Origin of the sequence: Streptomyces mutomycini, from assembly GCF_001700505.1 — a bacterium.
Classification (GTDB): domain Bacteria; phylum Actinomycetota; class Actinomycetes; order Streptomycetales; family Streptomycetaceae; genus Streptomyces; species Streptomyces mutomycini.
Window position 1 is genome coordinate 1 of sequence record NZ_MAPV01000127.1, and the last position, 56,687, is coordinate 56,687.

Consider the following 56,687-nt stretch of genomic DNA (forward strand, 5'->3'; position numbering starts at 1 on the left):
GAATGCGGTCGTGGGCGCCGGGCGGGCTGCCCAGGAACATGTTGCGGAGCATCTGCTCGGTGACCCCGGGGTCGGCCGCGTACCCGATGAAATACGTACCGAACTCCCCTTGTCCGAAGCTGCCGAAGGGCATGTTGGCGCGCAGGATGGCACGTTCGGTGCCGTCGTCCTCGGTGATGGTGTTCAGGGCGACATGCGAATCCGCCGGCTTGACGTCATCGGCAAGCTCGATGTCGGTGAACTTCGTACGGCCGATGATCCGTTCCTGCTGCTCGGTGCTCAGCCCGTTCCAGCCGGCCAGGTCGTGCAGGTACTTCTGCACGACGACGTAGCTGCCGCCCTCGAAGGCGGGGTCCTCCGGGCCGGCGATGGCCGCTGCTCTCGCGTCGTCGCCCACGGGGTTCTCCGTGCCGTCGACGAATCCGAGCAGATCCCGGTGGTCGAAGTAGCGGAAGCCGTGCACCTCGTCCACGACCTTCACCGCGCCGCCGAGCCGTCCGAGGAGCTGGGAGGCCCACTCGAAGCAGACGTCCATCTGTTCCGCGCGGACGTGGAACAGCAGATCGCCTGGTGTCGCCGGCGCGCGGTGGACGGGTCCCCGCAACTCCTGGAAGGGGTGCAGACGGGCCGGCCTGGGGCCCGCGAACAGCCGGTCCCAGGCCTCCGAGCCGAAGCCCGTTACGCACGCCAGTCCGGCGCTCGGCACCCGGAAGCCGATCGACCGCGCGAATGCCGAGAGATCGGGCAGCACCTCGCGAACAGCGGATTCGCCGCCCGGCTCGATGGTCGCGACCAGAACCACGGCGGCGCTGGTCAGCGGTGCTACGACCGGCTGGACCGCTACGGGTTCCGGTACGGCGTCGGGCATGGGCGCACTCCGTGGACGGTGGACGGGGCTCCCTGCCACTAATCCACACCGCGCTCCCGACCGCACGCCGGACCGGACCGGCCGGGCGACGTACGCCTCGTCAGCCGGCAGGGTCTCCGGCCTGTCGCCGCCCCAGAGATGTGGAAGGCACCGTCGCGGTCGGTACGAGGTATGCCGGCAGGTGTGCCTCCGAAGACGTCGCACCGCCGACCGGGCACGAGCTTGTCCAAGGATCGGCACCCCCCGTTCCCATTGACTTGCCCCACCAGGTATCTTGCATCACATGGAACCAGGTTTTCCGACCAAGCAGGCCCGGGCAGCGGCCCAGTTGCGCAAGGGTGTCCTGGAGTACTGCGTACTCGCCCTGATGCGGGACCGCCCCCGCTACGGCGTGGAACTCCTCCAGGCCCTGGAGGACTCCGGTGCCCTGGCCACCAGCCAGGGCACGGTCTACCCGCTGCTCTCCCGGCTGCGCCGCGACGACCTGGTCACCACCACCTGGCAGGAGTCCGTATCCGGGCCACCGCGTCGTTACTACGCGCTCACTGACAGCGGCCGGGCCGCACTGGACGAGTTCTCCCGCGTCTGGCCCGGCTTCCGTGACGCCGTGGACGCCTTCCTGACAGCCTCGCGCCCCTCCACAGGAGACCTCACATGAAGAACCTCGCCGACCCCGTGCGCAGCTACCTCTCGACCGTCGAGCGCGAGGCCTCGGCGCTCTCCGCCGACCGTCGCCAGGAACTCCTCGCCGACCTCGCCGAACACATCGAGGTGACGCGCGCCGAACGACCAGACGCCACGATCGGCGAGGTCCTGGCGGAGCTGGGAGACCCCCGCACGATCGCGGCAACGGCGCTGGACGAGGCGGGGAACGGTGCCGCCGGGGCCTCGGCCCGGGGCCGTGCGGACGCACCCGTGCGGCGCGGCAAGGTGCACCCCCTCGTTCCGCTCCTGATGCTCACCCTCTCGATGCCCTTCATGATGGTCTTCACCGCCGCCCCGGGCCAGCTCGTCGGCGTCCTGTTCCGTGTCACAGGCGCGGTACTCCTCTGCACCTCGGTGCACTGGACCACCGCCCGTAAGACCACCGGCGTCCTGCTCGCCGCCGTCCTGCCGAGCGTCGTCATCGGTACCTGGAACCTGTCCACCGGCGGCCCTGAGGCCGGTGCCCCGGCCCTCCTGGCCAACCTGGCGGTGCTCGCCCTCCTGACCGGCACGGCTGCATGGCTCTGGCGGGTCCGCCGCGCCTGAGCGCCGGCCCTCCTACTCGTCGACCCACTCCGCAGCGCGACCACAGACCGAGCCCGCGGCTTCAGGCTGAACCTGACGCTCCCGAGGCCGCGTCTCAGCTTTCGACCTCGGTTCCGTCGCCGCCCCAGAGGGTGTGGAAGGCGCCTTCGCGGTCGACGCGCCGGTAGGTGTGTGCGCCGAAGTAGTCGCGCTGTCCCTGGGTCAGGGCGGCGGGGAGGCGTTCGGCGCGCAGGGAGTCGTAGTAGGCGAGTGTTGCGGCGAAGGCCGGGGTGGGGACCCCTTGGGTGACGGCGGTGGTGATCACCGTGCGCCAGTCGTTCTGTGCGGCGGCGATCTCCTCGGCGAAGCTCTTGTCGGCGAGCAGGCTGGGGAGTTGGGGCTGTGCCTCGTAGGCCTGGGTGATGCGGTCGAGGAACGCGGCGCGGATGATGCATCCGCCACGCCAGATGGCGGCGACCTCGCCGAGGTCGATGTTCCAGTCGTATTGCTCGCTGCCGGCGGCGATCTGGTGGAAGCCCTGGGTGTAGGAGACGATCTTGGAGGCGTACAGGGCCTGCTCGACCTGGTCGGCGAAGGCTGCCGCCTCGTCCTTGCCCAGGGTGCTGGCCGTGGGGCCGGCCAGGTGGCGGGAGGCATCGCGGAGGGCGGCGTGTCCTGAGACGGACCGGGCGAAGACGGCCTCGGCGATGCCGGAGACGGGGACGCCCAGGTCGAGGGCGATCTGCACGGTCCAGCGGCCGGTGCCCTTCTGCTCGGCCTGGTCCAGGACGACGTCCACGAAGGGCTTGTCCGTGGCCGCGTCGGTGTGGGAGAGGACCTCGGCGGTGATCTCGATGAGGTAGGAGTCCAGGCGGCCGGCGTTCCAGGTGCGGAAGATGTCCGCGATCTCGGCGGGGGAGTAGCCCGCCACGTCACGCAGTAGCTGGTACGCCTCGCCGATCAGCTGCATATCCGCATATTCGATCCCGTTATGTACCATTTTGACGAAGTGGCCCGCTCCGTCCGGGCCGATGTGGGTGACGCAGGGGTCGCCGTCCTTGGCCTTCGCGGAGATTTTTTCCAGCATTGGGCCCAGGGAGGCGTAGGACTCCTTGCTGCCGCCTGGCATGATGCTGGGCCCGTTGAGGGCGCCCTCCTCGCCGCCGGAGACGCCGGTGCCGACGAAGTGGATGCCCTGGTCGCGCAGATCCTTCTCGCGGCGGCGGGTGTCGGCGAAGTGGGCGTTGCCGCCATCGATGATCATGTCGCCGGGTTCGAGGAGCGGGGCGAACTCCGCAATCACCGCGTCCGTCGGGTCGCCGGCCTTCACCATGACCACCAAGCGCCGAGGGCGCTCCAGTGCCGCGACGAAGTCCTCGGCGGACTCGGTGGCGACGAAGTCCCCCTCGTCGCCGAACTCCTCGACGAGGGCGCGTGTCTTCGCCGTGGTGCGGTTGTGGAGGGCCACGGTGTACCCGTTGCGGGCGAAGTTGCGGGCCAGGTTGCGGCCCATCACTGCGAGTCCGGTGACACCGATCTGGGCTGTGCTACTCATGATGACTCTGCCTTCGGTTGTGTCGTGTCCGGCGCATTGACGGACCTCCGTGCTGATAGCGGATTCGAGCCTACGACGCTCAGCCGATTGCGGCCTTTGGGGCCGCATTGGTGTCGGGGAGTTCCCCGGATGCCCCGTCCGGCTCTCAGTGAGGCTTTGGGTTGGTGAGGCCGAAGATGACGGGTAGACCGTTCCTCGGGCTGGTCGTACCGAAGGAGGCGTGACGTGGAGCGTCGCTGTGTTGGAGTCGCGGATGCCGCGATCCACCTCGGCATGACGGAACGCTGGATGTATCGAAGAGTCCCGACGGCACGGGATCCCCAGGTACTACTTCGGGGGAAGCTGAAGTTCTGCGTGGCTGACCTCGACCGCTGGGCGCAGCAGCAGAAGACAACGTGAAGGGCCGGGCAGATGACCGGCCCTCGTCATGCCCGCCCGTCAGAGTCCTTCGTTGAGCAGCCGGGCCGCTCGGCCGACCGAGGCAGGCTCGGCGAACCGGCCGCGAGCGTCCGCGTGCGGCGTGCAGCACCACCTGCGAGCGTATCCGCAGCCGGTGTTCAGTTTTTTGACCGTAGGCCATCTTCTTCAGTCGTTCGCGCTCAGCAGCGCGCAGGGTTATCGGCCGGGCGGCGGCAACGGGCAAGGCAGACAGGCCGATCGGGAGAAGTGGATCACGACAGGCTGTAGCCTGCCGTATCCGGGGGGCGGCCTGTCGGGCACGATTGGCACCATGCCCTCGCTCCCGGAACACACACCCCTCCCTTGAAGCACGCCTCGACGAGCGGGCGCGAGGCTAGACGAATGTGGCCGTGACCGGCCATGCCCCGCGGCCCAACAGATCGAGGACGAGTGCGGCGATGTTCCACGCGTCGTCCTCTCCGCGGTGATGGCGTCCCTCGAGCGGCAGTCCGGCTATCTGTAGAGCGTGGTCCATGCCGGGTTTCTTGCGCAGCCCGTAAGCCGCGGTGAATACGGCCTTGGCGTTGATGTGGGTGCGCTCAGTTGGATAGCCGAACGGGTAGGCCACCCCGTCGGCCTGACTCTGCCGAGCGAATTGCCGACGGTCGTACTCGCCCCAGCTCGCCCAGGGGCGCTCCCCGGCCTCGTACTCCTCGAAGAGGATCCGGCAGGCCTCGGCGAAGGAGACGCCCCGTTCCACCTCAGCTTGCGTCAGTCCGGTCAGTTCAGTGCAGAAGTCGCTCACCTTCGACCGGACAGGGCGGACCAAGACACGATGCCGGGACATGCGGCGCCCTGCCGACACGTCCACGACGGTGAGACCAATCTCGATGATCTCGTTCACAGAGTCGGGCGGCGGCTGCCCATTCCAGCAGGTGGCTTCCACATCAATGACGTTCAGCAGAGCGGATTTGTGGCGCATGGGGCCGAGGGTAGGGATGCCCGCCCGGTTCCGGCACCTCAATTTCGGCATGTCCACACGCGTCGACATGTGCGTGCAGGGCGCCGTGCGCCGGCGGAGCGGCCCGGTCCACGCAGTCGGCCCTCAAGAGCAGACCGGGGGACCGGGTGCCCGATGTTCGACTCAGGCGCCGCCTTCAGGCGTGCCCAGGGACGGCGACGCGAAGATCGAGGAGCTGTTGGGTATGCACGGGCACATGGTCTTCGGCGAGGCCGTCTATGAGGCTTGTCAGCGTAATCGGCTGGTCCAGCACGAGTGCGTCATTGGAAAGGAGGAGCGACGGCACCAGAACCGAGGCGGCTTCCTCGTTGAGTTGATCGGCGATGTCGCACAGGACGGTGGCCTGGCTCCGGACATGATCAATCAGGTCCGCCCGACCTGAGTGCTCGGTGATGATCCGGTCAAGATTCCAGGTGTCGAGGGAGATCCGGTTGTCGAAGGTGGGCCGTGAGCCGGCGACGACGCCCAGAGCAACCGCTGCGATCGAGGCGTCGACGCTGAGGAGATGGGCCAGTATCTGGTCGGCGTTCCATCCTCCATCGTCCGCGTCGCCGAGGTCGGGGATGGCCGCCGCATCGAGCAACCTGTCGTAGGCGCTGCGAAGTACTGTCGTGTCCATAGCGTGCTTCCTTCATTCGGGGCGTGTCGAACTCGAGTCCCGCTCCGCTGCCTCAGCGACGCGTTTGATGTTCGCCAACCGCCGGTCCCAGTAGGCCGCGAGCGAGGCCATCCACCGTGCCGTCGTGTCCAGCGCCGCGGGCCGCACTGCATACCGCACCTCACGTCCGACCCGGCCGCCGGAAACCAGCCCGGCGGCCTCCAGGACGGCGAGGTGCTTGACCACCGCCTGCCGCGAGACGGGAAGTCGTTCGGCGAGCGTCGTGGCAGTGGCCTCGCCCTGTGCGGCGAGCAGGTCAAGCAGTTGACGTCGCGTCGGGTCGGCCAGCGCACCGAGGACGCTGTCGACGACCTCGGCGGCGCCGGGACGTTCTTCCGTCACGTGGAGGGCTGTTCGGCGCGTGTCTTGAGCGCGTCGAGCTCCAGGGGCCAGCCTTCCGTGTGGTCCTTCAGGTTCTGACTGCGCAGCTCCTCGGACCCGGCCAGCGCCGCGAACCCGCTCTCGACGACGCGCAGCCGCGTCTGCTCGCCTTCCGGGGTCAACGTGAACTCCACGAGCGTGCTGTTGTCCTCGCGCAGCTCTTCTCCGGGGAACGCGCTGGTCCAGCGGTACGCCAGGTACGTGGGCGGCTCGACCTTCTCCACACGCACCGGGAAGTCGCCGTGCTCGGCGTTCTTCGCCATCATCGACTCGCCTTCCTTGGCCACGGTGCCGGGCAGGCTCGCCTTGTCGGCCACCCAGAACCCGGGTTGGGCCACCAGCGACCAGACCCGCTCCAGGGGTGCTGCGATCAGGGTTTCGCGTTCGATCCGGTCCTCGCTCATGGGGGACTCCTTCACCGTCATCATCGGATGCAACCCCAGAGTTGCACTTCGACCGCCTAGGCGCAACCCGAGGGTTGCGCCTAGGCGGTCATCGTTGGTTGGTGATGATGGAGAGGGACTGAGTGAGGGCCGTGAGGCTGCTCAAAGACCGTAATGATCGCGTCCCACCAGCGGTCGGCACACCTGCGCACCTCGGCCACGAAACCAACCGCCGCGTCAACCCCCGAAGGGCTTCCGGAGCCGACCACTAAGCGACGTTGTGCGTCATTTTCACGAAGTGCCCGGCGCCGTCAGGTCCGATATGCGTGACGCACGGGGAGTCGTCCCTGGCCTTCGCGGAGATCTTCTCCAGCATCGGCCCGAGTGAGTCGTAGGATTCCTTGCTGCCGCCAGGCATGATGCTCGGTCCGTTGAGCGCGCCTTCTTCGCCCCCGGAGCTCCCGTTCCCGACGAAGTGGATGTCCCGTTCCCGCATGGCCTTCTCGCGGCGCCGGGTGTCCTCGAAGTGGGCGTTGCCGCCGTCGATGAGGACGTCGCCGTCCTCCAGCAGAGCGGCGAGCTCCTCGGCGGTCTCCGCGGGGACGAAGTCGCCCCCTCGCCGTGCGCGTCGACGAGCGCCCGGGTGCGTGCCACGGTGCGGTTGTGGACGGCGACGGTGTGGCCGTTACGGGCGAAGTTGCGGGCGAGATTGCTGCCCATGACGGCGAGTCCGGGACGCCGATCTGTGAGGTGGCTTCGGACGAGGGGTGGTTGTCATGCGGTGGTCCGCTCCTGTGCGATCGACGAGCTCTTGCGCCGGGAGAGCCCGCGCCGGGGACGGACGGGCGGCGCCCGGGCCGGTATCCGTACGCAGCCCGGTCACGTTCGCATGCCCGGACCGGGTGGGGCCGATGCGCGAGGGAGGCGTGCGGGGGCGTGTCACGGATTCGGACAGGGCCGCCGTGGCCTCCGCTTGACCTTGACACGGTGACAAGGTCTTCACTGTGGCCGAGGAGGTGCTGCCGATGACCATGCCGGAGCAGGACACGGAAACGATACGAGTTCTTCGGGGGCTGGAGGACGGCCGTGCGTCGGTGCGGCTGCGGACGGCGCTGGCGGTCGGTGCGACCCCCGGCCCGCATTTCGTCGACAAGCTCATCGAGCGGTGCGCGATCGAACCCGAGTTCTACGTACGCGAGATGCTCACCTGGGCGCTCACCCGTCACTCGGCGTCAATGACGGTCCCGGAGCTCATGGAGCAGATCCGCTCGGAGCGTGCACAGGCGCGAAGCCAGGCGTTGCACACGCTGTCCAAGATCGGGGACAGGCAAGCGTGGCCTGCGATCACACGGGCGCTTCTGTCCGACCCCGACGACGAGGTGGCGCGGAGCGCGTGGCGGGCAGCGGTCGTGCTCGTGCCCGATGGTCAGGAGCACGAGTTGGCCGCAGTACTGTCGGGACAGTTCGGGCGCGGCGAACGAGAGACGCAGCTGAGTCTGAGCAGGGCGCTGATCGCGCTCGGTGAGGTGATCCTGCCGTTCCTGCAGGCGGCGACGACGGATCCCGACCGTCGTGTGCGGGCGCACGCCATCGCTACGGAGAGGCTGCTGGCCGACCCGGATGCCGGATTCGAATTCGCGATCGAGGAGGCGAAGCGTGTCGTGGTCCTCGGCCCCACGAGCCAGGACGGGTGACAGGCAGTGTTGATCGGTGACGTGGCACGACGCTCCGGGGTCAGCGCCCGCATGCTCAGGCATTACGAATCGCTCGGTCTGGTAAGTCCGACGGGTCGTACCGACTCCGGCTATCGCCGGTACTCGGGCGAGGACATCCGGCGGATCTTCCACATAGAGAGCCTGCGGTCACTGGGGCTGTCGCTGCGTGACGTGGGGCGGGCGCTCGATGATCCGGGCTTCACGCCCACGGAGCTCGTAGACGACCTCATCCGCCGGACGCGGGATCGCATTGCGGGTGAGACGGAGTTGCTCACGCGACTCCGTCGGATCGGTGATGCGGAACCCGCCGGCTGGGAGGACGTCCTGAGGACCGTCGCACTGCTCCAGGCGCTGGGGTCGAACAGCGCCGGAACGCGCCAGCGAGCGGCCCTGTCGTCGGTCGACGAGGACACGGTGCCGGTGGAGGCGCTGGTCGAGGCAACGCTGAGCGAGACCGACCCCAACGTCGCAGGAGCCCTTCGATGGGCTCTGGCGCAATCGGGTGGCGGTGGCTCGGCTCTGCTGGCTGAGGGCCTCGGCTCGCCGGCGGCCGAGGTGCGCAGACGAGCCGTCCGGTCCATCGCCGAGATGCCCGACGACGATGCGACCGCACTGCTCCGGGGTGCCCTCACGAACCCCGACACCGTGGTCCGCAGATACGCGGCACTGGCGCTCGGGGCACGCGGAGTGGCCGACGCGGTCCCGACGCTCATCGGCATGGTCGCCGAGGAGACGAACGACGTCGACGCGGCCGATGCACTGAGCGTGCTGGCCAGTTGCCCCGCCTCGGCCGATCGGATCGCTGCCGGGCTCGTCGACCGCCTCGCCGACGGCGGTGTCGCCCCCTCCGCACGTCGACGGCTGGCAGAGGCGCTCGCGGACATCCCGGGAAGCACAGCGGCACGTGCGCTCGCGGAACTGTCGGATGACGACGACCGTGCCGTCGCGCTCACCGCCTCCTACGTTCTCGGGATGCGCGACGCACGCTGACCGACCGTTCCCGCGGGCCTGCGGTGCCGTGGGCCGGGCTCGCGGGGTGGTCGTGGGCCGTACGGACGGCGTGGGCCGTACGGAGGGCGTGGCGTCGGCCGCCCGCGGGCCCCCGACGCGCCGCGCGCGCCGAGGGACCACGTACTTCACCGCGCCTGTTCGGCCTGGGTGGCTGCTCCTCCATCCACGGTGTCGACGAGGAAGCCGCCGGACTGGTGGTGCCAGAGCTTGGCGTAGGCGCCGTCGGTGTGCAGGAGTTGCTGATGCGTGCCCTGCTCGACGATGCGGCCGTGGTCGAGGACGATGAGGTGGTCCATCGCCGCGACCGTACTCAGACGGTGCGCGACGACCAGAGCCGTCCGGCCTTCCATCAGCTGCCACAGCGCCTGCTGGACGAGGGTCTCGCTCTCGGAGTCGAGTGCGCTCGTCGCCTCGTCCAGCAGCAGCACCGGCGCGTCGCGCAGGATCGCCCTGGCGAGGGCGACACGCTGGCGCTGGCCACCGGAGAGCTTGACGCCGCGCTCGCCGACCATCGTGTCGAAGCCGGCGGGGAGTTCGTCGGCGAACTCGGTCACATGGGCCGCGTCGGCGGCGGCGCGGATCTCGGCGTCGGTGGCTCCCGGGCGGGCGAAGAGGATGTTCTCGCGAAGCGTCCTGTGGAACATGGCCGGTTCCTGCGGGACGTACGCGATCAGGTTCCGCAGATCGGACTGGCGCATACGGCTGATGTCCTGACCCCCGATCAGGATGCGGCCCGACTGCACGTCGGCCATCCGCAGCAGGAGCCTGGTGAACGTCGTCTTGCCGCCGCCCGACCGTCCGACGAGGCCGAGCCTCGTCCCGCTCGGCACATCCAGGTCGAGCCCTTCGAAGATCGGCCGGCTCCCGTCGTGAGCGAAGGTGACGTGGTCGAAGCGGACGGCGGCGGATTCGTGGCGCAGCGGCTCGGGCATCGGTGGGTCGAGCACGGTGGGAGGATCGAGGAGCAGCTCGGTGAACTGGGCGGCCTCGGTCATCGAGCTTTCGAGACGGCGGTAGATCTGGTTGAACTCGAACATGATGCGGGTCGAACCGGTGTAGTACGTGAACGCGACCACGATCGCCTCGACGCTGCCCCCACCCGCGCCGAACGACACCGCGAGGAGCAGGCCGAGGCCGTTGGTCAGTACGGACATGGGTGCGACGAGCGTGTCGATGCGCAGGTTGCCGTAATCCCACGAGCGCAGCGTCAGCCGTCGTGACTCCGCGACCCGGGACCGGTGCTCGGCGGCCTCCCGCTCCTCGGCTGCGAACGCGCGCACGGTGTCCATGTTCATCAGGGCGTCGGACACATGCCCCGAGACCCGGGCGATCGCTTCCTCGCGTTCGTTGACCAGTTGCTGGCGGCGGCGAATGAGAGGAACGGCGCACACGGCGGTCAGGGTGATCATCGTCAGCAGGCCGACGACCAGCAGCGGGTCGTAGTGCCACAGGATCACCGTGCCGAACAGCAGCGGGGCGACGCTGCCCACGACGTTGAAGGTGAGCGTGTCGACGAACTCCTCGAAGCGGGAGGCGAAACTCAGCACGCGCTTGGTCAGAGAACCGGCGAAGTTGTCCTGGTAGAAGGAGGCGTCCTTGGCGAACAGCGCGTCCATGCCGGTGATGTACAGGTGCTCGATGCCCCGGGCGTCGACACGGTTGAGGCAGTGCACTCCCACCCGCCACGAGGTCTCCGCCAGCAGCAGTACCGCGGTGAACAAACCGACGTAGGGGAGCGCTTCGCGTAAGCCCAGGGACCCGTCCTCCGCGATCCTGCCCACCAGCTTGGCGACGACCAGCGGCGCGATGTAGGTGATTCCGATGTTGCCGAGGGCGGGGAGCAGGAGTGCCGGAGCCGACAGCCTGCCCTGGCGTGACAGTTCCTTCAGATAGTGACGGAGTGCGAGCCGGACCGGGCCCCTGGCCGGTCCGGTGCCTTGAGAGTGCTGCGATCCCATGCCGACCTCATGTCGTTGCGCGGGCAGTTGCCCCGGGCCGAGCCTCGGTGGTGGTCTCCGCCGGAGGGCGCAGCACAGCACCGGGCACCATCACTGGCCGTGCGTCCACGGCAAGGGGTCCGGTGGAGGAAGTCTTCCGTGGCCGTGCGGCCCGCGTCCAAGCGTTTTCGGGGCCAACGGCAGTGCGCCGGTGTGTTTCGGCCTCGCCGCCCGGGCCGTGCCGCACCATCCGGCGCGCGGCGTCGGTACGTCGGCGTGCACGCGTCCCGGAGTGCGACGGCCTGCGCCGTGCAGTACCGCGCATGAGTGGGCGCCCTGCTGATTCGGCCGGGGCCCAGAGGTTCAGCGGCAGAGCCTGCTCCCGGACGGGGTCGCCGAAACAGTTGCCCGAAGTCGTCGCGGGTCCCAGGGGCGGGCGCATCGATTCCCCCGAGGTTGTGGACAGCGATGTCGATGCCGCAGTCCGGCCCGTGAAGTTCTCCGACATGATGAGACCGCCAAGCTGCTCCAGGACCGTGGACCGGCCCCGCTTCACCCGACGGTCGACCTTCCGGTACGGGGAAAGCCAAATCCTGCCGCGCCGACGGTGCACCGAAAGAACCGGTGTGCGCGTCGCAGGCGGCGGGCCTGGACGGAGTCACCGCCTCGGCCCAGGCGCCGCGGTTGCTAGCCGAACAGGTCCTCCTCCTCGGGGATCAGATGCATGGCGGCTTCCTCCGCGGACGCCGCCGCGCCGTCGATTCCCACATCCTGCGCGGTGAGCGTGGAAGGCACGTGCCCGTCGCCCTCCTGCGTGAGCCTGCCCGCGCGGTCCGTTCCCACTTCCGTGTCGTAGAGCTCCCCGTCGCCGTCCGCCAGATCGCCTGGGCCGTCCTGGGCGGGGTCGGAGCTCTCGGGCACCTCCCTGGTCAGGCGCCTGTCGAGGGACTCACCCGTGTGCTGTTCGGAGGCCGTGGTGCCTTCGTCGTCGACCGCCCAGGGGCGGTCCGGCGGGGAGTAGCCCTCATCCAGGACGTCGGCGATCCCGGACGTATCGAGGGTGTCCTCGAGGTCCAGCAGGTCATCGGGGTCGGAGGCCTCCGGCTCCTGCGGCTGGTAGACGTCGTCCCCCCGGTCGCTGTCGCTCATGGCATGCCCCTTCCTCCGGGTCCCCCTCTACGCAATTCCACTCCGGTCCGGCGAGGGGCGCAACGGAAGACGGTTCCAGGAGGCGATGACACCGCATCAGATGACAATGAAAACGATTATCGATAACGTGTGTGCGGTCGGGCCGGAAAGCCCCTGCCCGGGGTGACCTCTGTCTGCCCGCAAGCCCAACCGCACTGTGAAAAGGGGGAGTTCGTGGCTCATCTGTTGGTGGTCGAGAGCTGGGTCGGATCGATGAGCAGGCTGCTGCCGCAGGCCCTGGAGGAGGGTGGGCACCACTTCACGTTCCTCACCCGCGACCTGCACCACTACCTCAGGTCGGCGCCTGAGGGAACGGGGCACCCGCTGCTCACTGCACGTAACGTCATCACGGCGCCTACCAATGACACCGACTCACTGCTTCCGCAGGTAGAGCGGCTGCATGATGCCATGCACTTCGACGGAGTGGTCACGTCCTGTGACTACTATCTGCCGACCGCGGCCCGGATCGCCACCCTGCTGGGCCTGCCCGGAGCCTCGGCCGCGGCCATGGAGAACGCCTGCCGCAAGGACGCCACCCGCCGCGTTCTGGCCGCCGCCGGCGTCCCCGGCCCCCGCTTCGCGGTGTGCGCGGACGGGGCGGAGGCAGCCGTCGCAGCCCGGGACATCGGATATCCGCTGGTTGTCAAGCCGGTGGATCTCTGCGCGGGCATGTTCGTACGCCGGGTCGATGACGCGGAACAGCTGGCCGGCGCCTGCCGGGCACTGGCGGCCTCCCCGGTCAACGCCAGAGGGCAGCGGCGGGCGCCCCACATCCTGATCGAGGAGTTCCTCCGCGGCCCCGAGGTGAGCGTCGAGACCGTGACGTACCGGGGCGTCACCCACGTCGTCGGAGTGACGGACAAGAGCGTCGGCGGGGCCCCGGCCTTCGTCGAGACCGGCCACATGTTCCCCGCCGACCTCGGCCCCGCCGACCTCGCCGCCGCGACCGGCACCGCTGTGCGAGCCGGGGCGGCGCTGGGACTCGACGACGTGGTGGCGCACACCGAGATCAAACTGACGGCCGACGGCCCCCGGGTCGTGGAGGTGAACCCCCGCCCAGCGGGCAATCGCATCACCGAACTGGTCCGCCGTGTCACCGGGATCGACCTGGCCGCCGCCTGCGTCGATGTGGCGCTCGGCCGCGAACCAGACCTCCACCGCCGCGACACAGGACTGCGCAGCGCGGCCATCGGATTCCTGGTCCCCGACAGCGCGGGCACACTCACGTCCGTCGAGGGCGTCGAGGGTGTGCGGGGCGCCGACGGCGTACTGGAGCTCCAGATCGCCGAGGCGGGCCGCGCCGTGCGGGCGGCGGACAGCAACAACGCGTATCTCGGACACATCATGGCGGGCGACGCCACCGGGCTCGGCGCCCGGCAGCGCGTCGAGACCCTCCTCGCGGGCGTGCGCCCCCTGCTGGTGCGCTCATGACCACGGTCTCGCGCGCCTCCGCCCCGTGCTTCGACGCCCTCCTAGGCCGCGCCCTCCGTGGCGAACTCGGCCCCGACCCACTCACCCGACGTATCGCCGTGGCCTTCACGACATCCCAGGCCGTACGGCACGACGGCCGGCACGGCGGCTACCGCAACGAGGTCCTCAGCCTCCGCCTCGACCGTGCCGTCGGCTCCTGTGCGGTCGAACCGGGCGCGCTCCCCGCCGGAACCGTCGAGGACTGCGCCGGTGCGGATGTGGCCGCGCTCCTCGCCCACCCGCTGCTGCCGGTACGGGTCGCGGCACTGGACGCCTATCTGGGAGACGTCATGCCGCACGTCCCGGCCCACGGTGCGGAGCCGGTGACCGTCCCCGCCGGAAGCTCGCTGGAGCGGTCGCGGGCACGGGCCGCCGCCGTCGTCGACCTGCTGGACGTGTCACCCGGCGGCACCGTCCTGGTCGTCGGCGTCGTCAACTCCCTGCTGGCCGAGCTGCGTCTGCGCGGGCTCACCGGAATCCCCTGCGACCTCAAGGGCGGCACCACCGAGTGGGGCGAGCCCATCGGCACGGACGCCCTCGGGGAGGTCGGTCGCTGCGACGCGGTGCTGGCATCCGGGATGACGCTCGGCAACGGGACCTTCGACCCGCTGCGCCGTAGCGCCCGGGAGCACCGCAAGCCACTGGTCATGTTCGCCCAGACCGGAAGCGCGGTCCTGCCCCGCTTCCTGGACGCCGGAGTGGCAGCGGTGTGCGCGGAGCCGTACCCCTTCTTCTGGCTCGACGGCGGCCCCGGCACCATCCACCGCTACCGCGCGGACGACGGAGGCACCTCGTGACCACGGCATCCCTGCCCGCCCTCGCGCCCAACCGCGAGCTCCTCGCCCTCATCGGCCGTACCCCGCTGGCCAGGATCACCACCCGACTGCCGACTGAACACCCGGGGTTCTGGGCCAAGCTCGAAGGACACGCCGTCGGCGGCATGAAGGCACGGGCCGCCGTCTCCATGCTCCTCGGTGCCGAGGAACGAGGCGAGCTGCTCCCCGGCGTACCGGTCGTGGAATCGACCTCCGGCACCCTCGGCATCGGTCTCGCCTTCGCCGGACAGGCACTCGGACATCCCGTGGTGCTCGTCGGCGACAGCGAAATGGAACCCTCCATGCGGCAGTTGCTCCGCTCGTACGGTGCACGTCTCGAACTCGTGGACCGCCCCGCCGCACGCGGCGGCTGGCAGGGCGCCCGCCTGGAGAGGCTGCACGACCTGCTCGCCCGGCTGCCCGGCGCCTACTGGCCCGACCAGTACAACAACCCGGACAACACCGCTGGTTACGCCTCCCTCGCGGCCGAGCTGGCGACCCAGCTCGACCACCTCGACATCCTCGTCTGCAGCGTCGGCACCGGAGGCCACAGCGCCGGGATCGCCGGGCCGCTGCGCAGGCACTGGCCCGGCCTGCGCCTCGTCGCCGTCGACTCCACCGGATCCACCATCTTCGGCCAGGCCGCCGCGCCCCGGCTGATGCGCGGTCTCGGCAGCAGCATCCACCCGCGCAACGTCGCGTACGACGCCTTCGACGAGGTCCACTGGATCGGCCCCGTCGAGGCCGCCGACGCCTGCCGGCGGCTCGCCCGGGGCAACTTCGTCAGCGGCGGATGGAGCACCGGCGCCGTCGCCCGGGTCGCCGCCTGGGCCGCCCGCACCCACCCCGGTGCAGCCGTCGCCACCGTCTTCCCCGACGGACCCCACCGCTACCTCGGCACCGTCTACGACGACGACTTCATGACCGCCCACCACCTGGACCCCGGCCTCGCAGCCGGCCGTCCCGTCGACGTCCCGCACCCCCGCGCCCCACAGACCGGGGGATGGACCAGGTGCACCACCGTCACCGATCCGCTCGCCGAACGACTCGAGAAGCAACCGTGAAACTCACCCAGCACACCGTGCGGCTCGCCCTGGCCGAGCCCCTGCGCATCTCGCGATCGACCATGACGGCCCGCGACGCGGTGCGCCTCACCGTCGAGCACGCGGGGCTCAGCGGCCACGGAGAGGCCGTCACCAGCGTCTACTACGGACTCGACACACCCACCCTGCGACGCCTCGCCGCCCTTGCCGGCGAGCGGCTCACCCGCTTCGCCGAACCGGAATCCGCGCTGCACGCCCTGCGCGTCGGCGAACTCCTTCCGCCCGGCACCCCGGCGGCCGTGACAGCGGCAACCGAGGCGGCACTCCTCGACCTCGTCGGAAAACGCACCGCCACCGCGGTCCACCGCTTCCTCGGAGCTCCCGCGGCACCGAGGGCCGCCACGGCCCGCACTATCTCCCTCGTCTCCCCGGGGCGGGCGGCCGCCCAGGCCCGCGCTCTGGCCGAGGCGGGATTCACCGTCATCAAGATCAAGGCCGGCGACCGGGACCAGGACGCCGATCTGGACCGGGTGCGCTCCGTCCGCGCCGCGGCCCCGGCCGCAAGGCTCCTCCTCGATCCCAACGGGGCCTGGTCGGCGGCACAGGCACGTCTGCTCCTGCCCCGGTTCGCCGGGCTCGGCATCGAAGCCGTGGAACAGCCCATCGCCCCCGGCGACCCGGAAGCCCTCGCGCGGCTCGCCGCCCACTCGCCCGTGCCGGTCATCGCGGACGAGGACGCGGTCACCTACGAGGACGCGCGACGGCTTGCCGGACGCGTCCACGGCATCAACGTCAAACTGGCCAAATGCGGCGGAGTGCACGCCGCCCTCCGCATCGCCGCCCTGATCGAGGGCAGTGGCACAGACCTGATGCTCGGCTGCCTGACCGCCAGCACCCTCGGTATCGCACCCGCCGTCCACATCGCCGACCGCGCCCGGTGGACCGACCTCGACGGGCATCTCCTGCTCGCCCACGACCCCTGGACCGGAATCGGCGGCGACGACGGATTCGTCGGCCCCGACGGGTCCCCGGGGCTCGGCGTACGGCCCCGCGCCACAGCCGGGGTCCGGAGCGCCGCCTCATGAGGACCTGGCACGAGATCCGCGGATTCCCGCTCGCCGTCCGCCTGCTGCTGGTCAACCAACTCGGCGTCAACACAGGCTTCTACCTGCTCATCCCCTACCTCGCCACCCACCTCGGCGACAACCTGGGTATGTCGGCGGCCGTCGTCGGCATCGTCCTCGGCGTACGCAACCTGAGCCAGCAGGGCCTCTTCCTCATAGGCGGATCCGCCGCCGACCGGCTCGGCGCCCGAGGCGTCATCATCGCCGGCTGCGCGATACGCACCGCCGGCTTCGCCCTCTTCGCACTCGGCGACGGACTGCCCGTCCTGCTCGCCGCCTCCGTACTCAGCGGAGTGGCCGGCGCCCTGTTCAACCCCGCCGTCCGCACCTACCTCGCGCAGGAGGCGGGGGAGCGCAAGGCGGAGGCCTTCGCCCTCTTCAACGTCTTCGCGACCACCGGGGCCCTCATCGGCCCTCTCCTGGGCAGCGCCCTGCTGCTCGTCGACTTCCGGGCCTCCGCGCTCACCGCCGCCGCAATCTTCGCCCTGCTCACCGTCGCCCAGGCCCTCGTGCTGCCCGCCCGGCCCGTGCCACCGGCCACGAGCAGCGTCACCGCCGACTGGCGCGAAGCAGTCGGCAACCGCGCCTTCCTCGCCTTCGCCCTGGCCATGGTCGGCATGTTCACCTTGGAGAACCAGCTCTATCTGCTGCTGCCCGCCGGGGCCCGGCAGGCCACCGGCTGGGACGGCGCCGCCGGACTCGTCTTCCTCGTGGGGACGATCGCGGGCATCGCCTTCCAGCTGCGGATCACCCGCGCGCTCAAGGGCCGCGGGGGCCGGGGACGCTGGATCGCCACCGGACTGGTGCTGATGGGGCTCGCCTTCGTGCCGCCCATGCTCGTCGCGGGCACGGACACACCTCCGGACGGCGCCCTGGACGCCACCCTGCGCGCCCTGCCCGTGCTGGTGGGGGCGCTGCTGCTGCACCTGGGCGTCATGACCGCGCAGCCCTTCGTCATGGAGCTGATCCCGGCCTTCGGCAGGCAGGCGCTCACGGGGACGTACTTCGGAATCTTCTACGCCGTGTCCGGCATCGCCGCGGCCGTGGGGAACGCGGCTGTCGGCCGGGCCATGGACGCCGCCCGGCAAGGCGGGGACGGCAGTGGGGCCGCGCTGCTGCCCTGGGCCTGCTGCGTCGCCGCCGGCCTCGCCTCGGCGGCCGCCGTCACCTGGCTGCACCGCACCGGCACCCTGCCCCGGACACAGCCCGCCCCCGTGGCGGTGACGGCGTGAAGCACCGTACGGGCAACCTGCTCACCGACCGCCCGGAACTCTACGAGGCCAGATTCCCCGACCCCGGGCGCCTCGCCGGGCGCTGGGCGGAGGACGTCCTGCGACGGTACGGCGCCGGCCCGGCCGTCCTCGACCTGGGCTGCGGGACCGGCCGCGACGCCGCCTGTCTCCAGGACGCCGGGCGGCGTGTCACCGCCGCCGACCTCTCCGGCGCCATGCTCGCCCACGCCCGCGCCCAGCACCCGGGGCCGGTGTACGTACAGGCCGATCTCAGCCGGTTCGATTTCGGCCACCGGGCCTTCGACGCCGTGGTGTGCCTGGACAGCTCACTGCTGTACTGCCACACGAACGAGCAGCTCGACGGCTTCCTGACCTCATGCCGCCGCACGCTGGTGCCCGGCGGCCTGCTGGTCGCGGAGATGCGCAACGGCGCGTACTTCCTCGGCCGGGACGAGCCTCCCCGCATCCCCGCCGTCTCCCGCTTCACCTGGCAGGGCACGACGTACCGCTCGACCACCGCGCTACGCGTGGACCGGGCCGCCCAACTCCTGCGGCGCACCCGGCGCTGGACCGCCGACGACGGGAGCCCGCCCGTCGAGGAGCACTCCGCGTGGCGGCTGCTCCTGCCCCAGGAACTACGCCACTTCCTCACCGTCCACGGCTTCGACGTCCTCGCCCTGCACGACGGCCCCGGACCACGCACCGAACCGGTCTGGCAGCCGGGAGCCGAACCAGGGGCCGCCGCCGACGGCGACCGGCTCCACCTGATCGCCCGTAAGCCGGTCGGGGACTCCGCCGGCCACTCAGCCCACCCAGCAACAGGAGAACAGCCATGACCGCATCTGCCGACAGACAGACACGCTTCCCCGGCCTGCGCAGGCGCGGCTTCCTCGCCGCCGCGGGGGGAGCCGCCGGCCTCGGCGCGCTCACGCTCGCCGGATGCTCCGGGACCGCCGACACGGGCGCCGCGACCGGCAAGGGGGACGGCACGCCCCGGCGCGGCGGACGGGTACGCGCCGCCTTCGCCGGCGGCGGCGCGAGCGAAACCCTCGACCCGCACCTGGGCAATCTCTTCGCCGACGCCGCCCGCAGCAAGGCGATCTTCGACAAGCTCGCGGACTACGGGGCCGACCTGTCCGCGGTGCCGCGCCTGGCCGCGAAATGGGAGCCCAACGCCGGCCTGGACCGCTGGACCGTCACCCTGCGGCAGGCGGAGTTCCACGACGGGAAGCCGGTGACCGCCACCGACGTCCTGTACAGCTACCGCCGCATCGCCGACCCCGACAAGGCCTACCGCGCCCGCGCGTCCCTGGAACCCATCGACCTGAAGGCCAGCCGCGCGACGGGGGAGCGGAGCATCGAGTTCGTGCTCAAGCGGCCGACGGCCGAATTCCCCAACGTGATGGCCGCCTTCGGCACCTACATCGTCCAGGACGGCGCGGCGGAGTTCGACCGCGCCCCGATCGGCTCGGGCCCTTTCCGGTTCGTCTCCTTCACCCCCGGGCGCTCCACCGTCCTGCGGCGCAACGACACCCACTGGGACGGCGCCCCGCACCTGGACGAACTCGAGTTCCTCGTCGCCAACGAGGAGTCCGCCCGGATCAACGCCCTCCTCGGCGGTCAGGTCGAATACGCCCACGAGCTCAACCCCGCCACCGGACGCGCCCACGAGAAGGCGGGCGGCATCGAGATCGTCCGGCTGCGGAACAGCGCCATGCAGGCCTTCGCCATGAAGACCGACCGCCCGCCCTTCGACGACCCCAGGGTCCGCCAGGCCTTCTTCCTCATCGCCGACCGTGAGGAGCTGGTGAACGGGGCCCTCTCGGGCGCCGGAGAGACCGGCAACGACCTCTTCGGCAAGGGATACGAGTACTACGCGGACGAACTCCCCCAGCGCGAACAGGACATCGACCGGGCCCGCCACCTCCTGAAGCAGGCAGGTGCCGAAGGTCTGAAGGTCACCCTCGACACCTCCGCCGTCGCCGCCGGCTTCACCGAGGCCGCCGGGATCTTCCGCGACCAGGCGGCTCGGGCCGGAGTCACCGTCGACGTGCGGATGGGCAGCAAGGACTCCTACTGGAAGGACATCCTCGACTCCGGCACCCTGTGCTGCTACCGCTCGGGAGCCATGCCCATCGAGTCCCACATCTCCCAGCGACTGCTCACGGACTCCACCACCAACGCCACCAAGTGGCAGGACAAGAACTTCGACGCCCTCTACCAGCAGGCCCAGTCCACCCGGGACAGGACGGCACGGGCCGCGCTCTACGGGCGGATGCAGCGACAGCTGCACTCCGAAGGAGGCTTCCTCGTCTGGGGCTTCGGCGACTGGATCCTGGGCACCGCACGTTCCCTGCGGGGCGTCGCCCGTGAAGCACCCGCCAACACCCTGGACTGGGCGCGCTTCGACAAGGTCTGGCTGGCGTGAACGGACTGCGTTCCTGGATCGCCCGGCGGCTCCTCCTCGGCGCCGTGCAGACCGCGGCCGTCGTGCTGCTGGTCTTCGCGCTCACCGAGGCGCTGCCGGGCGACGCCGCGGTGGCCTTCGCCGGGGACCAGCCCGACCCGGAGCGGATCGCCGCCGTTCGCGAGGCGATGGGGCTCGACCGTCCGGCACACGAGCGACTGGCCGACTGGGTCACGGGCCTGCTCCACGGCGACTTCGGCACCTCGCTCACCTCCGGGCGGCCCGTGTCCGGATTCCTTGCCGACGGCTTCGGCCCCACCCTGCTCCTCGCCACGCTCACGGTCCTGCTCCTGGTCCCGGTGGGGGTGGGCCTCGGTGTCCTCGCCGCCCGCCACGAAGGGCGCTTCACCGACCGGCTCATCAGCTCCGCGACCCTCGGCGTCTACGCCGTACCCGAATTCGCCCTGGGAGTCCTGCTGGTGAGCGTCTTCGCCCTGCGGCTCGGCTGGCTCCCGCCGACCGCCGTCGGCTACGGCACCGGGCTGCTCGAGCATCCATCCGTGCTCGTCCTGCCCGTCCTGGTGCTGCTCGCCCGTCCCGTCTGCTCCCTGGCCCGACTGGTCAGGGCCGGCATGATCGAGGCGCTCGCCGCCCCCTACACCGCCCATGCGGAGCGGTACGGGATCTCCGGGGCCCGCATCCGCTACACACACGCCCTGCCCAACGCCCTCGCCCCCGCCACCCAGCAACTCGCCCGCACCATCGACTGGCTGCTGTGCGGCGTCATCGTCGTGGAGGCCCTCTACGTGATCCCCGGACTCGGTACCGTCCTCATGAACGCGGTCGCCGACCGCGACATCCCCGTCGTACAGGGACTCGCGGTGGTCTTCGGTCTCGCCACCGTCGTGCTCAACCTCGGCGCCGACCTCGTCACACACCGGCTCGCCCCACGCTCGGCGGTGGCGGCGTGAAACGGCTCCGCCGGTACGGCCCCGGAGTGGCCGTGGCCGCGATCCCGCTCGGCCTCGCCCTCGTCGGGCCGTTCCTCGTGGGGGAACCCCCGGCCCGCGCCGCCTCCTTCACCCTCGGCGGCGGCCACCGGCTCGGCACGGACTTCGTCGGCCGGGACGTCGTGCACCAGGTGCTGCTCGGCGGGCGGCCCGTGGTCCTCGTCGCGCTTGCGGCAACGGCGCTGGCGTACCTCGTCGCCCTGCCGATCGGACTGATCAGCGCGCTCACCCACCGAAGGTGGCTGGAGGAAGTGCTGATGCGTCCACCGGACGTGCTCCTCGCCGTTCCCTCGCTGCTCATGATCCTGCTGGTCGCCGCCGCCTTCCCTCCCGGAGCGGCGGGGCTCGCCCTCCTGGTGGCCTTCGTCTCGATCCCGGACGCGGCCCGGATCGTACGCGCGGCCGCAGCGGAGGCGGCCTCCCGGCCCGCCGTGGAGGCGCTGCGGATGCAGGGGGAGAGCTGGTGGCGCCTCGCCGTGGGATACGTGGGCCGGTCCATCCTGCGCACCCTGGCAGCCGACGCCGGCATCCGGCTCACCGGCGTGCTCTACCTGGTGGCCACCGCGGCCTTCCTGGGCATCGGGGTCGCCCCGGACGCCGCCGACTGGGCCGTGATGGTCGACCGTAACCGCACCGGGCTGCTCATCCAGCCCTGGGCGGTCGTCGTACCCGCCCTGCTGATCGTCGCGCTCACCATGGGCGCCAACCTGCTCGTCGACGCCGCGATGGAGAGCCGCGGACCGTCCCGCAAGGGCCGTCGCCCATGAAGGAGAACCCCGTGATCGTCACCGTCACCGGGCTGACCGTCGAGGTCGAGGGGCGGACGCTCGTCGACCGGGTCTCGCTGAGGATCCGGCCCGGCACCGTCACCGCCCTGGTCGGCGCGTCCGGCAGCGGCAAGACCACGACCGGCCTCGCCCTGCTCGGCGAATACCCCCCGGGTGCACGTGTGACGGGCGACGTGGCCGTGCACGGAACCCGGATCGGCTACGTCCCCCAGCATCCCGCAGCCGTGCTCAACCCCGCCCGCCGCACCGGGGCACTCCTGCTCGATCTGGCGCGGCAGCAAGTTCGGGACCTGCCCCGCTCACAGCGTCGTACCGCTGCCCGGCTGCGTGTCACGGCGGCACTCGCCGATGCCCAACTCGACGATGCGGAAGAGGTGCTGAGCCGCTACCCGCACCAGCTCTCCGGCGGCCAGCAGCAACGCGTGGTCCTGGCACAGGCGCTGCTCCTCGGCGCCCGAGTCGTCATCGCGGACGAACCCACCACCGGACAGGACGCCCTGACCAAACGTCGCATCGTCGACCAGCTGGCTCAGGTGGCGGGCCGGGGCATCGCCGTGCTGCTGCTCAGCCACGACCTCGACGTCGTACGCGAACTGGCCGACGAGGTAGTGGTGCTGCGCGGCGGCCGGGTGGTGGAGCAGGGCCCGGGCCACCGGATCCTCGATGCCCCCGCACACCCGTGGACCAAGGAGCTTCTCGCCGAGCCGAGGGCCCTGCCGTACGCCGACCCCGAGCACGCCGGCGCGGAAATACTGACCGTCAGCGGGCTCACCGCCCGGCACCGGACCGGCGGAGCCCGCGTGCCGGTGCTGAGCGTGGACCGGCTCACTCTCCGCAGTGGCGAATGCCTCGCCGTCGTCGGACGCTCGGGCAGCGGCAAGACCACCCTCGCCCGCTGCCTCGCCGGCCTCCACCGCGACCACACCGGCCAGATCCTGCTCGACGGCGAGCCGCTGCCGCGCAGCCTGCGCGACCGCAGCCGCGAGCAGCTCGCCGCCGTGCAGTACGTCTTCCAGGACGCGCGCGCCGCCTTCGACGAACACCGGCCGGTCCTGGACCAGGTGGCGCGTACGGCGGTACGCCTTCACGGTGCCGGATCCCAGGAGGCGACGGCGGAGGCCCGGCGGGTGCTGACGGACCTGGGACTGGACGACAGCCTCGTCCGCAGGCTGCCGGGCCGGCTGTCCGGCGGCGAACTCCAGCGCGCGGCCCTCGCCAGAGCGCTCCTCGCGCGGCCGCGGGTGCTGGTCTGCGACGAGATCACCTCGGGGCTGGACCCGGTGACCCGGCGCTCCCTGCTGGACCTGCTCGCGACCCTGGTCCGCCGGAAGGACGGTCCGGGCGTCGTGCTCATCACCCACGACCTCGACACAGCGGCACCGGCCACCCGCGTGGCCGTGCTGGACGGCGGGGAGGTGGTCGAGGAGGGCCCCGCGGAGCAGATCCTGACCGCCCCCCGGCACCCGTTCACGGTCTCGCTGCTCGGTGCGTCGGACAGGTGGGGAGCCGCCGTACGCCCCTGAAGCGGAATCCGGGCCACCCGTCCGGACGTACACTCGGCCCATGGGTCATACCGGCGTCACAGGGAAGTGCCTGCACCAGGCCGCCCCCGGTGTGCCCGCAAGCCGCCGTGCCGCCCTGCACGGTCACGGCTAGCGACCTTCAGCGGTCACCGCTCCCGGGCGACACCTCGCCCGTCCGCCGTATGCGGGCGCCCCACCGATCAGTGCGCGCCCCGATTCCACCTCGTACGTCGCACGCGCTCCACTTCACCACCGCTGCTTCGGCGCACCGCCGACGCGGCGTTCCGGCGAGGGCCGCACCACGGCTCGAGCCACCCTCGAAGGGACCACCTTGAAGCTGAGCGAGCTGCTGTCCGGACAGAACCACCACATCCTCCGGGGCGACCCGGAGATGACACGCATCACCGCAGGAACGGCGTTCGACACGGACCGGGTGACGCAGGGATCGCTGTTCATCGCGGTGCCCGGACACCCTGAGGGCGGTCCCGAAGGGGTCGCGCCCGCCCTCGCCCGGGGCGCGGCGGCGGTCCTCGTGGAAGAGGGCTGCGCACTGCCCGCGACCGTGGGGGACGTCTGCGTTGTACAGGTGGCGGACACCCGGAGCACGGCCGCCGTCGCAGCCTCCCGGTACCACGGCGATCCGGGGCGGGGCATGGACATGGTGGCGATCACCGGCACCAACGGGAAGACGTCCGTCTCCTACATGGTCGAGTCCGTGCTGCGGATCTCCGAGGGGGCGAGGGCCGGCGTCATCGGCACGGCCGGGAGCCGCATCGGCGACGAGCTGATCCCGATGCCCCGGTCGGTGCTCACCACCCCGGAATCCCCGGACCTGCAGTACCTGCTGGGATGCATGCGTGATCGCGGGGTCGGCACGGTGGTGCTGGAGGCCACGTCCATGGGCCTGCTCACGCACCGGGTCGACCGTACGTTCGTCGACGTGGGGGTCTTCACCAATCTGAGCCAGGACCACCTGGACGACCACGGCACGATGGACAACTACCGTGACGCCAAACTCCGGCTCTTCCAGGGGCTGTGCAAGCACGCCGTGGTCAACGCCGACGACCCGGTGGGGGCCGGTATCGGTGCGATGATGCCCGGCGCGGTGACCACGTACGCCCTCGATACCGAGGCCGACTACCGGGCCACCGACCTGGTCGTCGACGCCTCGGGCACCCGCTTCACGCTGCACCACGGCGGCCGGAAGTACCCGGCCGCGATTCCCGCGCCCGGCAGGTTCTCCGTGTCCAACGCGCTGGCCACGGTGGCGGCCTGCCACACCTTGGGGCACGATCTCGCCGGGCTGGTCGCCGCGCTCGAACGGATGCCGCAGATCCCGGGCCGGTTCGAGCGGGTCACGACCGCCGCAGGCACTTCGGTGATCGTGGACTACGCCCACTCCCCGGACTCGCTGAACAAGGTGCTCGGCACCATCCGTGGCTTCGCCCGTGCCAGGGTCATCACCGTCTTCGGCTGCGGCGGGGACAGGGACATCACCAAGCGTGCCGAGATGGGGATGATCGCCGGGACCCACTCCGACCTGTGCGTACTGACCTCGGACAACCCGCGCAACGAGGATCCCGAGGCGATCCTGGACCAGGTGGCTCCGGGCATCGCGGAGACCGGCACCCCGTACGAACGCTTCACCGACCGCCGTCGGGCCATCGCCTTCGCCCTGTCCGAGGCCGGCCCCGAGGACGTCGTCCTGATCGCCGGCAAGGGCAGCGAGCCCTACCAGATCGTCGGTGACGCGCTGCTGCCCTTCAGCGACATGGCCACCGTGCGGGAGCTCGCCGATGTCGCCGTGGCGGGGACTGGGACGGCCATGCGCCAGGCCGGGGCGAGGCCGGGTTCCCAGAGGCCGCCGTCGAAGCGGACCTCCCAGGAGAGGTGACAGCGTCGGGGCGGGTACCGAAGGCTGGGCGCCGTCACTCCGGCCACGGCGATTCGAGAACGGCGCGTACGAAGTCCCCGCGCTCGAAGCCGGGAACGTAGTGCTGGAGAACGTCGGCCTTGATGTTGCCGAAGGTCGTCTCCGGCTTCGGGCGGATCCCTTCGTTGAAAGCGGCGAGGATCCGCCGCTTGAAGTCCGGCCGTGGATGGAGCGCGACGATCGCGGCGCGGTCGGCGTCGGGGACGTCCTCGTAACCGATGCCGAGGACGTCGTACTCGACGCCGGCCGTCACCAGCGCCACCTCGGGTTCCATGAAGGCCGGGATGCCCGGAGTGGTGTGCAGGGCGATGGCCGTCCACACCCGCCGCACGCTGTCCTCCGGCACCCCACGGGACTGGAGGAAGCGGCGCGCCTCGTCCGCGCCGTCCACCTCGAAGCGCCGACCGCTGGAGCGGAAGCCCTCGCCCAGGCCCAGGTCGTGGAACATGGCGCCGATGTACAGCAGTTCCGGGTCGAAGGAGAGATCCCGCCGGCGCCCCTGCAGGGCGCCGAAGAGGAAGACCCGGCGGGAATGGTGGTAGACGAGCTCGTCGGTCATGTCGCGTACGAGCTCGGTCGCCTCCTTCGCGAGCGCGGTGTCAGGTACGTGCACACCGGCCGCCGACGGCGGATCGGTTGTCATGGCGTCACCGGGCTTCCTGAGCGAGGGATCGGAAGGGGTGTCCTCAGGATCGGTGCCCGGAGGCGCTGGGCGGGGGCGACAGGCCGTGGGTCCCCCGACTGGTGCGCGTACGGGGGAGAGGAGACGCGTGCTGGTGAGGCCGATCCGGGCGGGGCCGCCGGGCCCCGCTGATCGCATCCCGCTTCCCGGGTGAGGCGGTGAACTCGCGGCCGTCATTGGCATGGACCTGCCTGTCGAACTGCACTACAGTCCGAGGCGGCAACTCTGAGAGCGCTCTCAGAAGGTTCTCGGATGCTTCCTGTTCCATCCCCACGATGCTGGAACAACAGAAGGGGCACTCCCTTGAGACACACGACGATGGTGCGGACCGGTCTCTCCGCACTGCTCATCATCGGCACCTGGGCGACCGCCGGCCTGACCCAGGCCGCGGCAGCCGACCCCCACTCCTCCGCCGAACCTCAGGCCTCTGCCGGGATCGTCACGGCCATGCAGCGCGACCTCGGGCTGACGAAGGATCAGGCAGAGAAGCGTCTCACCGCGGAGAAGGCGGCTACGGCGCTGCAGGGAAAGGCGCGGAGCGCGGCCGGGGCGTCGTTCGGCGGCTCGTGGTTCGACGCGGGCAGCGGCCGGCTGACGGTCGCCGTCACGGACAGCGCCAAGGCCGGTGCCGTGCGGGCGACCGGCGCCGAGACCCGCGTGGTCGACCACACGGCGCGGGAGCTCGACGCCACCAAGGACCGGCTGGACGCACTCTCCGCGCCTAGCGGAGTAAGCAGCTGGCACGTCGATCCGCGGGCGAACAGCGTCGTCGTGAACGTCGTCGCCTCCGAACAGGGTGACAACGATGTCCGCGCATTCGTCGCGAAGGCGCGCAAGGCGGGCCCCGTCACGGTGAAGCGGACCGCCGAGGCGCCGCAGACCTTCGCTGCCGGAACGGTCGGCGGCGACCCGTACTACACCGGCAACGTCCGCTGCTCCATAGGCTTCTCCGTGCACGGCGGCTTCGTCACGGCAGGCCACTGCGGCCAGGCGGGCGGAGCGGTCAGGGGCTGGGACGGCTCGGCCATCGGCTCCTTCCAGGGCTCGTCCTTCCCCGAGAACGACTACGCCTGGGTGAACGTGGGCAGCGGCTGGTGGACCGTCCCCGTGGTCCTCGGCTGGGGCACCGTCTCCGACCAGTTGGTCCGCGGCTCCAACGAGGCCCCGATCGGCGCCTCGGTCTGCCGCTCCGGCTCCACGACGCACTGGCACTGCGGCAACGTCCTCGCCAAGAACGAGACGGTGAACTACAGCCAGGGTGCCGTCCGCCAGATGACGAAGACCAGCGTCTGCGCCGAACCGGGTGACTCCGGCGGCTCGTTCATCAGCGGCGACCAGGCCCAAGGAGTCACCTCGGGCGGCTGGGGCAACTGCAGCGGTGGCGGTGAGACCTGGCACCAGCCGATCAACGAGATCCTCAACCGCTACGGGCTGACTCTCCACACGGCCTGACGGCTGATCATTCCGCGTCCCGGCGACCCGGCGGAACGCGACAGGTCTGCTGCGGCAGCAGGGTGGCCCCTCTGTCGCAGCAGACCTCAGCAGCCTCCGCGCACGCTCGCGGGCGGCACCGCCTGCAAGGCGCCCCCGCCCGTGATCACCGGCATGACGGTCGACAACACCTCGGACGTACAGGCGGGCAAGCCCTTCACCGTGAGGGCGTCGGTCTCCGACCCCGACGGCGACCCGCTCACGCACCAGGTGCTGCTCGGCAGCAAGTACGTGGACGACAGCGGGCAGCTCAACGGAACGCCGGGCTGTGGGACACACGGCGCACGGAGCCCGCCACCTCGATCCGCCGAACGGCGCGACTGCCGGCGGCGAGTACGTACCAGGTCCCGGTGGGGGACCGCCAGTGGGTGCACGAGACGCGGGTAGTGCCGGACGAGCGCAGCCTCGGCCTCCTTCGATTCCCACTCCGGCCGGCGGAGATCCCCATCTGCTCCGCGACGCCGGGTCCGCCGCTACTGCGACGGGTTCAGAGAGGCCCTTCGGGACCCTCCTCGCCCGAGCTCAGTTCCTCGGCACGCAGAGCCAGGTCCTGCAGCACGTCAGCGGAAGTCACGTCCCCCTGACCGGAGTCGTGGATCTGCGCGAGCGCGATGAAGGCCAGTGTGAACGCGCCGACCAGCTGTTCGACGGCGCCACCGACCTCGCGGCCCACGAGGGCGGCCATCTCCTCGACGGTGGCGTCGGAGGGGATGGCGATGTGCGGCATCGTCTCGTTGAGGAGGGTCGTCACCATGCTCCCTCCGGCGTCCAGGTCGCCGTCGCCCGCGTCCTCCTCGGCATGGCGCTGCATCTCGCCCGCCTCCGTGAGGATGCCGATCACTCGCTTGAGGACTTCGCTCTGCTCCATACGGCGAGCATAAGCGGCGGAACTCCCACGCCATGATCGCGCCCTCCGGCCCGGGGCCGTCGCAGTTCCCCACCGGGCGTTTGACGGCTCCTGCGGTGAGCCCGTCGACGCCCGCATGATTCAGGATGTGCAGAAATTCGGGCGCCGAGGGCCGGGGTATGTTGCCGGGGCGAAGGGAGCAACATGGCTGAGCGCAGCAGACGGACCGTGCGTGACCTGCGAAAGGGAAATCGGGCGCGGGTCCTGCAACGGTTGCATTTCGACGGGCCGTTGAGCCGTCAGGAGCTGGGACCCGTGACCGGGCTGAGTTCTGGATCCGTCAGCAATGTGGTCACCGAGCTGGCCTCGGAGGGGCTTCTGGAGGAAGCGGGCATCGTCGACTCCGACGGCGGGCGCCCCCGCACCCTGCTGAGGATCGCCCCTGGCGGTGGGCTGTTCGTGGGCATCGACATCGGCGAGACCCGGGTGCGCGTCGAGCTGTTCGACCTCTCGCTGACGGAGCTCGCCCGCACGGACCGCCTGCTCGCGCAGCACGGTTACGACGTCGAGCGGATCGTCGGCCACGTCCGTTCGGGTGTGGCCGACGTCCTGCGTGACGCGGGGGCCGACCCCCGCACGCTGCTCGGCATCGGTATCGGGGTGCCCGGCATCATCGAACGCGACGCCCCGGCGGCAGCGGGCGGCCCAGGCGTTGTCGTGCACGGTCAGACCATCGGATGGAGCGCCGTCCCCTTCGAGCGGCTGCTCCGCGAGGTCGTGGACGTGCCGCCGGAGGTGCCGTTCTTCATCGACAACGGCGCGAAGACGCTGGGGCAGGCCGAGATGTGGTTCGGCGGAGGCCGGGGAGCGGATACGGCTGCTGTGGCCCTGATCGGCTCGGGAGTGGGCGCGAGCGTGAACCGGGGAGACATCCTCGACGAGGACGTCACGAACGCGGCCCTGGAATGGGGCCACACCACGGTGCAGCTACGGGGCCGCCGGTGCCGTTGCGGTTCCATAGGCTGCCTGGAGGCGTATGCGGGCGCGGAGGCCATGCGGGAGCGCTGGCAGGAGGCGGGTGGTCCGCTGTCGGCGGAGGCCGACGACGAGACCGCCCTCGCCGCACTGCTCGCAGCCGCCCGTCCGCCCCGGGGTGGCGCCGCCCCGGACCCGGTGGCGGTCTCGATCCTGGACGAGACGGCCGAGTGCCTGGGCGCGGCCCTGGCCGACCTGGTGAACCTCTTCCTTCCCGAACGGATTCTGCTCGGCGGCTGGGCGGGCCTCCTCATCGGCCCGCACCTGCTCCCCGAGATCCGCCGGTACGTCCAGGCATACGCGCTGGAACACGCGGTCGCCCGCACCACGATCGAGCTGGGGCACCTGGGCCCGGACGCGGTCACCGTGGGCGCCGCGACCCTGCCGCTCTCCGATTTCCTGGCACGCGGCGGCACCCGCCCGGAGCAGCCGCCCCTTCCGGGCACCGCCCCGGCCGCGGCCCGTGCGGCACCGAGCCAAGGCCGGACCGCGGGGGACTGAGGGGCCGGCGCGTCCTACGCGGAATCCCGTACCACCAGCACCGGTTCGAAGATCACCGACGTCGCCGGTCCGTCCGGTGCGGCCAACCGGTCCAGCAGCAGCCCGGCCATCTCCGCCGCCATGTCCTCCACCGGCTGGCGTACGGTCGTGAGCGGCGGCCGGCAGGCCGAGGCGGCGCTGCTGTCGTCGAAGCCGACCACTGCCACGTCCTCGGGCACGCGCCTGCCGTGTTCCCGCAGCACATGGCACGCTCCTGTCGCGATACAGGAGGGCGGTCCACGGGATAGAGCGCTCTCCCACGGTGACCGACGAGGTCCGGCCGATGTCCGCCGGTTCGTACCCCGGGGTGTGTGCCGGGTGCACGGGTGGCGCCTGCTGACTGTTCACTTGTCATCACCCTTTGTATGCACATAAGTTGGCCGCTTGCGACGTGTCCTACTGCAGTGGGGGAGCCCGATCATGGCCGCGACCGGACGGCACCGCAGATACCAGCCCAGCCGTATCAACCGAGCTTCGCTCACGGTGACGGCGGGAGGCGCGGGCATCGCGCTCCCGCTTCTCACGGCCGCCTCGGCGGGAGCCGCCACGACGGATGTGTGGGAGAAGGTCGCCGCCTGCGAGTCGACCGGCAACTGGCACATCAACACGGGCAACGGCCACTACGGGGGACTGCAGTTCACCCGGTCGACCTGGGCGGCCTACGGTGGCACGGCGTTCGCCGCGCGGGCCGATCTGGCGACCAAGGACCAGCAGATAGCCGTCGCGGAGAAGGTGCTCGACGGGCAGGGCCCGGGAGCCTGGCCGACGTGTTCCGTACGGGCCGGCCTGAAGCAGGGCGGTGACGCACCCGACCTCGCCCCCCAGACGAAGCGCCAGGTCGCTGCCGACGCGGGGCAGGACAAGGCGGGGGAGTCCGGAGCCGCGGAGAAGACAGCCCGTGACACCGCTGCGGCCAAGACGTCACCCACCACCGTGCCCGGCCTGCGTGAGTCGTACACCGTCGCGCGCGGCGACTCCCTGTCCAAAATCGCGTCCGCCGAGCGGGTCGAGGGCGGCTGGCAGCGGCTGTACTCGGCCAACCGCACCGTGGTCGGTGCCGACCCCGACCTCATCCTCCCGGGACAGCGGCTCACCCTCGACGTGGCGGCCACGCCGCCCGCGGCCCCCAGGCAGAAGGCGGCGCCCCGGCCCGCCGCCCCGAAGACCACCGCCACCCCGAAGGCCAAGGAGAAGGCCGAGCCCAGGACCGACACTCCCGAGGCCGAGGAAAGAGACACTCCCGGGCCCGCCGCCTCCAAGGCCGCGGAAAAGCCCAGAACCTCTGCCCCAAAGCGGACGGCGAAGCCCGCCCAGGCCGAGAAGAAGGCGTCCAAGCCGCAGTCCGGCTTCACCGCCCCCGTGTCGGCCCGCACCGGCACTCCCTACCACCAGGCCGGCTCATGGTCCAGCGGCTACCACACGGGCGTCGACTTCCCGGTCCCCACCGGCACCTCCGTGAAGGCCGTCGCCTCCGGGAAGGTCGTCTCGGCCGGCTGGGCGGGCGCCTACGGCTATGAGATCGTCGTCCGGCACAGCGACGGCAGGTACAGCCAGTACGCCCACCTCTCCTCTCTCCTCGTGCGCGAGGGGCAGCAGGTCGGCAGCGGACAGCGGATCGCGCGCTCGGGGTCCACCGGCAACAGCACCGGCCCGCACCTGCACTTCGAGATCCGTACGGGCCCCGGTTACGGGTCCGACATCGACCCCCTGGCCTACCTCAGGGCCGGCGGCGCGAGCGTCTGAACACGTCCCGCCCGGCCCTCTAAGTCACCTCGGCGAGCCGAGCCGGCAGCGGTCCGTCCGCCGCCGAACTCCACGCGCCCGCCGCCGTGGTCCAACGGCAGGGTCAGCGGAAGGGAGAGTGCTGTCGGCGCCGGAAAAGGGTCCGGCAGCACCGCCGCTCCCAGGGGAGCGGCGGGCTTCGCCGGCTCGGGCAGTACGACCGCGCGGGACACCGCCGAGCCCTCGGCCGGGACACCGGCGTGCCCCTCCCGCGTACGGTCCCCGGCTCCCGCTCCTTCCGGCGTCCGCCGCCCGGCTCCCGTACCCTCCGGCCCACGCTGCTCCGCTCCCACCCGCTCCGTGGTCAGCAGCACCAGACCGGCCGCCGCCAGCGCGCCGCAGCCGAGCGCGAGCAGGGTGCCCGTGATGCCGTAGCGGAACTGCTCCCCGAACATGGTGATACCGACGGCGGCAGCCAGAACCGGATTGACCACGGTGACCGTGGCCAGCGGTGCCGCCAGCCCCGCGCCCCGGTACGCCGCCTGGGAGAGCAGCAGTCCCGCTGCCGCGAGCCCCGCGATGGCCAGGAGGGTCGGCAGACCTGAGGCCACCGAGCCTGAGGTCCACTCCACGGCCACCGTCTTCGTGAACACCGACGCCATACCGAAGGCGACGCCGGCGCCGGTGGCCAGTACCACGCTGCGCAGCATCGGCCGGCGCATCCCCCGGGCGAGGACCATCAGGGCCGCCACGGTACCGAAGGTCCCGCTCGCCAGCACCAGCTGCTCAGGTCCTGCCAGCGTGTGCGATCCGGCGCTGCCCGTGAGAGCCAGCAGCCCGGCCAGGCCGACCGTGGCCATCAGAGCGCCACGCCATGCGGTCCGCCCCGCCCTGCGGCGGACGAAGAGCGCCGCCATCGGAAGTGCGAAGACGATCGTCAGGGCTCCCAGGGGCTGCACGAGACTGAGCGGCCCGTACGCCAGCGCCACGACGTGAAGCACGGCTCCCACACCGTTGAGCGCCACGGCCACCCACCAGGCGCCGTTGCGCAGCGGTGCGTACGGGCGGCTGTCACCGGCCGCGGCCACGCGCTCCTGGACGATCGCGCCGGCCGCGTAGGCGACCGCGGAGACCAGTGACAGCAGCACGGAAAACGCGAGGGAGCTCATGCAGACCACGATGTCCCGTCGGAGCCGCCGCGTCGTCGTCCTTGAGGCGGCGATTCGGCGTACTGCTCCAGTAGTACGTCCATCCCTCCTGGGTCCTCCTCTCGACGGTAGTCCTCCTGGCCCGAAGGCTCAGAAGTTCGTCGCGGAGGTCACGCGGTGCTGTTCTCCCGCTGCGCCGGGTGCACGGAACGCCGTCGCGGCGGGCATATGCCCCGGGAGGGGAGGCCGGAGAGCCCGTTCAGGTGCTGAGCATGAACTCTGCGCGGATGCGCTTGCCTACGGGGACCCGCTCGGCCGTGACCCGGTCGCAGAGGGCGACCACGATCTCCATGCCGTGACCGCCGAGGCGGGCCGGATCGGGTGAGTAGAGCACCGGGAGCGCCGTGCTGCTGTCGTACACCGTGACGCTTATGCGCCGCGCGTCGCCCTCCAGCTCCAGCAGGTACGGGCCATGGCTGTAGCGGTCCGCGTTGGTGACGAGTTCACTGACCGCCAGCATCAGATCGCTGCGGGTGTGCTCGCCGAGGACCGCGAGCCACTCCGCCACCAGCCGCGCCAGGAAACGGTCGGCGAGCGCGCGTGCCTGCGCGATGCATCCGGGCTCGCCGTCGAACACCTCAGCGGTGAGCAGAACCTCCGTGGACGGGGACCCCTGCAGCGGGGCGTCCGACCGTGAGGTGGCCTGTTCGTTCATGTGCTCCAGCCAAGGCGCCGCAGGGGAGGTCATAGACCTCTTCTCGCCGTTCGTCTACCCGCGTCGAGAGATCCCACTCCGGGGGGATCCCTCCAGATCTTACGCACGTGGGGGCAACCGGACCACGCTCACGAAGAAGTCGTCGATCTGGCGTACCGCACCGATGAACTGCTCCAGGTCGACCGGCTTGGTGACGTAGGCGTTGGCGTGCAGCTTGTAGCTGCGCAGGATGTCCTCCTCCGCCGACGACGTGGTGAGTACCACCACCGGGATCAGCGCCATGTCGGGGTCGGTCTTGATCCGTTCCAGCACCTGCCTGCCGTCGTACTTCGGCAGATTCAGGTCGAGGAGCACCAGGTCGGGGCGCGGAGCGTCGGCGTACTCGCCCTGGCGGTACAGGAAGTCCAGCGCCTCCTGGCCGTCGCGCACCACATGGAGGGTGTTGCGGATCTTGTTGTCCTCGAACGCCTCACGGGTCATCAGTTCGTCGCCGGGGTCGTCCTCGACGAGCAGGACCTCGATGGGCTTGACGTCGTCGTTCACTGGGTGTCTCCCGACCGGGGGGTGAGCGGGGCGGGGGCGAGCAGCTCCGCCGTCGTGTGTGTGGGTGCCTCAGGAAGCACCGGCAGGGTGAAGTGAATCAGTGTGCCCTCGGCGGGTTCCGGGTCCAGCCAGATCCGGCCACCGTGGAATTCGATGATCTTACGGCAGAGGGAGAGCCCGATGCCCGTTCCTTCGTACTCGTCGCGGGCGTGCAGGCGCTGGAAGATGATGAACACCTTGTCGGCGAATTCCGGCGCGATCCCGATGCCGTTGTCGGCGACCGTCAGATGCCAGTCGTCGCCTTCCCGGACACACCCGACGGTGATCCTGCACGGCACGTCGGCGCGGCGGAACTTGACGGCGTTCCCGACGAGGTTCTGCCACACCATGGTGAGCGAGGTCGAGTCGCCGAGCAGCTCCGGCAGCGGATCGTCGCGTACGACGACGGCTCCGGAATCCTCCACGGCCAGGGTGAGGTTCGACAGGGCCCTGTCCAGGGCCGCCTCGAGGTCGACGGGTTTCCAGCTCTGCTGCACCCGGCCCACCCGGGAGAAGGTCAGCAGGTCGTTGATGAGCACCTGCATCCGCTTGGCACCGTCGACAGCGAAGTCGATGTACTGCCGGCCGCGGTCGTCCAGCTCCGAGCCGTACCGCTTGTCCAGCAGCTGGCAGAAGGAGGCCACCTTCCGCAGCGGTTCCTGGAGGTCGTGCGAGGCCACGTAGGCGAACTGTTCGAGTTCGGAATTGGACCGTCGCAGCTCCGCGGTCTGCTCGGACAGCAGCGTCTCCCGCTCCTGGGACTCGGCCAGCTCCGCGACCAGACGCTGACGCATGTTCTCGGCCGCCGCCGCCACCGCCCTGACGTCGGAGGGGCCGCGGACCTCGATCCTTCCTGCGAAGGCGCCCGACCTCACCTTCCCCGACGCCGCGGCCAGCGCGTCCAGCGGACGGCCCACCATGCGGTGCAGCAGCAGACTGAGCGAGATGACGGCGAGCACGAAGCCGGCGACCAGAGCGACGAGCACCCGGTCCCGAGTGGTGCGCGCGTCATCCAGCTGGGCGCGGGCGGCGTCGCGTGCGTCGTCCAGATGGCGCTGCTGGACGGTGTACAGGGTGCGCAGGGCGTCGAACTCCGACTTGCTCCGCAGGATCGGAGCCGAGGAGGCACCGGTGGGCCCGCTCGTGCGCACCGCGGCGATCAGCGGCTCGGCCTGCAGGGTCCGCCACTGCCGGGCAGCCTTCTCGATCCGGTCCAGGTCCTCGCCGTGCCGCTGCTCGTTCCCGAGCAGCGCACGCACCCGGGCCAGCCGGTCCCGCTCGGCCCGCATGCCCGACTCGTAGGGCTCGAGGAACGAGGTGTCGCCGGTGAGGGCGAAGCCGCGTACCCCGGTCTCCTGGTCCAGGAGTGAGTTCTGCAGCTGGAACGAGGCGGAGCGGGCGGGCTGGATCCGGTCCACCAGGTCCGTCGTCCGGTCGGAGATGCGGGACAGGACGAGCCCGCCCACGACGAGGCACCCGCAGACCACCAGTACGAAGCCGGCCAGGATCAGATGGACCCAGTTCTGCACCGACAGCCGGGCTATCCGGCCGGGCCGCCCGGAGGAGGTTTCCGCGGTGCTCATGAGTTCGCCTTCCAGCCCAGATGAAGAACGGCGACGTCGTCGGCCAGTCCGCCGTAAGGAGAGGCACTCTCGGTGGCCTCGGCGACCAGCGCGTCGACGAACGCGCGGGGTTCCAGGGTTCCGTACCTGCCGGCCATGGCCAGCAGACCGTCCTCGCCCAGCCGGGACGTGGGCCCCGTACGCCCCTCGAACAGGCCGTCGGTGAACAGCACCAGCTCACTGCCGGGAAGGAGCTCCAGCTCGGTGATCGTCCAGCGGCCGGCGCCGGGCATGAGACCGAGCGCCATCCCCGCGTCGGGCTCCACCCAGTCGACGTCCGTGCCGCGCCGCAGGAGCAGCCCGGGGTGCCCGGCCCGTGCGATGAACACCTTGTCCCTGCCGGGCGGGAAGACGAGCGTGGTCACGGTGGCGAACACATGGGGATCGGAACGCTCGGCGACGAGAATCCCCTCCAGGAGACCGATCTTCTCGCGCTGCGAGACACCGGTCAGTACGGCCGTGCGCCAGGCGACCCGCAGGCAGACGCCCAGGGCGGCCTCCGCGGCACCGTGCCCGGACACATCGCCGATCACCGCGTGCACCACGCCGTCGGCGGTCTGCACCACATCGTAGAAGTCCCCGCTCAGAAGGCCGTAGGCGCGCCCGGCCTCGTAGCGCGCGGCCACCTCGAAGCCGTCGTCCAGCAGCAGCGGGATCGGCAGCAGGGCGCGCTCCAGACGGGCGTTCTCCTGGGCGATCAGCCGGCTGGTGCGCATCGCGGCAGCCGACCGCTCGGCCTGCTTGCGCTGCAGGGCGTAACGGACCGCGCGGCCCAGCGCCTCGGGATCGATCCGGCCCTTGACGAGGTAGTCCTGGGCGCCCTGCGCCACCGCGGACAGCCCGGTCTCCGACTCGTCCAGACCCGTCAGCACGATGACCGCCGCATCGGGGGCGGACTCGACCAGCTGACGGACGGCGTCGAGGCCGTGCACATCGGGCAGATGCAGGTCCAGCAGTACACAGACCGACGTGCGGCAGCCCAGCAGGAACCGCCGCGCCTCGGCGAGCGTCTTGCACCATGTGAGCGGGGCATCCAGCTCGCTGTCGGTGAGCATCTCCTCGACCAGCAGGGCGTCCCCTGAGTCGTCCTCGACCAGGAGCAGGACCGCGTCGACGTCCCACACGGACGTGTCGGTGGAGGCCGGTACCCTCTGCTGCTCCGGAATCCCGTTCAGTTCTCGCACACGCGCAGAGGTGTCCAACGGCGACTCGGCCACACTCCACCCCTTCCGACGGACGGCGCACCCATGGCCGTATCGGCAGGAAGCATATGTGACTGAGGCCCGGCACCAGGCCGGGCCTCAGTTGTCAGGTGCGCAAGCCGTTGATCAGGCCTCGACGCTCATGCCGGTGCGCAGGCGCTGGACGATCCTGCTCAGCAGGCGCGACACGTGCATCTGGGAGACGCCGAGCTCAGCGCCGATCTGCGCCTGCGTCATCTCCTGCCCGAAGCGCATGTTGACGATCTTCCGCTCCCGCTCGTCGAGCTGCCGCAGCAGAGGGGCCAGGGCGTGCAGGTTCTCGACGCTCTCCATCCCCGGGTCGTCCTCGCCCAGGACGTCGGCGTAAGCACGCTGGTCACTGCCGGATTCGCTGTCGGCGCTCGGTGTGTCCAGCGAGCCGGCCGAGTAGCCGTTGGCGGCGACGAGACCCTCGATGATCTCCTCCTCGGGGAGGTCGAGGTGCGCCGCGAGCTCCGCGACCGTCGGGTCGCGGTCGAGCTTCGCCGACAGCTGCTCCTTGGCCTTGGCCAGCTCGACCCGCAGCTCCTGCAGCCGTCGCGGCACGTGGACGGACCAGGTCGTGTCGCGGAAGAACCGCTTGATCTCACCGACGATGTACGGCACCGCGAACGTCGCGAACTCGACCTCGCGCGAGAGGTCGAACCGGTCGATCGCCTTGATGAGGCCGATCGTCCCCACCTGGATGATGTCCTCGGTGTCGTCACCGCCCCGGTTGCGGAACCGCGAGGCGGCGAAGCGCACGAGGGAGAGATTCATCTCGATCAGGGTGTTCCGCGCGTACTGGTGCTCGCGCGTACCCTCCTCGAGGACCTGGAGCCGGTCGAAGAAGAGCTTCGACATGGCCCGGGCGTCCTGAGGGGCCACCTTGCCGGCGTCCTCGATCCAAGGAAGCGCTGCCGTGTCGGAAACCGCCTCCGCCTCGCCGCACCGCGTCGCCGCCGTGCCGATCGCTTCGGTGGTTCGCACTGACATGGCCGTCATGGTGTCGCCCTCCCTGGTGTCCGCTGCAGTGACGAGCGCATGCCCGCTAATCCGGAAGTAATGCCACCGGATGCCGAAGTTTTTTCGTGGAGATTCCCGGACGGCCGGACGAGGCCGCCTGATATCACTTTCTGTGACTGTCCGGGTGGTTCGCGTCAGCGGGGCGACGCTGCCGGCGGTGTGTCTGCCGGTCGTGCTCGCCGGCGTGTGCCGCTCCCTCCCTGCCGGTGGGATCCGGGGGCAGGCAGCCGAACGGAGCAACGCACGACTCGTGGCAGACTTGACCGGGGCATTCCGCCCGTGCGCGCCTGCCCTCGCCGGCTCCCGGCCGGATCACTCCCCACTTCGAAGCCCGACAGCGGCATGAGTGACGAGTGACAGAGGAACGGCAATGACGGTGACAGAGGACAGCCAGGAGTTCGCTCCCGGTATCGACGAGTTCGGTCCCGGAATCGACCCGGAGCGGCTGGCCGTCTGCCTGGGCGTGCTCGATGAGCTCAACACCATCGAGGTCGACCACCCCGACGCCGTCGCCGTGCGGCGGGCGACCGCCGGTATCTACCGCACCGTGAAGCAGCGTCGCCGCCAGGAGCGGCGCGCAGCCAAGACCGCGCACGACAAAGCTGTCACCGAGGCCACGGCGACCGGTTCCGCCGAGCGCATCGACGACGAGACGCAGGGCGTCCTCCCGTCCTCCTCGGCCACCGCCGAGATCGCGGGGATACTCCAGCGCCCCAGGTCCTGCTACATCTGCAAGACCAGGTACGTGGAGGTGGACGCCTTCTACCACCAGCTCTGCCAGCAGTGCGCCAAGGAGAACCGCGGCCGGCGCGACGCGCGCACCGACCTCACGGGGCGCCGGGCCCTGCTCACCGGAGGCCGCGCCAAGATCGGCATGTACATCGCGCTGCGGCTGTTGCGCGACGGCGCCCACACCACCATCACCACACGCTTCCCCAACGACGCCATCCGCCGCTTCAAGGCGATGCCCGACAGCGACGAGTGGATCCACCGCCTGAAGATCGTCGGAATCGACCTGCGTGACCCGGCCCAGGTCGTCGCGCTCGCCGACTCGGTCGCCGCCGAGGGCCCGCTGGACATCCTGATCAACAACGCCGCGCAGACCGTACGCCGCTCCCCGGAGGCGTACGGCGAGCTGCTTTCCGCCGAGTCCGCCCCGCTGCCCGCGGGCGAGCTGCCCGCCGCCCAGGTGATCGGCACGTTCGGCAGCGGCACCGTCGACCGCGTCGCCGCCCTGCCCGCCGCCCGCAAGGAGGGTGAGGGCCTGAGCGCGCAGGACGTCACGGACCTCGCGCTGGTGACCGGGTCCGCCTCGCCCGCCCGTATCGCCGCGGGTACCGCCATCGACGCCGGCGGTCTGGTCCCCGACCTCCACGACACGAACAGCTGGATCCAGACCGTCGAGGAGGTCGAGCCGATCGAGCTCCTCGAAGTCCAGCTCTGCAACTCCACGGCGCCCTTCATCCTGATCAGCCGGCTGCGCCCGGCGATGGCCCGGGCCGCGGCGGACCACACCTATGTGGTGAACGTCTCCGCCATGGAGGGAGTGTTCGGCCGCGGGTACAAGGGGGCGGGACACCCGCACACCAACATGGCCAAGGCGGCGCTGAACATGCTGACCCGCACCAGCGCCCAGGAGATGTTCGAGAAGGACCGCATCCTCATGACGGCGGTCGACACCGGCTGGATCACCGACGAGCGGCCGCACCCCGACAAGATCCGCCTCGCCGAGGAGGGCTTCCACGCCCCGCTCGACCTCATCGACGGGGCCGCACGCGTCTACGACCCGATCGTGCGCGGGGAGCAGGGCGAGGAGCTGTACGGCTGCTTCCTGAAGGACTACGCGCCCGCGGGCTGGTGAGCTCCGGCCGACTTCGTACCTCCGGTCTCTCCTCTCCCTCACGCCACTTGCGGTGACAGCGGGCGCGGCGGCGGACCCCGTGAGCAACGGGCCGCCGCCGTCCTGTTGGCTGAAAGTGACCCAGGCCACACGTTCTGTCGAGCGGGACGGCGCTCATTTGGTTAGTCTGAGGAGAACGGACGCCACCAAGGAATCCACGAAGCTTCCTCGGCCGTCCTGGGACAGGTCTGTAAGCAGGCCGCCGTCCCACCCCGTACCCGGCGCCACCGCGACCGAACTGTTTCTGCCCCTGCCCCGCAGAGGGTGGTCGACACGGTTCTCCCAGCCGCAGCGTCGCCACCGCCCGGGGAACGCGACACTAAGGAGTCCGCGGTGACACCTGAGATGACGAAGACCGAGACGCGCCCGGCCGAGCTGTCCGGAGAGCGGGCCCGCCGGCCCGAGAAGCTCCGGAACATCGAGGTCTGGGCCCGGTCGGCACCGATCAGGCTGGCCGGCTACGAGGATGATCTGGCCGAGCCGCACATCCTGCCCGGAATCGACTGATCGTCCCGCCTCTTCGAGCAGCGCCCCGGCCCCTGCCCCCGTCCAAGGACGGGGGCAGGGGTTCTTTCCGGCCACCGGCCGAATCGCGTGCGCCGTGTCACCGGCTGCCCTCCCGCTTCTCCGGGGCGCTCCCGCCCGGCCGAAGCGGAACGGGCCGGGCCACCGGCCTCATGAAGTCCCGGACGTAGGTCCGGTGCCACCAGCACCCGGTGGTCCGCAGCTCCTGGCTGTCCGTGAACCGGTAGTGGAAGACCCTGGCCCGGATGTGGGCGGGCGGACCGCCGGGGAACGGGTTGTGGCCCAGGAGCCGCAGGGTGTCCCGGTCGCCCCGCAGCAGCCGCTCGACGAACGGGCCGAACCAGCTGCGGGCGTACGCGGGGGAGAGCGCGGCGAACCACATCATCCAGTCCAGCCGCAGATGGTAGGGAGCGAACTGGCGCGGGAGCCTGCGCGGATCGCCCGGCTTGCCGCGGAAGCCGTACTCGAGCCACCGTGTCCCCTCGTGGATCACCGCTTCGTCGGTGCCCTCGACCACCACCTCGAGCCGCATCCTGCTGATGCTCCCGAAGGCCCCGTACGTGTTGACCAGGTGCAGCGGGTCGTATGAACGGTTCATCGCCTGGTGGCGGGACAGGAGGTTGCGTGCCGGGCGGTAGCTGAGCGCCAGGACGAGGGCGGTGACGGCCATGACCACCACCTCGTACCAGAGGGGCGACCCGGGCTGTTCCGGCGGCGGTCCGGTGATCGGCGTCCAGTCGACCGCGGCCAGGGCGAGGACGACGGTGAGCCAGTTCAGCCAGGCGAAGTTGCCCGACAGCACCAGCCACAGCTGGGTGACCACCATGAGCCCGGCCGCGACACTCGCCACCGGCTGAGGGGTGAACAGCAGGAACGGCACCACGAGCTGGGTGACGTGGTTGGCGGCGACCTCCACCCGGTGAACCGGCTTCGGGAGGCGGTGGAAGAACCAGCTCAGCGGCCCCGGCATCGGCTGGGTCTCATGGTGGAAGTCCAGACAGCTGAGCCGCCGCCAGCACTCGTCCCCCCGCATCTTGATGAGCCCGGCGCCGAATTCCACCCGGAACAGCAGCCAGCGCAGCAGCCACAGCACCAGCACCGGCGCCGCGGTGTCGCCGTTGCCGAGGAAGACCGCGAGGAAGCCCGTCTCCAGCAGGAGCGACTCCCAGCCGAAGCCGTACCAGACCTGGCCGACCTGCACGATCGACAGGTACAGCACCCAGGGCAGCGCCCACAGTGCCATCGCCGCGCCCAGCGGGACGTACGCGTCCAGACCGGCCAGGAGGGCCAGCGACACCGCCACGCCCGTCCAGGCGACCAGCGCGAAGAAGCGGTCCGAGTAGTGGAGGCGGAACAGACCGGGCGCGGCCCGCCACGAGGTGTGCCGCAGGAGTTCGGGCACGGGGAGCATGCCCCGTGAGCCGATCAGCGCCCGGAACTGGAGCGCCGCGGCGAGGAACGCGACCAGATACACGGCGGCCAGCGAGCGCTGGAAGATCAGCCTGCTCAGCCAGAAGCCGTCTACGGTGAACCACTCCATCGCCTCCAGTATCCGGCGTATGCCGCCCGTCAGGCGGCCGACACGGTCCGGCGGAGCACGTTTCCGAGCCGGCGTGCGTACCAGTGCTGGACGAGCGGTACCAGAGGACCCGCGAGCCGTGCGTACCAGGAGGCCGGCCGTGAGAACGCCGTGACGGTGAACCACACCGTCCCGTCGTCCGCCAGCTCCACCACGAAGCTCTCCTCGCCGCATTCGGGGTGGCCCGCCCGGGTGCCGTACGCGAAACCGGTGCGGTTCTTCTCGTACGCCGTCCAGACGACCGAGCAGGGGGCGGTGACGCGGAGAGGGCCGATGCCCGCCGACACGTCGACGGTGACTCCCGCGGCCGCCCGTCCGGCGGAGGCGCGTACCCCGGCGCCGGCGGCACGGTGCATGCGCCATTCGGTGACGGCGGCGCCGGCGGCCTCGAAGTCCGCCCTGCCCCTGCCGACCGCGGCACGGTGGTGCAGATGGTGGTAGCCGTCCGGGAGCGGTCCGAGCAGGGTGGCTCCTGCCTCGGGGTACGTCAGGCTGCTCATGCGGTCCTGCCTTTCGTGCGGGTGAGGTCCTGGAGCCGGCGCCGCGCGAGCAGGGCGCAGAGAGCGAAGCCCAGCGCGTTGCCGAGCCCGTGCGTGGACGCCATCCAGGTCAGTGTGGGGTGCGGCAGTCCGGTTGCCTCGCCCAGCGCCCAGCTCAGCGCGAGCACCATCGTCACCGCGAGCACGCAGGCCGAGACGGCGAGGAGAGCGCCGGTGAGACGGCCCTGTCCCTCGGCGCGGACGGTGCGCCAGGTCAGGAGGGCGACCGTCCACATTCCCGCGGTGAGCACGACCGCCCCGGCCAGTTCGGTCAGGTCCCCGGTGAAGTAGCCGACGAGGACGAGCAGCGTGCCGAACGGCACGCTCAGGGCGGCGAACCGGCCTGCCGCGCCGTCCTCCGCCCGGCAGACGAGGCCGGCGACGAGTGCGGCGGCGAAACCCGCGAAGTGGAAGTGGGGGACGGTCAGCGCGAGGATGCCGAGCCCGAATCCGAACAGTTCGTGGCCGGAGCGCTCGGCGACGAGGGCGAGCGCGGCGACCGCAGGGGCGACCAGCGCGGTGAGCAGCGCGGCCTCCGCCGGGCGTGCGCTGCGCGTACGGGCGAGGCGACGGGGTGCGTGGGAGGCGAGCAGCAGGGTCCCCAATGCGTAGCAGAGCGCGAGTGAGGCGGCGGCGCCACCGCGCGGCAGCCACAGGGACAGTGCGCCGGGCACCGCGAAGAGCGGCCAGAGCCGCCGTATCCGCTCGAGCGAGCGGTCGCCGACGAGCCCCAGGCCCAGCGGGACGATCACCAGCATGCCCAGCATCACGATCAGCCCGACCAGTACGGACATCGTGCCCACCCCCGTCCACGCGTACGGAACCTCATCGAACTGAACATGTTCAATTCGTGTCGCGGTGAGCATAGAGGGCGCAGTGAACGTGTTCAAGGCGTGGGTTCGGTCGAGGAATCGGACAAATAATGGCAGAGTGGCGCACATGGATGATCGGGTAGCGGGTGCCCTGTCACTCCCGGACGACTGGCCCGCCCACCCGGACCTCAGCCTCGCCCTGAACCGAATGGGCAGCTTCGACTGGGACCTGGACAGCGGCCGTATGCACATGGACGAGCCCGCGCTCGATGTGTTCGACCTGCGTCCCGAGGAGTACGACGGTCATCCGGCGACGCTCGCGCTGCGCGTCCCCGCCGACGAGGCGATCAGGCTCGACGACATGGTCTCCCAGGCCCTCAAGAGCGGCCGTACCAACTACGGCGCGTACTTCCGCAGGACCCAGCGCGACGGCTCCCTGTGCTGGACCCACACCCAGGGGTTCATCCGCCGCGACGGTACCGGGCGGCCCCGCCGCATCATCGGCATCGTCCGGGACGCCACCCAGGAACTGGCCGAGTCGACAGCCCGCCGGACCGTTGACGAGGAGCGGCGGCGCCGTACCAGCCTGGTCGAGGGCACCACGGCGGCCCTGGCCCACGCCCGGACGGTCAAGGACGTCACCGACGTCCTCAAGAGCTCCCGGGGCCTCGCCAACCTCGGTGCCACCAGCCTGGTCATGGGGCTGCTCGAAGCCGGGCGCATCCATCTGGTGGCGGACGGCCCCGAAGGGGCGTACGTGCAGGGGACCCGTTACACCCGGACGGACGAGCCGTATCCGATGAGCGAGGTGATCCGCACCCTCACGCCGCGCTTCATCGAGACACCCGAGGACTTCGCGACCTCCTACCCCCTCCTGTGGCCGCACATCAGCCACCTCGGCATCACCGCCGCCGCCTACATGCCGCTCATCGCCCAGGCGCGCCCGATCGGCGCACTCGGACTCCTCTACGGCAACAAGGCGGGCTTCACCAGTGACGAGCGGAACCTGCTGGTGGCTCTCGGCAGTTCGATCGCCCAGAGCCTCCAGCGGGCCATGCTCTACGAGCAGGAGCACGACCTCGCCGAAGGGCTCCAGCAGGCGATGCTGCCGCGCCGGATCCCCGAGGTCCCGGGGGCCCAGGTCGCCGTCCGCTACCGCTCCGCACGGCTCGGCAGGGACATCGGCGGGGACTGGTACGACATCATTCCGCTGCCCGGCGGCCGGGTCGGTGCCGTCATCGGTGACGTACAGGGGCACGACACGCACGCCGCGGCCGTCATGGGCCAGCTCCGGATCGTCCTGCGCGCCTACGCCGCCGAAGGCCACAGCCCGGCCACGGTCATGGCGCGGGCGTCCGTCTTCCTCCACGAACTCGACACCGACCGCTTCGCGACCTGCACCTACGCGGAGGCCGACCTGACCACCGGTGTGGTGCAGATGGTCAGGGCCGGGCACGTCGACCCGGCCCTGCGGGACATCGACGGAAGCTGCCGCAAACTGCCGGTCGAAGGCGGGCTGCCGCTGGGTCTGTCCGCGGAGTTCGGTCAGCTCGAATACCCCGTCAGCACCGTCGATCTGGACCCGGGCCAGACGATGGTCCTCTTCACCGACGGCATGGTCGAGCTGCCCGGCACCGACCTCGACGAAGGCACGCGGCTGCTGGCCTCCACGGTGCGTGACGGTCCGCAGGATCTCCAGCGACTGGCCGACCGGCTCTGCGAAGTGGTCGACGAGCGCGGGGGCGAGGACGACATGGCGGTGCTGCTGCTGCGCCGCGACGCCGCCCACGCCCCCCACCCGGGCGGCCGGCTCCAGCAGCACGTCGCGCAGAACGACCCGGAGGCGCTCACCTCCGCCCGCCACATGATCCGGGCGGCGGTGCGTGCCTGGGGGGCGAAGGACCGGGCCGACGAGGTCGAGCTCGCGGCCGACGAGCTGATCACGAACGCGCTCATGCACACCGACGGCGGCGCCATCCTCACCATCCGGGTGCTCACCGGATCCGAACGCCGCCTCCGCGTCGACGTGGAGGACCGCTCCAGCGCGCTGCCGCGCCGCAGGGACGCGGGGGAGTCCGGAGTCTCGGGCCGCGGGCTCATGCTCGTCGACCGACTGGCCGACATCTGGGGAGTGGAGTCCCGGGGCAACGGCAAATGCGTGTGGTGCGAATTCCTGATCCCGGAGCACCGGTAGCGCCGCGGCCGAGGCCGCGCGAGACTGTAACAGTACGTAACATGTCCATGATTGACCGTAACCGGCCCTGTGGGATTGACTGCGATCCCGCCGTTCCGCCGCCGACGACGCGAGGCCCCGTTGAGTACCGAGCTTCTGGCACCGCTTGATCTGGCTTTCTGGCACCTCGAATCCGAGGCGCATCCGATGCACCTCGGCGCCCTCGCGGTCTTCGACCCGGTACCAGGCGTGGCCCCGGACGACCTGCTCGAACTGCTCGGAGCGCGGGCCGCCGCCATCCCCCGGCTGCGGATGCGGGTCCGTGACGTCCTGCTGCCCGTCGGCGGCGCAGCTTGGTTCACGGACAAGGACTTCGATGTGCACCGGCACGTCAGGCGGGTCGTGCTCCCCGAGGGCGACTTCATGGCGGAGGCGGCCCGGCTCGCCGGTGAACTCATGGAGCGGCCGCTCGGGCGGGGCCTGCCGCCCTGGCAGATGTACCTGCTCGGCAGCCCGGGGGACGGCCCGTTCGCCGTCCTCGTGAAGCTGCACCACGCGCTCGCCGACGGGATGCGGGCCGTCGCCATCGGCGCCGGCATCTTCGACCAGATCGCCTCCGCCGGTGCCGGCCGCGGCACGGTGCGCCGACGGCCGCCCGTACCGCCCCGCTCCTGGCTGCCCGGCCCGTACGAGGCGGCGGGCATGGCGATGGGCCGGCTCGGGGAAGTCGGCCGGGCGCTGGGGGTCGGCGCCTCCGTCGTACGCGCCAGCCGCCTCGACCTGCGAGCCACCACGGCTCTGACCGCGCGCTCCAGCGGCACGCGGCGGCTCGCCACCGCCGAACTCGACGCCGAAGCGGTGCAGCGCATCCGGCGCACCGAGGGCGGCACCTCCAACGATGTGCTGCTCGCCCTGGTCGCCGGTGCGCTGCGCCGGTGGATGCTCGAACGGGGCGACCCGCTCCCCGGCGCCGACCCGCGAGCCCTGGTCCCAGTCTCCCGGCGCCGGCCCGGTGGGGCGGCCACCGGCAACAGACTCTCGGCCTACCTGCTCGGGCTGCCCGTCACCGAACCCGACGCCCGGGAACGGCTGCGCCTCGTGCGCACGGGCATGGACCGCAACAAGTCGGCGGGACCGCTGCGCGGCGCGGGCGCCGTCGCCGTACTGGCCGACCAGCTGCCCGCGCTGGCACACCGGTTCGGAGCGCCACTGGCGGGGAGCGCGGCCCGGATGCTCTTCGACGTCCTGGTCACCAGCGTGCCCCTGCCCCGGTCGGCACTCTCGCTCGGCGGCTGCCCGCTGCGCGCCGTCTTCCCGATGGCGCCGCTGGCCCGTGGGCAGTCACTGGCCGTCGCCCTTTCCACGTACGGCGGACGGGTACAGGTCGGACTGGTGGCCGACGGGAAGGCGCTGCCGGATCTCGACCGGCTGGCCTCCGCGGTTGGTGAGGAGCTGCACGACCTGCACGCACTCGTGCCCACGGTGCCCGCTCCCGCGTGAGGGCCGATCCGCCGGATCCTGTTGACGCGGCCGATTGATCCGATGAATAGTCCTGTACGGACCATCAGGGATCACCGGCGGGGGCGGCAGAAGCATGCGGCGCATCAGGCTCGGACGCAGCACGGTCGAGATCACCGAACTGTCCTTCGGTGCGGCAGCCATCGGCAACCTGTTCACGGAGGTCGGCCCCGAGCAGGCCGCCGCCGCCGTCGGCGCGGCGTGGGACGAGGGCGTCCGCTACTTCGACACCGCACCGCACTACGGTCTCGGGCTGTCCGAACGCCGTCTAGGAGAGGCGCTGCGCGACCGGCCCCGGGGCTCCTACGCGGTGTCCACGAAGGCGGGCCGCCTGCTCGATCCGCTGCCTCCCGCGGAGACGGCGGCCCGTAACGGACTGTCCGAGGGGTTCGCCGTGCCGCACACCCACCGGCGCCGCTGGGACTTCACCGCCGACGGCATCCGCCGCAGCGTCGAGGACAGCCTCGGCCGGCTCGGCCTCGACCGCGTCGACATCGTCTATCTGCACGACCCCGACGACCACGGGGAGGCAGCTTTCCGTGAGGGCTACCCGGCGCTGGAGAAGCTGCGCGCGGAGGGCATGGTCGGTGCCATCGGCGCGGGCATGAACCAGACCGCGATGCTCACCCGCTTCCTGCGCGAGACCGACGTCGACGCCGTCCTCTGCGCGGGCCGCTTCACCCTCCTCGACCACAGCGCCCTCGACACCCTGCTGCCGGAGGCGGCCGCCCGGGGCCGCAGCGTCGTCGTCGGAGGTGTCTTCAACTCGGGGCTGCTCGCCGACCCGCGGCCCGGATCGACGTACGACTACACCGCGGCGCCCGCGGCCGTCCTGGAGCGCGCCGTGCGGATGAGGGCCGTCACCGAGCGGCACGGTGTCCCGCTGCGCGCCGCGGCCCTGCACTACCCGCTGCGCCACCCCGCCGTCGCGGGCGTCCTCGTGGGCACCCGCTCCCCGGACGAGGTGAGGGACGCCGCAGCCCAGCTGCGAAATCCGGTCCCGGACGCCCTCTGGGCCGACCTGCGCGCGGAAGGGCTGCTCTGACATGGCCTCCGAGCAGGTCATCGACGCCCATCACCATGTGTGGGACCTCGCGGTGCGCGACCAGGAGTGGATCACCGGCGAGGAACTCGCCCCCATCCGCCGTACCTTCACGCTCGCCGAGCTGGAGCCCGAGGCACGTGCCTCCGGCGTCGCCGCCACCGTCCTCGTCCAGACGGTCACCGTCGCCGAGGAGACCCCCGAACTCCTCGCGCTCGCCGACGGGAGCACGCTCGTCGCGGGCGTCGTCGGCTGGACCGACCTCACCGCACCGGACGTCGCCGACACCCTCGCCGCGCTCCGCGCCCTGCCCGGAGGCGGCCGGCTCGTCGGAATCCGCCACCAGGTCCAGGGCGAACCCGACCCCGAGTGGCTGCTGCGCCCCGGAGTCCTGCGCGGACTGCGGGCCGTCGCCGACGCCGGACTCGCCTACGACCTGATCGTCCGGCCCCGCCAACTGCCCTCGGCCGTCCGTGCAGCCGCCCTGCTGCCCGGTCTCACCTTCGTCCTCGACCACGCGGGCAAGCCGCCGGTGGCGCGGCGCACGACGCACCCCTGGGCCGACGGACTGCGGGCGCTCGCCGCGCTGCCCAACACCGTCTGCAAACTCTCCGGCCTGGTCACCGAGGCGGACCCGCGGTCCTGGAGCGTCGAGGACCTGCGGCCCTACGCGGAAACCGTCATCGACGCCTTCGGCCCCGGCCGGCTGATGTTCGGCTCCGACTGGCCGGTGTGCCGGCTCGCCGCCGGGTACGCCGACGTCCTGAGCACGTCACGCGAGCTGATCGGCCGGCTCGGGGACGACGAACAGCGGTCCGTCCTCGCGGGCACCGCGCGGCGGGTCTACCGCCTGAGCGAGCCCGGTCCCTGAACCGGCCGTACGAACGCGCCGTGCGTCCGGCAGGCATGCGCGGGGCCGTTGCGGCAGGCTGGAGTCATGCCCGAACTGCCGGAAGTCGAAGCCTTGCGGGACTTCCTCGAGGACCATCTGGTCGGCAGGGAGATCGCCCGCGTCCTGCCGCTCGCGATCAACGTCCTGAAGACGTACGACCCGCCTCCCACCGCGCTCGAAGGCACCTCCGTGACCTCCGTGACCCGGCACGGGAAGTTCCTCGACATCACGGCAGGGCAGCTTCATCTGCTCATCCACCTCGCGCGGGCCGGCTGGCTTCAGTGGAAGGACAGCTTTCCCGCCACCCCGCCACGGCCGGGCAAGGGCCCGCTCGCGCTGCGGACGGTCCTCACCGGCGGCGACGGCTTCGACCTGACCGAGATGGGCACCACCAAGCGCCTGGCCGTCCATCTGGTGCACGATCCGGCGGACGTACCCGGGGTGGCACGCCTCGGGCCCGATCCGCTCGTCGCCTCCTTCGACCGGGACGCGTTCGCGACGGTGCTCGCCGGGGCCCGCAGACAGGTCAAGGGCGCTCTGCGCGACCAGTCGCTGATCGCGGGCATCGGCAACGCCTACAGCGACGAGATCCTGCACGTCGCGAAGATGTCCCCGTTCAAGCTCACCACCAGCCTCGGCGACGACGACATCACGCATCTGTACAACGCGATGCGCACCACGCTCCAGGAAGCGGTCGAACGCTCCCGGGGCGTCGCCGCGGGCCGGCTCAAGGCGGAGAAGAAGACCAGCATGCGCGTCCACGGCCGCACCGGGCAGCCCTGCCCGGTCTGCGGCGACACCGTGCTCGAGGTGTCGTTCAGCGACTCGTCGCTGCAGTACTGCCCCACCTGTCAGACCGGCGGCAAGCCCCTCGCCGACCGCCGGCTGTCCCGCCTGCTCAAGTAGCGGCCGGCGTCACCGCCGCCACCGGGCGGACGGCGGAAGGCATCCCGGCCGCAGCCCGTGTGCGTACGCCGCCAGGTGGTGCACCACCACGCCGAACTCCCGAACCCGGAGCACGCACGCGGCACAGTCCGCCAGATGCCGCTCGAAACGACAGGCGTCGGCAGCCCCCAGCACCCCGAGCGCGTAGGCTCCGGCGTCTCTGTGCAGTTCGACGGCACGCATGTTCTCCGGTACGTGACGAACCCGTGAATCGCTCATGCCATCACGCCGGTCCAGCACATAAACTCCGGCCTCATGCTGCGCGTACTCGCCGTCGACGACGAAGAACCCGCTCTGGAGGAACTCCTCTACCTCCTGCGCGCCGACCCCCGTATCCGGAGTGCCGAGGGCGCCACGGGCGCCACCGAGGCGCTGCGCCGTATCGGAGGTGCCGTGGACGCCGGGCCCGAGGACCCCTCGGCCATCGACGTCGTGTTCCTGGACATCCACATGGCGGGACTGACGGGACTCGACGTCGCCCAGCTCCTGGCCGGGTTCGCCGCACCGCCGCTCATCGTCTTCGTCACCGCCCACGAAGGCTTCGCCGTACACGCCTTCGACCTGAAGGCCGTCGACTACGTACTCAAACCCGTCCGCCGCGAACGCCTGGCCGAGGCCGTCCGCCGCGTCGCCGAGCAGGTCGGTGAGCGCTCCGCTACCGTCCACGACACGGCCGCCGACCAGGTCGCGGTGGAACTGGGCGGGGTCATCCGCTTCGTGCCCGTCGTCGACATCGCCTACGCCGAGGCGCAGGGCGACTACGCCCGGCTGCACACCGCGACGGGCAGCCACCTCGTCCGGGTGCCGCTCACGACCCTTGAGGAGCGCTGGCGCTCCCGGGGGTTCGTGCGCATCCACCGACGGCATCTCGTGGCGCTGAACCGGATCGACGAACTCCGGCTCGACGCCGGCAGCATGAGCGTCCGCATCGGGAAAGCGGAACTCGCGGTCAGCCGGCGCCACACCCGGGCCCTCCGGGACCTCCTGATGCGGCAGACCGGCCGCTGACCTGGCTCTACCCGACGGCGGCCCTTCCCAGCCGGGCCCCGGGCCGCCTACACTCCGGGCCCATGTCCGCAGAGAGCACGCCCCGGCGCGAAGTGGTCACGGGCGAGCCCCGCCGGGTGCGTCCGCTGCCCCGCTACCGGGCCCAGTCGGAGATCGACGAGCAGACCGCCCTGGGCGGCGCCTACGTCCGCTCCCTGATGCGCAGCCAGCTCCGCGCCGGGCTCACCGTGTTCGCGGTGCTCGCCCTCGTGGCCGGAACCCTGCCCCTGGTCTTCGAGGCGCTGCACAGCAACGTCCTCGTGTGGGCGGTGCTCGGCTTCACCACCTGTCCGCCGCTCACCCTCGCCGCCTGGTGGTACGTGCGCAGGGCCGAGCGCAACGAGCGCGACTTCGCCAGACTCGTGGAAGGCCTCCCCGCACCGTGAGCGCACCCGGCCACCCGTCGGCGGTGGTGGCGGTCGCCCTCGTCGTCCTTGCCACCGTCCTCGTCGGCGGTTTCGGTCTGCGGATATCCCGGACCACCTCCGACTTCTACGTCGCGTCGCGCACCGTACGGCCGAGGCTCAATGCCGCGGCGATCAGCGGCGAATACCTCTCGGCCGCTTCCTTCCTCGGCATCGCGGGCCTGGTACTGGTGCACGGTCCCGACATGCTCTGGTACCCGGTCGGCTACACCGCCGGATATCTCGTGCTGCTGGTGTTCGTCGCCGCTCCGCTGCGCCGCTCGGGCGCGTACACCCTTCCCGACTTCGCCGAGGGGCGGCTCGAATCACGCCAGGTGCGCCGGCTGGTCAGCGTGTTCGTCGTCGGCGCCGGGTGGGTGTACCTGGTGCCGCAGCTCCAGGGCGCGGGCCTCACCCTGAAGATCCTCACCGGTGCGCCGGGCTGGCTCGGCGACGTGCTCGTCGCCTCCGTCGTGGTGGTGGCCGTCGCGGCGGGCGGCATGCGCTCGATTACCTTCGTGCAGGTGTTCCAGTACTGGCTGAAGCTGACCGCGCTGCTGGTGCCCGCGATCTTCCTGGTGCTCGCCTGGCAGGGTGACGGGCGCCCCCGTGTCAGCTTCGACGAGCAGATCTCCGTCTTCCGCGCCGACCATCCGCTCTACGCGACATACGGACTGATCGTGGCGACCTTCCTCGGCACCATGGGCCTGCCCCACGTGGTGGTCCGCTTCTACACCAGTCCCAACGGCCGCGACGCCCGCCGCACCACCGTCGCCGTCCTCGCACTGGTCGGGCTCTTCTACCTGCTGCCTCCGGTGTACGGCGCCCTGGGCCGTCTCTACGCGCCGGAACTCATGCACGGCACAGACGCCGACGCCGCCGTGCTGCTGCTGCCCGCCCGCGTGATCGGCGGCCTCGGCGGTGACCTGCTCGGCGCGCTCCTCGCGGGCGGAGCGTTCGCCGCGTTCCTGTCCACTGCGTCAGGGCTCACCATGGCGGTGGCCGGCGTGATCACCCAGGACGTCCTGCCCTCGCGGGGCGTACGCCACTTCCGGCTGGCCACCGTCCTTGCCATCGCGGTGCCGCTGGCCGGCTCGCTGGTCGTCAGCCGGGTCCCGGTGGCCGACGCCGTCGGGATGGCCTTCGCGGTCTCCGCGTCGTCCTTCTGCCCGCTGCTCGTCCTCGGCATCTGGTGGCGCCGGCTCACCCCGCCGGGTGCGATCGCCGGGCTGCTCCTCGGCGGCGGCTCCGCGCTGCTGTCCGTGGCCATCACCGTCAGCGGCGCGGTGCGCCCGCCCGGCTGGCCGCACGCCCTGCTGGCGTGGCCCGCCGTCTGGTCCGTACCGGTCGGCTTCCTCGCGATGATCCTGGTCTCCCTGGCCACTCCGGGACAAATACCGCCGGGCACCAACGCGGCCATGACCCGCTTCCATCTGCCGGAAGCGCTGACCTCGGGGCGCGTGCGGTGACCGGGGCCGGTGTCGCCGTCATCGCCGTAGTCGTCCTGCTGCTGTTCGGCACAGGCTTCCTCCTGGGCCGCACCGTCCGTCCCGTGCGCACCAGCGACGTGGGCACACCCGTGGAGCACGCCACCTTCGAGACCCTGCACACAGCGTCCCTCGCGGCGCCGCCGCTGCGCGCGGGGCTCACGGAGGAGAGCGCGCGCAAGGCGGCCCGCGGGCTGCGTTCACTGCTCGGAACCGACGCCCTGTGCCTCACCGACCGCGACCAGGTGCTGGTGTGGGACGGCGAAGGGGACCACCACGGCCAGGACGTGATGGGCCATGTCCAGGGGCTCCTCGCCAGCGGCAGGGACACCGCCTTCCACAGCGACTGCGGCGACGTCGACTGCCCGCTGCGCTGGGCCGTCGCCGTCCCGCTGACCGTCGACCACCGGGTGCTCGGCACGCTCGTCGCCTACGCGTCCCGGGAATCGGCGGTGCTGGCCAGGGCGGCGGGGGAGGTCGCCCGATGGGTCTGCGTGCAGCTGGAACTCGCCGAGCTCGACCGCTCCCGTACGCAGCTCATCGAGGCCGAGATCAAGGCACTGAGGGCTCAGATCTCCCCGCACTTCATCTTCAACTCACTGGCCGCCATCGCCTCCTTCGTCAGGACCGACCCCGAGCGGGCCCGTGAACTCCTCCTGGAATTCGCCGACTTCACCCGCTACTCGTTCCGCCGGCACGGGGAGTTCACCACCCTGGCCGACGAACTCCACTCCATCGACCAGTATCTGGCGCTGGTGAGGGCCCGCTTCGGTGAACGGCTCTCCGTGACCCTTCAGGTCGCGCCGGAGGTGCTTCCCGTCTCGCTCCCGTTCCTCTGCCTCCAGCCCCTGGTCGAGAACGCCGTCAAGCACGGCCTCGAGGGCGCCGCCACCCTTCCCAGGCCCCTCGATCCGGTCCGGGCGCAGGACGCCCCCATCCGCGTCACGATCAGCGCACTGGACGCGGGCGCCGAGGCCGAGGTCGTCATCGAGGACGACGGAACCGGGATGGAGCCCGAGCGCCTGAGGCAGATCCTGCGCGGCGAGGGCGGCACCTCGACCGGCATCGGGCTGCTCAACGTGGACGAGCGGCTCCGCCAGGTGTACGGGGACGACTACGGGCTCGTCATCGAGACGGGAGTCGGAGCAGGGATGAAGATCACCCTGCGGCTTCCCAAGTACCGGGCGGGCGTCCACGGTTCGTGAGCGGCTGCCGCTCAGTACAGATGGACGGCCAGATGCCCCAGTGGCAGGCCCAGCCGCCAGGCCGGGGTCCACACCTGCGTCTCGCCCTCCCCGTCGTCCGCCTGCTCCCACGGTGGCGGAGTGATCGCATCGAGGTCCGCGGCCAGGAGTTCGGTCTCCTCCAGCCACCGCCAGGTGGCCCGCGCCATCGCGAGGTCGGGATCCGGGCGCCCGGCCGGAGCGGTCGGACGCTGCAACGCCTCCAGCCGGGCACAGACCCAGCGCCTCCACGCGGCACCGTACGCCGTGAGCAGCCGCAGCTCGTCCACCCGCGCCACGGGGAGCTCGTCGGCGACGGCCCCGTCGGACAGGAAGATCGTCAGGGCCAGCGCGTCGCGCCCCGCCCGGTACTCCAGCGTCGTCGGCTCCATCAGGTCGCCGGTCACCAGCACCTCGTCGGCGATGTACTCGGAGTACATCCAGGCCATCGGGACCAGCAGCCCGCCCCCACCGGTCTCCTCGTGATGTTCGGGACGCATCCCGTCTCGCCTCTTTCGTCGACTCGGTACCGGGCTACACGCAGCATTGAACCGGGGGCACGCGCCCCGCGTGGGCAGAAGGGCAGGATCCGTCGGGAGATTCGAGGTGCGATGACCGCCGACCACGGCGACGAACCGCATGTGCGGCAGCTGCTGGGCGCCTACGTTCTCGATGCCCTGGGAGAAGCCGAGAGCGGCTCGGTGGCCCGGCACCTCCAGCGGTGCGCGGCATGTGCCGCGGCCTACGTGGAGGTCGCGGACGCGGTGTCCCTGCTCGCGCTGCTCAACGTCGAGGACCTGCTCGAGTAGCCGGGCAGATTGCGGCTCAGCAGCCGCAGCGCGTAGTACGAGCGGGACTTGACGGTGCCCGGCGGTATCCCCAGGGCCTGCGCGGTCTCGCCCACGCTGAGCCCCCGGAAGTAGATCTGGACGAGCACCGCGCGGTGCTCGGGGCTGAGCGTGCTCACCGCCTCACGCACATCGAGGGCGTGGACCGCCGAGTCCGCGGTGTCCTCCTGGGCGGGCGCGCCCTCCAGTACGACGTCGCTGACCTCGGCCGGCCTGGCCTGGCGGGAGCGGCGCGCGTCGATGGCCAGTCTCCTGGCGACGGTGAACAGCCACGGGCGCATCGAGTCGTAGGGGGCGTCGAACGCCTCCGGGTGCTGCCAGGCGCGGACCAGCGTCTCCTGCAACAGGTCCTCCGCCCGCTGCCGGTCGCCGAAGGTCAGTCCGAGCAGGAAGCGGAACAGCGCGGCCCCGTGCTCCCGCTGCAGTTCCGCGAGGGCCCGCTCATCGGTTGTCGCAGTGGTCATCGTGAACGTCCCTTCCCGAAGAGGCCCCATCGCCTCGCTCCCTGCCTGGCGTATACGAACGCATGAGGGCGCGGGGGAACAGGCGGTGCACCGGGGTGTGCGCCGAGCGGTCGCACGGAGCGGCGAGTGGTGCGGTGAACGGTCGGCAGTCGGCGATACGGCCGATTCAGGTACATCGTCGCCTTTGTCCTTGACTAGTCAGTATGAATATATGTGTATTCGGATGGTCGAAATGATCCGAATTGGGAGTCGTGCAGATGACGAAGCGCATCCGACTGGGCGCGGCGGTCGCCGTCGCCGGCCTGCTCGCCACCGCAACAGCCTGTACCGGCCAGCAGTCCTCGCCCCCCGGATTCGCCGGGCGGCACCACGCCGACGCGCCGGGTGTCAACGGGGCGGGCGCCGGGAAGGCGGAGGGCGCGCGCACCTTCACGCTTCTGGCCTCGGGCGACATCCTGCCGCACTCCGTGATCATCGAACGGGCCGCCGCCGACGCGGGTGGCAAGGGCTACGACTTCCGCCCGATGCTCAAGGGTGCCGCTCCCGCGGTCTCTGGTGCGGATCTGGCCATCTGTCACATGGAGACGGCGTACGGCCAGGAAGGCGGCCCCTACACCGGATATCCGTCGTTCAAATCGCCGCCCGAGGTGGCGTCCGCCCTGCGCGCCACCGGCTACGACTCCTGCTCCACCGCCTCCAACCACACCCTCGACGACGGAGCCCAGGGAATCGGACGCACCCTGGACGCGCTGGACCGCGCCGGCGTCGCCCACGCCGGATCGGCGCGCTCCCCCGAGGAGGCGTCCCGCCCCACCGTGCTCACGGCGGGCAAGGGCAAGGGCAAGGACGCGGCGAAGGTCGCCCACCTCGCTTACACCTACGGCACCAACGACATCCCGCTCCCCGACGGGCAGCCCTGGGCGGTCAATCTGATCGACAAGGACCGGATCGTCTCGGACGCCAGGGCG

Annotated in this window: 52 protein-coding genes and 2 pseudogenes (1 of these 54 running past the window's edge); 31 read left to right on the top strand and 23 right to left on the bottom strand. The window is 71.0% G+C overall.

From position 1 onward, the window contains the following. Positions 1-868: Dyp-type peroxidase (locus tag BFF76_RS18645; protein ID WP_065848665.1), on the bottom strand; the 868-nt coding region annotated here is incomplete at its 3' end. Between the two features lie 283 nt (positions 869-1,151). On the opposite strand from BFF76_RS18645, the gene BFF76_RS18650 reads away from it, so the two are divergent. Next, positions 1,152-1,526 carry a PadR family transcriptional regulator gene (locus BFF76_RS18650; RefSeq protein WP_031095223.1) on the top strand — a complete coding sequence of 125 codons (375 nt, stop codon included), beginning with the start codon at positions 1,152-1,154 and terminating at the stop codon, positions 1,524-1,526. Further along, positions 1,523-2,119 (top strand): HAAS signaling domain-containing protein, encoded by a 597-nt coding sequence (locus BFF76_RS18655; RefSeq protein ID WP_053929825.1) that lies wholly within the window; start codon positions 1,523-1,525, stop codon positions 2,117-2,119. Before BFF76_RS18650 ends, BFF76_RS18655 begins: the two co-directional genes overlap by 4 nt. Positions 2,120-2,213: 94 nt before the next feature. On the opposite strand, the gene gndA is transcribed toward BFF76_RS18655, so the two are convergent. From gndA to BFF76_RS31460, 6 genes and pseudogenes are all read right to left on the bottom strand, one after another. After that, a complete protein-coding gene (gndA, locus tag BFF76_RS18660; RefSeq protein WP_031095225.1) occupies positions 2,214-3,653 on the bottom strand; it encodes an NADP-dependent phosphogluconate dehydrogenase in 1,440 nt (479 codons plus the stop codon). 793 nt (positions 3,654-4,446) lie between these two features. Then, the gene (locus BFF76_RS18665; RefSeq protein WP_031095226.1) at positions 4,447-5,034 is read right to left on the bottom strand and encodes a 3'-5' exonuclease; all 588 of its coding nucleotides are present in this window, start codon (positions 5,032-5,034) and stop codon (positions 4,447-4,449) included. Positions 5,035-5,209: 175 nt separating this feature from the next. After that, entirely contained in the window at positions 5,210-5,692 is a 483-nt protein-coding gene (locus tag BFF76_RS18670; protein ID WP_065848666.1) for a hypothetical protein, read from the bottom strand. Positions 5,693-5,704: 12 nt separating this feature from the next. Further along, positions 5,705-6,073: an ArsR/SmtB family transcription factor gene (locus tag BFF76_RS18675; protein ID WP_031095228.1), complete on the bottom strand. Its 369-nt coding sequence runs from the start codon at positions 6,071-6,073 to the stop codon at positions 5,705-5,707. Beyond that, a complete protein-coding gene (locus tag BFF76_RS18680; protein ID WP_065848667.1) occupies positions 6,070-6,516 on the bottom strand; it encodes an SRPBCC domain-containing protein in 447 nt (148 codons plus the stop codon). Before BFF76_RS18680 ends, BFF76_RS18675 begins: the two co-directional genes overlap by 4 nt. Before the next feature lie 256 nt (positions 6,517-6,772). After that, positions 6,773-7,238, bottom strand: a pseudogene (locus tag BFF76_RS31460) (NAD(P)-binding domain-containing protein); the annotation flags it as partial. 282 nt (positions 7,239-7,520) lie between these two features. On the opposite strand from BFF76_RS31460, the gene BFF76_RS18690 reads away from it, so the two are divergent. Both BFF76_RS18690 and BFF76_RS18695 read left to right on the top strand, forming a co-directional pair. Further along, complete coding sequence (locus BFF76_RS18690; protein ID WP_065848687.1) at positions 7,521-8,189, top strand: HEAT repeat domain-containing protein; 669 nt, start codon at positions 7,521-7,523, stop codon at positions 8,187-8,189. A gap of 6 nt (positions 8,190-8,195) precedes the next feature. Then, a complete protein-coding gene (locus tag BFF76_RS18695) occupies positions 8,196-9,200 on the top strand; it encodes a HEAT repeat domain-containing protein (RefSeq protein ID WP_065848669.1) in 1,005 nt (334 codons plus the stop codon). A gap of 146 nt (positions 9,201-9,346) precedes the next feature. On the opposite strand, the gene BFF76_RS18700 is transcribed toward BFF76_RS18695, so the two are convergent. Together BFF76_RS18700 and BFF76_RS18705 are read right to left on the bottom strand one after the other, a co-directional pair. Beyond that, a complete protein-coding gene (locus tag BFF76_RS18700; RefSeq protein WP_065848670.1) occupies positions 9,347-11,179 on the bottom strand; it encodes an ABC transporter ATP-binding protein in 1,833 nt (610 codons plus the stop codon). A 666-nt stretch (positions 11,180-11,845) separates the two neighbouring features. Then, a complete protein-coding gene (locus BFF76_RS18705) occupies positions 11,846-12,307 on the bottom strand; it encodes a DUF5709 domain-containing protein (RefSeq protein ID WP_031095239.1) in 462 nt (153 codons plus the stop codon). Between the two features lie 213 nt (positions 12,308-12,520). On the opposite strand from BFF76_RS18705, the gene BFF76_RS18710 reads away from it, so the two are divergent. The 11 genes from BFF76_RS18710 to BFF76_RS18760 all read left to right on the top strand — a co-directional run bounded on the left by BFF76_RS18710 (position 12,521) and on the right by BFF76_RS18760 (position 25,652). Next, a complete protein-coding gene (locus tag BFF76_RS18710) occupies positions 12,521-13,777 on the top strand; it encodes an ATP-grasp domain-containing protein (RefSeq protein ID WP_031095246.1) in 1,257 nt (418 codons plus the stop codon). After that, positions 13,774-14,613: a Rossmann-like domain-containing protein gene (locus tag BFF76_RS18715; protein ID WP_053929828.1), complete on the top strand. Its 840-nt coding sequence runs from the start codon at positions 13,774-13,776 to the stop codon at positions 14,611-14,613. The genes BFF76_RS18710 and BFF76_RS18715 overlap by 4 nt, the downstream gene beginning before the upstream one ends. Further along, positions 14,610-15,695, top strand: coding sequence for a PLP-dependent cysteine synthase family protein (locus BFF76_RS18720; RefSeq protein WP_065848671.1), 1,086 nt, complete (start codon positions 14,610-14,612; stop codon positions 15,693-15,695). Before BFF76_RS18715 ends, BFF76_RS18720 begins: the two co-directional genes overlap by 4 nt. Next, positions 15,692-16,759, top strand: coding sequence for an enolase C-terminal domain-like protein (locus BFF76_RS18725; protein WP_031095253.1), 1,068 nt, complete (start codon positions 15,692-15,694; stop codon positions 16,757-16,759). The genes BFF76_RS18720 and BFF76_RS18725 overlap by 4 nt, the downstream gene beginning before the upstream one ends. Then, positions 16,756-18,030, top strand: a complete 1,275-nt coding sequence (locus tag BFF76_RS18730) for an MFS transporter (RefSeq protein WP_053929830.1) — start codon at positions 16,756-16,758, stop codon at positions 18,028-18,030. Before BFF76_RS18725 ends, BFF76_RS18730 begins: the two co-directional genes overlap by 4 nt. Then, entirely contained in the window at positions 18,027-18,866 is an 840-nt protein-coding gene (locus BFF76_RS18735) for a class I SAM-dependent DNA methyltransferase (RefSeq protein WP_031095264.1), read from the top strand. The genes BFF76_RS18730 and BFF76_RS18735 overlap by 4 nt, the downstream gene beginning before the upstream one ends. Further along, positions 18,863-20,458 (top strand): ABC transporter substrate-binding protein, encoded by a 1,596-nt coding sequence (locus BFF76_RS18740; protein ID WP_065848672.1) that lies wholly within the window; start codon positions 18,863-18,865, stop codon positions 20,456-20,458. Before BFF76_RS18735 ends, BFF76_RS18740 begins: the two co-directional genes overlap by 4 nt. Further along, a complete protein-coding gene (locus BFF76_RS18745) occupies positions 20,455-21,408 on the top strand; it encodes an ABC transporter permease (RefSeq protein WP_065848673.1) in 954 nt (317 codons plus the stop codon). Before BFF76_RS18740 ends, BFF76_RS18745 begins: the two co-directional genes overlap by 4 nt. Then, on the top strand, positions 21,405-22,214 hold the full coding sequence (locus BFF76_RS18750) for an ABC transporter permease (protein ID WP_065848674.1): 810 nt from the start codon (positions 21,405-21,407) through the stop codon (positions 22,212-22,214). Before BFF76_RS18745 ends, BFF76_RS18750 begins: the two co-directional genes overlap by 4 nt. Further along, positions 22,211-23,758 (top strand): ABC transporter ATP-binding protein, encoded by a 1,548-nt coding sequence (locus BFF76_RS18755; protein ID WP_065848675.1) that lies wholly within the window; start codon positions 22,211-22,213, stop codon positions 23,756-23,758. The genes BFF76_RS18750 and BFF76_RS18755 overlap by 4 nt, the downstream gene beginning before the upstream one ends. 331 nt (positions 23,759-24,089) lie before the next feature. After that, the gene (locus BFF76_RS18760) at positions 24,090-25,652 is read left to right on the top strand and encodes a UDP-N-acetylmuramoyl-L-alanyl-D-glutamate--2,6-diaminopimelate ligase (protein ID WP_079122417.1); all 1,563 of its coding nucleotides are present in this window, start codon (positions 24,090-24,092) and stop codon (positions 25,650-25,652) included. A gap of 34 nt (positions 25,653-25,686) precedes the next feature. Here the strand turns inward: BFF76_RS18760 and BFF76_RS18765 are convergent, their stop codons facing one another. Beyond that, a complete protein-coding gene (locus BFF76_RS18765) occupies positions 25,687-26,334 on the bottom strand; it encodes an HD domain-containing protein (protein ID WP_031095279.1) in 648 nt (215 codons plus the stop codon). A gap of 357 nt (positions 26,335-26,691) precedes the next feature. On the opposite strand from BFF76_RS18765, the gene BFF76_RS18770 reads away from it, so the two are divergent. Beyond that, the gene (locus BFF76_RS18770) at positions 26,692-27,825 is read left to right on the top strand and encodes a S1 family peptidase (protein WP_053929836.1); all 1,134 of its coding nucleotides are present in this window, start codon (positions 26,692-26,694) and stop codon (positions 27,823-27,825) included. Positions 27,826-28,351: 526 nt separating this feature from the next. Here BFF76_RS18770 and BFF76_RS18780 read toward each other — a convergent pair. Next, positions 28,352-28,732 (bottom strand): hypothetical protein, encoded by a 381-nt coding sequence (locus BFF76_RS18780; RefSeq protein WP_031095282.1) that lies wholly within the window; start codon positions 28,730-28,732, stop codon positions 28,352-28,354. A gap of 183 nt (positions 28,733-28,915) precedes the next feature. Here BFF76_RS18780 and BFF76_RS18785 point away from each other — a divergent pair, with 183 nt between their 5' ends. Further along, the gene (locus BFF76_RS18785) at positions 28,916-30,247 is read left to right on the top strand and encodes an ROK family transcriptional regulator (protein WP_031095283.1); all 1,332 of its coding nucleotides are present in this window, start codon (positions 28,916-28,918) and stop codon (positions 30,245-30,247) included. 14 nt (positions 30,248-30,261) lie between these two features. On the opposite strand, the pseudogene BFF76_RS18790 reads toward BFF76_RS18785, so the two are convergent. Then, positions 30,262-30,510: pseudogene (locus BFF76_RS18790) on the bottom strand (substrate-binding domain-containing protein); the annotation flags it as partial. 196 nt (positions 30,511-30,706) lie between these two features. Between BFF76_RS18790 and BFF76_RS18795 the strand changes: the two are divergent. Next, positions 30,707-32,029, top strand: a complete 1,323-nt coding sequence (locus tag BFF76_RS18795) for a transglycosylase family protein (RefSeq protein WP_065848678.1) — start codon at positions 30,707-30,709, stop codon at positions 32,027-32,029. Here the strand turns inward: BFF76_RS18795 and BFF76_RS18800 are convergent. The 6 genes from BFF76_RS18800 to BFF76_RS18825 form a co-directional block, all read right to left on the bottom strand. Then, complete coding sequence (locus BFF76_RS18800; RefSeq protein WP_208604859.1) at positions 31,999-33,177, bottom strand: DMT family transporter; 1,179 nt, start codon at positions 33,175-33,177, stop codon at positions 31,999-32,001. The two genes, BFF76_RS18795 and BFF76_RS18800, sit on opposite strands and share 31 nt — an antisense overlap. Before the next feature lie 238 nt (positions 33,178-33,415). After that, positions 33,416-33,871: an ATP-binding protein gene (locus tag BFF76_RS18805; protein WP_053929840.1), complete on the bottom strand. Its 456-nt coding sequence runs from the start codon at positions 33,869-33,871 to the stop codon at positions 33,416-33,418. Positions 33,872-33,970: 99 nt separating this feature from the next. Then, positions 33,971-34,414 (bottom strand): response regulator, encoded by a 444-nt coding sequence (locus tag BFF76_RS18810; protein WP_031095289.1) that lies wholly within the window; start codon positions 34,412-34,414, stop codon positions 33,971-33,973. Then, positions 34,411-36,036: a sensor histidine kinase gene (locus tag BFF76_RS18815; protein ID WP_065848680.1), complete on the bottom strand. Its 1,626-nt coding sequence runs from the start codon at positions 36,034-36,036 to the stop codon at positions 34,411-34,413. The genes BFF76_RS18810 and BFF76_RS18815 overlap by 4 nt, the downstream gene beginning before the upstream one ends. Beyond that, positions 36,033-37,292, bottom strand: a complete 1,260-nt coding sequence (locus tag BFF76_RS18820; RefSeq protein ID WP_042836728.1) for a PP2C family protein-serine/threonine phosphatase — start codon at positions 37,290-37,292, stop codon at positions 36,033-36,035. The genes BFF76_RS18815 and BFF76_RS18820 overlap by 4 nt, the downstream gene beginning before the upstream one ends. A 111-nt stretch (positions 37,293-37,403) precedes the next feature. Then, positions 37,404-38,300: an RNA polymerase sigma factor SigF gene (locus BFF76_RS18825; protein ID WP_031095296.1), complete on the bottom strand. Its 897-nt coding sequence runs from the start codon at positions 38,298-38,300 to the stop codon at positions 37,404-37,406. A 391-nt stretch (positions 38,301-38,691) separates the two neighbouring features. Between BFF76_RS18825 and BFF76_RS18830 the strand changes: the two genes are divergently transcribed. Together BFF76_RS18830 and BFF76_RS33030 are read left to right on the top strand one after the other, a co-directional pair. Further along, positions 38,692-40,182 (top strand): SDR family NAD(P)-dependent oxidoreductase, encoded by a 1,491-nt coding sequence (locus BFF76_RS18830; protein WP_053929842.1) that lies wholly within the window; start codon positions 38,692-38,694, stop codon positions 40,180-40,182. Between the two features lie 372 nt (positions 40,183-40,554). Further along, positions 40,555-40,728: a hypothetical protein gene (locus BFF76_RS33030; protein ID WP_167359509.1), complete on the top strand. Its 174-nt coding sequence runs from the start codon at positions 40,555-40,557 to the stop codon at positions 40,726-40,728. 97 nt (positions 40,729-40,825) lie between these two features. On the opposite strand, the gene BFF76_RS18835 is transcribed toward BFF76_RS33030, so the two are convergent. The 3 genes from BFF76_RS18835 to BFF76_RS18845 are packed head-to-tail and all read right to left on the bottom strand — an operon-like array spanning position 40,826 to position 43,658. Then, positions 40,826-42,286 carry a lipase maturation factor family protein gene (locus BFF76_RS18835; RefSeq protein ID WP_065848681.1) on the bottom strand — a complete coding sequence of 487 codons (1,461 nt, stop codon included), beginning with the start codon at positions 42,284-42,286 and terminating at the stop codon, positions 40,826-40,828. A gap of 29 nt (positions 42,287-42,315) precedes the next feature. Beyond that, complete coding sequence (locus BFF76_RS18840) at positions 42,316-42,825, bottom strand: DUF1990 family protein (RefSeq protein WP_065848682.1); 510 nt, start codon at positions 42,823-42,825, stop codon at positions 42,316-42,318. Beyond that, entirely contained in the window at positions 42,822-43,658 is an 837-nt protein-coding gene (locus BFF76_RS18845) for a YndJ family protein (RefSeq protein WP_065848688.1), read from the bottom strand. The genes BFF76_RS18840 and BFF76_RS18845 overlap by 4 nt, the downstream gene beginning before the upstream one ends. A gap of 145 nt (positions 43,659-43,803) precedes the next feature. Here BFF76_RS18845 and BFF76_RS18850 point away from each other — a divergent pair, with 145 nt between their 5' ends. The 9 genes from BFF76_RS18850 to BFF76_RS18895 all read left to right on the top strand — a co-directional run bounded on the left by BFF76_RS18850 (position 43,804) and on the right by BFF76_RS18895 (position 54,389). Beyond that, a complete protein-coding gene (locus tag BFF76_RS18850) occupies positions 43,804-45,870 on the top strand; it encodes a SpoIIE family protein phosphatase (protein WP_031095304.1) in 2,067 nt (688 codons plus the stop codon). A 120-nt stretch (positions 45,871-45,990) separates the two neighbouring features. Then, positions 45,991-47,349 carry a wax ester/triacylglycerol synthase family O-acyltransferase gene (locus tag BFF76_RS18855; RefSeq protein WP_053929845.1) on the top strand — a complete coding sequence of 453 codons (1,359 nt, stop codon included), beginning with the start codon at positions 45,991-45,993 and terminating at the stop codon, positions 47,347-47,349. Between the two features lie 94 nt (positions 47,350-47,443). Next, the gene (locus tag BFF76_RS18860) at positions 47,444-48,412 is read left to right on the top strand and encodes an aldo/keto reductase (RefSeq protein WP_065848683.1); all 969 of its coding nucleotides are present in this window, start codon (positions 47,444-47,446) and stop codon (positions 48,410-48,412) included. Position 48,413: 1 nt separating this feature from the next. After that, positions 48,414-49,280: an amidohydrolase family protein gene (locus tag BFF76_RS18865; RefSeq protein WP_053929847.1), complete on the top strand. Its 867-nt coding sequence runs from the start codon at positions 48,414-48,416 to the stop codon at positions 49,278-49,280. A gap of 66 nt (positions 49,281-49,346) precedes the next feature. Then, complete coding sequence (locus tag BFF76_RS18870) at positions 49,347-50,207, top strand: Fpg/Nei family DNA glycosylase (protein WP_053929848.1); 861 nt, start codon at positions 49,347-49,349, stop codon at positions 50,205-50,207. Positions 50,208-50,501: 294 nt separating this feature from the next. After that, complete coding sequence (locus BFF76_RS18880; RefSeq protein ID WP_031101132.1) at positions 50,502-51,254, top strand: LytR/AlgR family response regulator transcription factor; 753 nt, start codon at positions 50,502-50,504, stop codon at positions 51,252-51,254. A gap of 62 nt (positions 51,255-51,316) precedes the next feature. Further along, entirely contained in the window at positions 51,317-51,679 is a 363-nt protein-coding gene (locus BFF76_RS18885) for a hypothetical protein (RefSeq protein ID WP_051834808.1), read from the top strand. Further along, a complete protein-coding gene (locus tag BFF76_RS18890; RefSeq protein ID WP_031101128.1) occupies positions 51,676-53,166 on the top strand; it encodes a sodium/solute symporter in 1,491 nt (496 codons plus the stop codon). Before BFF76_RS18885 ends, BFF76_RS18890 begins: the two co-directional genes overlap by 4 nt. Continuing rightward, the gene (locus BFF76_RS18895) at positions 53,163-54,389 is read left to right on the top strand and encodes a histidine kinase (protein WP_065848684.1); all 1,227 of its coding nucleotides are present in this window, start codon (positions 53,163-53,165) and stop codon (positions 54,387-54,389) included. Before BFF76_RS18890 ends, BFF76_RS18895 begins: the two co-directional genes overlap by 4 nt. An 11-nt stretch (positions 54,390-54,400) precedes the next feature. Here BFF76_RS18895 and BFF76_RS18900 read toward each other — a convergent pair whose 3' ends face one another. After that, entirely contained in the window at positions 54,401-54,907 is a 507-nt protein-coding gene (locus BFF76_RS18900) for a hypothetical protein (RefSeq protein WP_053929851.1), read from the bottom strand. A 111-nt stretch (positions 54,908-55,018) separates the two neighbouring features. Between BFF76_RS18900 and BFF76_RS18905 the strand changes: the two genes are divergently transcribed. Next, a complete protein-coding gene (locus BFF76_RS18905; protein ID WP_053929852.1) occupies positions 55,019-55,216 on the top strand; it encodes a zf-HC2 domain-containing protein in 198 nt (65 codons plus the stop codon). Here the strand turns inward: BFF76_RS18905 and BFF76_RS18910 are convergent. Beyond that, on the bottom strand, positions 55,150-55,719 hold the full coding sequence (locus BFF76_RS18910; protein ID WP_031101123.1) for a sigma-70 family RNA polymerase sigma factor: 570 nt from the start codon (positions 55,717-55,719) through the stop codon (positions 55,150-55,152). The genes BFF76_RS18905 and BFF76_RS18910 overlap by 67 nt on opposite strands. Before the next feature lie 257 nt (positions 55,720-55,976). Here BFF76_RS18910 and BFF76_RS18915 point away from each other — a divergent pair, with 257 nt between their 5' ends. Beyond that, positions 55,977-56,687, top strand: the 5' portion of a protein-coding gene (locus BFF76_RS18915; protein ID WP_065848689.1) for a CapA family protein. The gene runs 516 nt beyond the window's last position; the window shows 711 of its 1,227 coding nt (coding positions 1-711); it begins with the start codon at positions 55,977-55,979; the stop codon falls past the right edge of the window.

What these genes read in the sequence shown, in the direction of transcription:
- BFF76_RS18650 (WP_031095223.1), top strand. Translation starts at nt 1,152, where the DNA reads ATGGAACCAGGTTTTCCGACCAAGCAGGCCCGGGCAGCGGCCCAGTTG.
- BFF76_RS18655 (WP_053929825.1), top strand. Translation starts at nt 1,523, where the DNA reads ATGAAGAACCTCGCCGACCCCGTGCGCAGCTACCTCTCGACCGTCGAG.
- gndA (WP_031095225.1), bottom strand. Translation starts at nt 3,653, where the DNA reads ATGAGTAGCACAGCCCAGATCGGTGTCACCGGACTCGCAGTGATGGGC.
- BFF76_RS18665 (WP_031095226.1), bottom strand. Translation starts at nt 5,034, where the DNA reads ATGCGCCACAAATCCGCTCTGCTGAACGTCATTGATGTGGAAGCCACC.
- BFF76_RS18670 (WP_065848666.1), bottom strand. Translation starts at nt 5,692, where the DNA reads ATGGACACGACAGTACTTCGCAGCGCCTACGACAGGTTGCTCGATGCG.
- BFF76_RS18680 (WP_065848667.1), bottom strand. Translation starts at nt 6,516, where the DNA reads ATGAGCGAGGACCGGATCGAACGCGAAACCCTGATCGCAGCACCCCTG.
- BFF76_RS18690 (WP_065848687.1), top strand. Translation starts at nt 7,521, where the DNA reads ATGACCATGCCGGAGCAGGACACGGAAACGATACGAGTTCTTCGGGGG.
- BFF76_RS18700 (WP_065848670.1), bottom strand. Translation starts at nt 11,179, where the DNA reads ATGGGATCGCAGCACTCTCAAGGCACCGGACCGGCCAGGGGCCCGGTC.
- BFF76_RS18705 (WP_031095239.1), bottom strand. Translation starts at nt 12,307, where the DNA reads ATGAGCGACAGCGACCGGGGGGACGACGTCTACCAGCCGCAGGAGCCG.
- BFF76_RS18715 (WP_053929828.1), top strand. Translation starts at nt 13,774, where the DNA reads ATGACCACGGTCTCGCGCGCCTCCGCCCCGTGCTTCGACGCCCTCCTA.
- BFF76_RS18730 (WP_053929830.1), top strand. Translation starts at nt 16,756, where the DNA reads ATGAGGACCTGGCACGAGATCCGCGGATTCCCGCTCGCCGTCCGCCTG.
- BFF76_RS18740 (WP_065848672.1), top strand. Translation starts at nt 18,863, where the DNA reads ATGACCGCATCTGCCGACAGACAGACACGCTTCCCCGGCCTGCGCAGG.
- BFF76_RS18755 (WP_065848675.1), top strand. Translation starts at nt 22,211, where the DNA reads ATGAAGGAGAACCCCGTGATCGTCACCGTCACCGGGCTGACCGTCGAG.
- BFF76_RS18765 (WP_031095279.1), bottom strand. Translation starts at nt 26,334, where the DNA reads ATGACAACCGATCCGCCGTCGGCGGCCGGTGTGCACGTACCTGACACC.
- BFF76_RS18770 (WP_053929836.1), top strand. Translation starts at nt 26,692, where the DNA reads ATGGTGCGGACCGGTCTCTCCGCACTGCTCATCATCGGCACCTGGGCG.
- BFF76_RS18780 (WP_031095282.1), bottom strand. Translation starts at nt 28,732, where the DNA reads ATGGAGCAGAGCGAAGTCCTCAAGCGAGTGATCGGCATCCTCACGGAG.
- BFF76_RS18785 (WP_031095283.1), top strand. Translation starts at nt 28,916, where the DNA reads ATGGCTGAGCGCAGCAGACGGACCGTGCGTGACCTGCGAAAGGGAAAT.
- BFF76_RS18795 (WP_065848678.1), top strand. Translation starts at nt 30,707, where the DNA reads ATGGCCGCGACCGGACGGCACCGCAGATACCAGCCCAGCCGTATCAAC.
- BFF76_RS18800 (WP_208604859.1), bottom strand. Translation starts at nt 33,177, where the DNA reads ATGAGCTCCCTCGCGTTTTCCGTGCTGCTGTCACTGGTCTCCGCGGTC.
- BFF76_RS18805 (WP_053929840.1), bottom strand. Translation starts at nt 33,871, where the DNA reads ATGAACGAACAGGCCACCTCACGGTCGGACGCCCCGCTGCAGGGGTCC.
- BFF76_RS18815 (WP_065848680.1), bottom strand. Translation starts at nt 36,036, where the DNA reads ATGAGCACCGCGGAAACCTCCTCCGGGCGGCCCGGCCGGATAGCCCGG.
- BFF76_RS18825 (WP_031095296.1), bottom strand. Translation starts at nt 38,300, where the DNA reads ATGACGGCCATGTCAGTGCGAACCACCGAAGCGATCGGCACGGCGGCG.
- BFF76_RS18830 (WP_053929842.1), top strand. Translation starts at nt 38,692, where the DNA reads ATGACGGTGACAGAGGACAGCCAGGAGTTCGCTCCCGGTATCGACGAG.
- BFF76_RS18835 (WP_065848681.1), bottom strand. Translation starts at nt 42,286, where the DNA reads ATGGAGTGGTTCACCGTAGACGGCTTCTGGCTGAGCAGGCTGATCTTC.
- BFF76_RS18840 (WP_065848682.1), bottom strand. Translation starts at nt 42,825, where the DNA reads ATGAGCAGCCTGACGTACCCCGAGGCAGGAGCCACCCTGCTCGGACCG.
- BFF76_RS18845 (WP_065848688.1), bottom strand. Translation starts at nt 43,658, where the DNA reads ATGTCCGTACTGGTCGGGCTGATCGTGATGCTGGGCATGCTGGTGATC.
- BFF76_RS18850 (WP_031095304.1), top strand. Translation starts at nt 43,804, where the DNA reads ATGGATGATCGGGTAGCGGGTGCCCTGTCACTCCCGGACGACTGGCCC.
- BFF76_RS18860 (WP_065848683.1), top strand. Translation starts at nt 47,444, where the DNA reads ATGCGGCGCATCAGGCTCGGACGCAGCACGGTCGAGATCACCGAACTG.
- BFF76_RS18865 (WP_053929847.1), top strand. Translation starts at nt 48,414, where the DNA reads ATGGCCTCCGAGCAGGTCATCGACGCCCATCACCATGTGTGGGACCTC.
- BFF76_RS18870 (WP_053929848.1), top strand. Translation starts at nt 49,347, where the DNA reads ATGCCCGAACTGCCGGAAGTCGAAGCCTTGCGGGACTTCCTCGAGGAC.
- BFF76_RS18880 (WP_031101132.1), top strand. Translation starts at nt 50,502, where the DNA reads ATGCTGCGCGTACTCGCCGTCGACGACGAAGAACCCGCTCTGGAGGAA.
- BFF76_RS18885 (WP_051834808.1), top strand. Translation starts at nt 51,317, where the DNA reads ATGTCCGCAGAGAGCACGCCCCGGCGCGAAGTGGTCACGGGCGAGCCC.
- BFF76_RS18900 (WP_053929851.1), bottom strand. Translation starts at nt 54,907, where the DNA reads ATGCGTCCCGAACATCACGAGGAGACCGGTGGGGGCGGGCTGCTGGTC.
- BFF76_RS18905 (WP_053929852.1), top strand. Translation starts at nt 55,019, where the DNA reads ATGACCGCCGACCACGGCGACGAACCGCATGTGCGGCAGCTGCTGGGC.
- BFF76_RS18910 (WP_031101123.1), bottom strand. Translation starts at nt 55,719, where the DNA reads ATGACCACTGCGACAACCGATGAGCGGGCCCTCGCGGAACTGCAGCGG.